Raw genomic sequence first — 43106 nt, 5'->3', positions numbered from 1 at the left:
TATAGCTACTTTTGCCTTAAATGCTGCTCCATGATTTCTTCTTAATGTCTTCATTTACCTGCTGCTCCTTTCTGTAATTGTAAGTCAATTTAGAGCAGCTTTACCACTTAAGCAACTGTGCAGTTTTTCCGGGCCACCGCTAAACCTGATGGACTCGTAGAAGCCGACCGGTAATATCAAATCGTCATTTTGCTTTTTCCCCACACGCCGGGTATAACGGTATTGCAGAATTTGCATCTGTTTTCAGAAATATTGTATTCGGGTATAAAATAGCCTTTTCTTTTTATGAGAAGCTTTTTGCAGTTGTGGCAGTAAGTGTTCATTCCTTCGTGATTCGGGACATTGCCGACATATGCGTAATGAATTCCTTCATTCATTGCAATGTTACGGAAATTTTCAAGAGTGGATACAGGAGTGGGTGCAAGCCTGTCGAGTTTGTACTGTGGGAAAAAGCGCAGAAAATGAAGAGGATGATCGGGGCCAAGATTTGTCAGAATCCACCCGCACATACGTTTAACCATTTCAACATTATCTACATAACCGGGTATGACAAGGTTTGTCATCTCAAAGTGAATGCCTTTCTCATTCATGGTCTTAAAGGTGTTTAAAACAGGTTCAAGTCTTCCTCCGTTTAATTTTTGGTATATTTCATCGCTGAAAGACTTCAGGTTAACATTAGCGCCATCAATATATCTGCATAATTCAAGAAGCGGCTTTTTGTTTATATAACCATTCGATATCCAGAGGTTGGAAAGGCCTTTTTCTTTTGCGATACGTGCGATATCAAGCATGTATTCAATATAAGAAACCGGCTCGGAATATGTGCATGCAATTGATTCGGACCCGGATTTTAAAGCAGCCTTAACAACATCTTCGGGGAAAAGCTCGATGTGGCGCACTTCGCCTGGTTTAGCCTGTGAAATTTCCCAGTTCTGGCAGTTCAGACAACGAAAATTGCATCCGGCTGCAGCAACCGAAAAAGCCTTTGTTTGAGGTTTAAAGTGAAAGAGCGGTTTTTTTTCAACAGGGTCAACATTGACTGTACATGGATTCCCGTATGAAAGGCTGTACAATATTCCGTCTATATTAGCTTTTGAGCGGCAGACACTCCTGTCTCCCGGTGAAAGCAAACATCTGTGAGGACAAATACCGCATACCACCCTTTTATTATCAAGCTTTTTATACAATAATGCTTCGTGTGACCATTTTCCCGGCTTATCCGGCGCATCCCCTTTAAATATAGCTCCCCTTATATTCTTCGATTCTGCAGCATCTGATTTCTTTTCACCAAAAGGCCAAAGTGCATGAGATACAACAGGAGCAGAAAGAATTAGAGCGCTACTATATAGAAAGTGTCTTCTGTTTATTTTGTTCATAATCTCCTGAAGGCTAATCAAATCACAAATCGGACAGCTAATCGCGTTAATAGATGTTTACATGCTATAACGCTATACGCTATTTGCTTTAATCAGGCTTTATAAGAGCGCATTAAAATCAGACTGACCAGTTTCAATATGATCAGCGCAATTGCAGCCCGTACAATTCCAAAGTAGGGGATAATAGCAACACTTATTAAAAGGGTGCCGGCTGCGGCTCCTATAAGATCGGCTGAAAACAGTCTTGTAACGGAAGGATTGCTGTCTCCCATCAATTTCAAAGCCGTTGGAAACTGAAACCCGCATATCATCGATACGATAAAACCATATAGGAGGAAAACGGATAAAGGAATTTTATCCCCGCCCTTTAAAAAGATCAGAATTAAAAGTATTGTTAATAAGATAAGAATTCCATCAGTTATTGCAAGGAATGCTCTGTTAAAATGGTTGTATTGACTTGCTGTTTTATTTCCTGCCCAGGCTCCGGGCAAGAGCCCTGCAAGAAACACGGTTATAATAAGACCGATTTTGAGATAAATATATCCGAAATAAATCTGAAAAGCAAATATAACAAGAAGCTCGGTTCCCATTTCCATACATCCTGTTGAAAAAAGCACAAACTCTTCTTTTTTCATACATAAAATATATATTATGCTGAAAATTGATAAAATAAAAATAAAGGCCACAGGAGATGTTGAAAATTTTAAAAACCACTGTGCAAACATAATACGCATAAGTTGCGGATAATTATCCGTATTAACCGGAGCCCTGCGGTCAATAAGTTCTTTTAAATGCCCAATTCTTTCTTTTGTAAGATTGCCGTAGTAAAAATTGCTTATATAGTCGGTTTTTATGTTTTTTTTATCAAGCAAATCAGGAATATCAGAATCAAGAGGAAATTTGGAAGCTAAAAAATATATCTTTTCGCCCGGAAGCAGAAGAATTTTGGTAAAATGATTTGATAAGGTATTATAAACCGAGGATATTTTCTGACGTTGAGGTTCTGCCAGATAACTGTCATATCCTTGCATTGAAAAGCTTAAAATTCCATTTGGGGATAAACGCTTTTTCGCTATATCAAAAAAACCGTCTGTATAAAATCTGTTGATTTGGTACGTTTCCGGCTCAGGCAGATTAATGATTATTGCATCATAGATTTTATCCGAATGTGCAAGATACGCACGTCCGTCCTGGTTAATTACGTTTAAACCCGGAATTTTTTTCAGCAACCCAAAGCGAAATAAGGCAGCAGATACTTCCGGATCAAGTTCGATATAATCTATGCTTTCCGGATGATATTTTTCAACTTCTTCCATTATTCCGCCTTCAGCGGATATTATGAGAATATGTTTTGGACTCAAAATCTGGGAAAGCGGGTAATGAACCGATTCTTCGGCATTTGAAGTGTTTTGATTGGAAAAAAGAGGAACCCCGTCGCCTATTAAAGTAAACTGTTCTTTGTCCTGATGAACTGCGATTCGTCCGTATTTTGACTCTTTATAGTAGACAAGATTTCCTTCACGAGGCAGAAGCGATTTATGCTCAAGAAAAACGGCAGAAACAGGAATTAAAAAAGCAATGCATACACAAAAAATAGCCTTTATGCGCATAATGCCGGAATTTATTAAAAGAAGAAATGTTGCTCCAAGAAGAAAAAGATTTGAAATACAAACCGATTGAAGCGGTAAAAAGAAATATACAAGAAAAAAAGAAAAAACCGCTCCTCCGGTTATATCCCCCAGATTATCAACTATATATATGTTTGTACCGGGATAATCCGGTTGAGAAGCTCTTAACACGAAAAGACTGTACGGAAGAACAAAACCTACAAGAAGGGCATAAGGAGCTGTTGATAAGAAAATAAATGCAAATGTTGGATAAAACCCTACTGAACTTCCATGAATAAAAAGAACATCGCGAAGCTGTCTTATTAAAAGAATCTGTAAAGCAGGAAGAACTGCAACTATCAGGGAAAGAAAACCAAGAACTTTGGCTGACGGTAAATGATTTTTTATATAAAATTGTGAGAGAAAAGTTCCGATACCACCCTGAACAAGCCAGGAAAATAATATCAGGGCGATTACGAATTCATTACCCTGAAACTGAGCTAAAAATTCGCGAATAGTCAACAACTGGGTTACGACAGAGGAAATGCCTGTCGCAATTACTACCAGTAATATCCGGCTTTCATTTTTCCTCTTCAAAATATTGAACATTATACGTCAGGACTTCCAGCTTTGAGCTTTTCCATGTATCAGAGGAAAGACCGGCTTTGATGCAAAGATGTGAAAGGAAATCTTCGGGACGCGACAGCTGTTCCCATACCTGAGGCAAAAAAGTTGCGCTTGCAAAGCCTTTACGGATAATCACACCATCGACATTCGGCCGTAATTTTTTAACAAGATCATCACTGTCTTTGTACTTAAGCGGTTTTGGTTCGGAAAGTATGCTTATTTCAATTTCTACATTTTCAAATTCTTTTGCAGTAAGCGGAGAAAAACGATAATCATTGAATGCTGCATTTATGGCATTGCGTCTGATACCTTCTGTGATTGTTTCGGTGTTGTCGAGATTTCCGATACAGCCGCGAAGCTGACCATGAATTTTAAGAGTAACAAATGTGCCGCTTAACCTTTTAAAGTTCTTGTCTTTACTGATAGCGGTTAAATCATTTTCCGGATTGTTTTTTATTCCAAGCTTGTCTGCAATGGTTTTTCTTGCAAGTTTAATCAGGGTTTGTCCCTGTTTTTTATTCAGTCCGTTTGAAATACTTTCATTTTCCATAATAGGTTCTCCATAAAAAGCAATTACTGCATATCCCACTACACGTGAGCGTTCTCCGGCTGTTTCACCACTGTTTGAATAATGAACAAGAACCGGTTTCCATCCGTATTTTCCGGCAAGATCCATGATCGCAAGGATAGGAATTTTACCGCAGGCGCTGTTATCAAGCTTTGAAAGTTTATTGTTTTCAAGATTTACTATCATATTTATTGTTTCATTATCTTTTTCTACAGCTTGCCGGTATTTAAGATAATGTGAAAGATCGGAACTTGCAACAAGCAATGTCTTATTATCAAGCAAAGGATCGATAGCCTCAGCTATAGCATGATAATCAGCTGAGCCGATAACAACAGGAATAATTTCAAAATTTTTTAGATACGTTTGCAGAAAAGGAAGAACAACTTCAATGGAATGCTCGTTTATATCCGAAACAGGAAGAGATCTGAATAGCTCCTTTTCGCTTCGCAATTTTGCCGCATCTTTGTGAATTCTCACATAACCAAGAGGCGTCTCATATGCATCGGCATCCGAAAGAACGCAATTATTAAAACCAACTCTATGATCCGGGCCCATTATTATTACTTTTGAAAATTGATTTTCTGAGAAAACTAAAGATGCATGAGAAGCCGTAAGTCCGGAATAGATATAACCGGCATGAGGCAGAATAAGCGCCTTTAATGTTTTACCGGAAGGAACAGTAAATGCGGTTTTCTTTGCCTGGTATGTAAGGTCATTTATTGTTTTTTCAAGTTCGTACTTGGCTGACGGGTAAAAGGAGCCCGCATACGAAGGTTCCCGCACATTATCGGCTCCGTATGATACAGGTGGCAATAATAATGCAAACACGCAAACTATATAAAAGATGATAAATGGCTTTATTTTCATTTCTATAATATTTGTTATCAAAAAGGAGTTTTATGTTGTATTCTATATTAAAGTATAATGGCATAGTTATACTGTCAATTAAATTGTTGGTGGATTATAATACAGTTTATGAAATCAATTTTTCCCCGTTATTCCTCTATAACCATTTTCAGGAAGAGGTCACCTTTTATGCTGTCTTCGGCTTGCTGGCCAAATCCTCTCAGACGCAGTACACTTCCCTCTGAAACACCTGACGGTACCACAACTTTATATATTTTCTTATTAAAGCCATGTGAGATACTTACAATTTTTTGTGTCCCCATTGCAGCTTCATACGGAGTGATCCGGAGAATACCGTAAAAGTTTGAATCATTTCCGGTACTGACCGGTCTTATGACCTGCAACCTGTCGCTTTTCTTCTTTCCTGTCAGATGTCTGGTCATACCGGTCAAACCGGTTTCCGGCATTAATGCCGCTATTTTTATCCAGATCACCCCGAATATAAAACCGCCGATATGGGCCCACCATGCGATTCCTCCGGCTTGCCCACTGCTTCCGGCAGCATTTAAAAACTGAAGCAAAAACCAGAAAATCAGAAAGATAAAGGCTGGTATTTCAACAATCCACGGGATAATAATTATTGGAATCAGTGTTAATATCTTTGCGTTAGGATAAAGTATGAAATAAGCCCCCATTACCCCGGCAATAGCTCCGCTCGCTCCAATTGTGGGAAAATTGGAATAATAATTAAAAAAAAGATGAGTCAATCCTGATAAAAATCCGCATGCAATGTAAAATACAAGATAGCGAAATGGTCCCATTCGGTCTTCAACATTATCGCCGAATATATAAAGAGTCCACATATTGCCCAGAATATGCAGAAAACCTCCGTGAAGAAACATAAATGATATAAATGGAATTATTTGCTCTGTTAAGGTAAAACCGGAGGAAATATTCGGCATGGAGTAGCGCGCCGGCACAAGACCATATAAATAGTCAAAATTATATAGATTACTGCCCTGCAATAATTGTATTAGAAATACAACTATATTAACACCTATTATGGCGTTGTTTACAAGTGGGTAGTTTTTGGAAGTTATTGTATCACGAAGTGGTATCATTGGATAATACGCATACTCAAATCCACACTTCTTGCTGAATGGGTGAGGGCACCAACTGAAACAATATCAGCCCCCGTATCTATAAGGGATCCCAGATTTTCTCTTGTAACACCGCCCGAAATTTCAACAACTGCTTTCTTGTCGATTAGAGCAACCGCCTCTTTGATCTGGGGTACATCCATATTGTCGAGCATGATAATATCGGCTTTTGCAGCAAGTGCTTCTTTTACGCCCATCAGATCTGAGACTTCAACTTCAATTTTTACAAGATGTGATACTTTATCGCGAATCCGTTCTATTGCTTTTGAAATTCCCCCGCAAGCAGCAATATGATTATCTTTTATCAAAACACCATCATATAATCCGATTCTATGATTATATGCTCCTCCGACCCGAACAGCGTATTTTTCCAGAACCCTCCATCCGGGTATAGTCTTGCGGGTATCAACAAGACGAATTTTTTTATTGTCAAAAAGTTCAACATATGACCGGACGTTTGTTGCTATTCCGGATAAACGCTGCATAAAATTTAAAGCTGTGCGCTCGCCTTTCAAAAGAACGCAAAGCTTTCCTTCAATCTCCATAACCGTATCGCCGTTTTGGACCAAATCACCATCTTTAAATAAAGGTTTGCAAATAACTTCCGGATCAATAAAATCAAAAACATCCATAGCTACTTTAAGACCTGCTATGACGAGCTTTTCTTTGGCAACAATTATACCTTTTCCTCTTATTTCAGGATCAACTGTATAATCCGTGGTGATATCGCCGGAGCCGATATCTTCTTCAAGTGCGATTTGGATAAGATGTTTTATTGAATGCATTTATATAAGATCCAAAAAATAAATTATTATTCAGCTTCGATACTTTTTATCTTGTCAAGATTGGAAATAAGTTTCTGTTGTTTTGCAAGCAAAACGGCATGTTTATCTTTTACTTTTTCCACTATATCATCAGGCGCTTTTTTAAGAAAATCTTCATTGTTAAGCTTTTTAACTAATGCAGCTGTTTCATTTTTCAGTTTTGCGAGCTCTTTTTCAAGGCGCTCTTTTTCTTTTGCAAAATCTAATACTTCTTCAAGCATAATATATATTACTGCATCACCGATTACCGTTGTTGCCGCTTTCCTGGGCCTTATGCCCGGTTTTTCGACTGTAATAGATTGAAGCCCGGCAAGATTGACAATAATATCCTCATTATCTGAAAATATGCTCCTTAAAGATTCATTATCCGAATGCAAGATTATATTTAACGATACTGAAGGAGCAATATTCATTTCACCTCTTACATTTCTTATCCCGGTGATAACTTCCATGATAATATCCATCTTAGGCTCTGATGACAAATCGCATAACAGAGATTCAAAATCATCAGCATCTGCCGGAAATACTGCTTTCATAATTGAGCCTTCTGTCCCTGGAAGCTTGTGCCATATTTCTTCTGTAACAAAGGGTGTAATCGGATGAAGCAAAATCAGCACATCGTGAAACACCCTCTGTAAAACACCAAGAACCGCATCTTTTTTCTCTTCTCCCATATTTCCGTAAAGGCACGGTTTTATAGCTTCGAGATACCAGTCACACAACTCATGCCATACAAATTTATAAAGAGCACTTGCCGCATCATTAAACCTGTAGCCGTCAATAGCATCTGCTACTATACCAGATACATTCTTAAGCCTTGCAAGTATCCATTTGTCCGGTAAAGATATGCTGTCAAATTTCAGGTCAGAATGATTTTCTGTTAAATGCATGAGTGCAAAACGGGCGGCATTCCAGAACTTATTAATAAAATGCCGGTAACCTTCCACTCTTTTTTCCGACATCTTTATATCTCTGCCCTGCGCGGCAAAAACGGCAAGTGTCATTCGAAAAGAATCTGTTCCGTATTTATCTATAATGTTTAATGGATCAATAACGTTTCCTTTTGATTTGCTCATCTTCTTACCATCTTCATCTCTTACCAGCGCATGAACATATACGTCTTTAAAAGGAACATCACCCATAAAATGTATTCCCATCATCATCATGCGCGCTACCCAGAAAAACAGGATATCAAAACCTGTAACCAGAACGGATGTAGGATAGAAAGATTTTAGCAAATCCGTTTCTTCAGGCCAGCCCATCGTAGAAAAAGGCCAGAGCGCCGAACTGAACCAGGTATCAAGAACATCCGTCTCCTGAACAAGCCTGCTGCATCCGCAACCGGGACATGTTGCCGGCGATTCCATTGCAACAACAAGATGAAGGCATTCTTCACAAGTCCAGGCAGGTATCTGATGCCCCCACCAGATCTGGCGGGAAATACACCAGTCTCTTATATTATTCATCCAGTCATAGTAGGTGCTTGCCCACATTTCCGGAACAATTCTCGTTTTTTTATCTTTGACTGCCTCTATAGCCTTTTGGGCAAGGGGTTTAACCTTTACAAACCATTGCTTCGATAAATTAGGCTCGATAATCGTCTTGCATCTATAGCAATGACCCACATTATGTTTTATCGGCTCGATTTTAATAAGCAGCCCCTCTTCTTTTAAAGCTTTGATGACAGCTTTTCTGCATTCAAACCGGTCAAGTCCTTCGAATTTTCCGGCATCTGAAGTCATTTTTCCATCATCATCTATTACTTTAATTTCATCAAGAGAATGTCTTTTTCCTATTTCAAAATCATTGGGATCATGGGCTGGCGTTACTTTCAGCGCTCCGGTTCCAAAAGACATATCAACATAGGAATCAGTAATTACAGGTATCTGTCTATTTAGAATAGGAAGTATAACTGATGATGATTTTATGTCCTGATATCTCTCATCATCCGGATTAACAGCAACAGCGGTATCTCCAAGCATAGTCTCCGGGCGCGTTGTTGCAACAATAATTCCGTCAGAACTTTCCGGAAAAAGATAGCGTATATGATAAAGATGGCCGTCTAATTCCTCATATTCCACTTCAAGGTCCGCAAGAGCGGTATGGCAGCGGTGACACCAATTTATTATATAATTCCCGCGGTATATCAGATCTTCTTTATAAAGCTGAACAAATACTTTACGGACCGCAACCGAAAGGCCTTCATCCATAGTAAAACGCTCAAGCTTCCAATCACAGGAAGCTCCAAGGCGTTTCAATTGATTAATAATTGCACTCCCATATTGGTTTCGCCATTCCCAAACTGCTTCGATAAATTTTTCCCGTCCCAGTTTATGTCTATCCGTATTTTCGGATGCAAGTTTCTTTTCGACAACATTTTGTGTTGCAATTCCGGCATGGTCAGTTCCGGGCATCCATAATACGTTATCGCCACGTAATCTTCTGTAACGGCATAATATATCCTGCATAGTGATATTAAGGGCGTGACCCATATGCAGTACACCCGTTACGTTTGGAGGCGGAATAACTATTGAATAACTTTTTTTATCACTTAGTTCACAGGCTGCAAAAAGTTCCTCTTTTTCCCAATATTCATACCAGTGTTTTTCTACTTCTTTTGGCTCATAACTTTTCTCAAGCAAATCAGAACTCATAAATGGCACTCCAATACTAATCACATATTAAACCTTAAAAAAACAAACTACCCCGCAGCAAGCTACGGGGTATCCCAAAATCTATGAAAAACAATTTATCTCTGACAAACTGAAAGAGTCAGGCAGAAAAAAGCCTGCCTGATGAAAGGAATATAACATATAGGAAAAATACCAGAAAAAGTAAGACTGCGTCAAATAGAAATGTGATCAGTCGAAATCTTCTTCATTAACACGAAGAACCTTTTTGAGTCTTACGATTTCCTGCGTTACAGCCCTTTCTATAACCTCAATCAGTATACTATCAATCTTATCCCCTAATAACCTCCGGACAACACGCTCAACGGCCGCTTCAACCTGTTGGGGAGATACCGTTAGCTCCCCGGAGAACTCTTTTTGGAATTTAGTTTCTGAATACGGTTCTCCGCTTTTGGTTAATCCATCCGGGAAACCTGATTCACTGTCAATTTCCATTCCCAGAGAAGCAACAAAGTCATCTTTTTCATATCCTTCAGAACATATATCTTCGTCAGGATCTTTAATAATAATATCCTGATCATTTTCAACGGGGTTTAACTCACCTGCGACTTCAACATCAGTAAGTTCAATAATTTCATCTTCTTCAGTTTTTATAACATCTGCAACTTCAACGGCTTCAGCAAGTTCGATAATTTCATCTTCATCACCGGTTTTTACAACATCTTTTGCTTCAGCAGTTTCAGTAAGTTCAATAATTTCATCTTCATCATCCAAGATATTTTTTATATCATCCATAAGACTTATTAATTCCGGTTCGTTAAAAGATTCATTTCCGGAAGGTTCTTGCTCCGATTTCTCTTTTTCGCTCATTGCGCCCCCCTACCTCTAACAGGTTTCATTAAAATACGGGAATTAACTAAGTCCCAACAATAACTTGGAATCTATCATATACAACCTGAAGGTGTCAAGCCGTTTACATTTTTATAGCATCGATAGCAGTATATTAAAATCATGTACTTTTTAAATATCTTATTATCTTTTTATAATATCACCTGCTCCGGATACTTCTTTAATTACTTCTCTGGGATTACCGTAATAAGTTATGTCTCCAGCACCGTTTATCTCTGCTTTTAGTTTTCGTGAAGCGTTTACAACTGCATTACCAGCCCCGTTAACGGACACATCAATATTTTCTGCTTTCAATTCTTTAGCTTTTATATCACCTGACCCAGATACATCTATTTTTAAATTCTTTGTTTTACCTGACGCTTTAATATCTCCGGCACCATCAACCCTAATATCAAGGCTATTATTGTTTACACCGGAAATTGAAAGATCAACAGAGCCCGAAACAGATAGTTTTTCTATATTATCGGCAGAAACTTTAACTTCCAATAGTCTTTTTGGACACATCGATCTGTTTGAAGTAATTTGCAATGTATTACCCTTAACCCTGGTTATTATATTAGGCAATATATTACTGTCACCTCTAACCTCTATTAATCTCTTTTTTTGGCATTCAATATAAACATTAAAAGCACCGTCTACCTCTATGGATGTAAAAGCCGGTACGTTTCTTTTTTCCGTCTTCTCAATTCCATTTCCCTCAATACCATTACCACAGCCGCTGCTACCCGAGCGCACAACACCTCCATCGATTGAAATATTTCCGGAGCTTGCAACTCCTCCATCAATTGATATATCCCCGGCATTTCCATCCCCTATATTTATTGAAATTCCACCGGCGTTAGTTGATTTTATACTTATCAGCATAACAAAAGAGGCAATAAACAATATTAATAAAAAATATCTATTTGAATTCATATATGCTCCTTTTTTAAGTTAAAAAAGACAATTGTAAAACTCCTGATTATGTTATACTTTATAACGGTATTCACAACCAGCACATATAGCAACTTATATATTTACCGAATAATTTTATTATGCAGGCAATAATTTATTTATAAAAAAAAGCCCCTTCTCAAACGCCTTCATTTAAAGAAGGGATAAGAAGGGGTTTATATTCTGTGCACTATTCATTATTGGATTGTTATTATCAAATATTGAATACCGGTTTTTTTAAAACTTTACCAATCGGACTATTTATTTTTTTGTAGTAGATTTTGGTTTTTTGAAATCATTAGCCATAGCACCCTGTCCTTCTACCTCGAGAGTTTCTCCGGCCCCCACGACAGGTTCACCAAGCATTGCTGCTACATCATCTACCTTTATAATCATCTTCACATAGGCGTCGCCTGATTGATCCCATCCAAAATCAGTAACTTCAGCAAAAGCAAGGGATGCCTGCACTTTTGTTTTAATAAGATCTGATTTAAGCATGTAATTTTCCACTGATGACTGGCTTTCAAGAGTAAAGCCTGCAATTTGCTGTGCTAATTGCTTATAAGCATCAATTTGTGCAGCTCTTAAAGCTCTTAAGGGGCCTGCGCTGGCAGGAGAGCTTGCTCCGAATCCAACATGTTTAAACACTTTACCGTTTAAAGCAACATTTGCACCCTCTATATTTACAATTTGGTTTGCCGTCATTGTTGCTGTGGCTCGAGCAATGTCTTGCTTTGGATCATAGACCACATCTGAAATTTTAATCCCGGACATTGTTGCCGATGTTTTAGAATCGGTTTTACCGACATAACTATCCGCAGCCATATTTTTAACTTCTTCAGATGAACGAATTTTGAGTCCATATACCTGCTCTGTCAGTCCCCGCATTGCATCATTTTTTGCTGCCATGATCGCCATCATTTTTTTGTTACCGGCTAATACGTTAGGCACTGAAAATGTCAAACAAATCAACAAAATTAAAATACTTTTTAAACATCTAGAAATCATACAGCTTACCTCCTGTTTTTTTGGAGTAATTCATGGCCTTCGTCATCTTTATTTGTTTCTTTTTTATCTGATCAATAAATATTATTTATTATGTCTGCTATTCAGATATTTTTTCGTTTAATTCTAACGAACCGGCATTACCCTGTTTCTGAAGATTGGTTACTGTTGTCCCGCTTGTTAACTCATTTTGCTGCTTATCGTTCAATATGGTATTATCTTTACTATTCCCCTGGGTATCAGCAGCTATTGACTCCTTCTTTGTTTCTTCCCTACTTTGTTCACTGTTAATATTCAGGCTTTCTTTGCTATTCTCTGTATCTGAGCTTGACTCCACTTTTGTTTCATCTTTTTGTTGATCGTCGCTTAAGCTCTGGCTTTCCTTTATTTTTTCAGATTCTGAAGGTAACTCATTTTTAACTTCTTTTTTAAGCTGCTTACCGCTAAGATCAATATTTTCTTCCTTAACAGATGTTTTTACATTGTATATATCATAAATTAAATTACCACTCTCTTTAACAACTCTGGCTTTTGCATTAATTTTACCCGTTTTCGGCAAGTTTGGAATCTGTCTGACCATTTGTTTATTTTGCTCATCCATTTCCTCAGTTCTATTGATTACCATTTTTTTATTGCCGGCAAAGGCTGAGGTACAAAGGCATATTATAAAGAAAACAATTAGGGCAGAAACAACCCTGCGGCATAAGCCCATATATATCACCACTCTTCATCTGTAAGTATTCTGCCGATAGCACTCTTTTTCCTCACACTGCTAGCAGCAGCCGGAGCAGGGGCAGCAGCAGCTCGTTGCTGCTTTGATACAGCTGGAGTAGCAGGAGCAGGAGCCGATTGTTGAGGTGCGGCTGCCTGTGCTTGTTGCATAGGTGGTTGCTGAGCAGGCACGCTGGCTTCAACTGCTTGAGGAGTCTGGCCCATTATCCTATCCAGCTGGTTTCTTCTGCCTAAAGTACTTTCTTTTATAGGAATTGAAGCATATAGTCTTAGAAATAAATCGGCATCTACTTTATTTGCCGGATTATAACTGCTGTCAAACCGTTTTAATGCAGAAACAGTCGCATCATCAAGTTGACCGTTAAGCGTAAGGTTGTTTCCGTATAAATACAACCATTCCTGAACCTTAAACATTCTGTCTTGATCAGACAGTTTGTAATAAAATTTCTTTACAGCGCTTTCTACATCTTTATCAGGCATTGCATCATCACCCAGTAATTTCCAGTATGGAAGGCCATTGTATTTCCCAACAATCTGGATCATACTCAACTCAACAAGAAGTCTTACCGCATGGTGCCTTCCCTGAACCTTCTTGATAGAACCCTTTCTTCCGAAAGTCTGGCCAAAAAGGCTTATTCCTAATTCTCTTTCATTCATGGCTTTTGATACCTTCATGCTGTTAACTGCACTCATTCTGGGTATTCCTGCCATAGTTCTGAAATTTAGAAGGTTAAAATCGAGAGTTATACTGGCCAAGCCAGTTTTTCCGGCATCTCCATACCTAAGCTTAACTTCCTTTGAAGGAAGGTAATCCGGCAGCCCGGTGAACTCAGCACCGGCACTGACGTCAGTTCCATCACCCCTTGTCTCCAACCCCCTGTCAAACTCTGTAATACCGCCGCTTATTACCACATCAGGTATAAGTTTCTCATCAAAGCTGGAATAACCGGTTACCATCTGGTTTTGAATAAATGAAGGATCATAAGGAATAAAGGTAACTCTTCCACCGATTGAATTAAGACAGCTCTTTATCATTTCTGTTATATCTCTCGGTATTTCTCCACCAGTAGAACCTGCTGTGCCGGTATTATCCCCTATAGGATTACTCTGAATTTTAACAACATCAACATTATAGATTTCAGTCATTAAGCCCAGGTCCGCAAGACCCTGCGTAAATGTGGTGATCTGTGCAGCAGGCGGCTCGGTTTTAAGTTCAACATCAGTTTTGGCCGGATCAACTGACGCGCAAGAAGCAAGAAGCAAGGAAAATGACATGATTATCAAAACAGTTTGCATTTTCTTGCAGGCTTTTTTATTCCAGAACATGTATTTCATTTTCCCCTCTTTAATAAGAATATTTATTTGAAATAGCAGCAGATAGTTAGAACAAAACAGAAGCCACCACATCTTATTTCATAACCTGAATGTTATATATATTTCCAGTTTGGGTACCAGGACCTACCACGACACTGTTCTCATTCTTGTCACCCGTTATATCACCGCTGCTGCTTTTTCCTGAAGCTGCCTGATCACCCTGTTTTGCTTTCATTTTTGCAGCAGCCATTGCATCAAGAACAATAAAATTGATATTACTATCTTTTTTCCCTAACTCATCATCTGCACTAACATTATCATCAGTAGCTGTTGAAATCCCATCATCGAAATCATCACCCCGGCAGTATCCAGCAAAAGTAACCGGGATAATGAAAATACAACACAATATTATAAGATATTTCTTAAACATATGCCCTCCTAATAAGTGGTAATCAAAAAATTTCTTAAATAAGTACATTATAGTAAAAAAGCTATAATTTGTTGCAATTGATTGGTTTGGTATACGGTCTTTTATGCATCAAGCTAAAACATCTGTCTTAATATTGAGATTAAAATATGGAGGGCTTGAAAAGCACTTGTTGTATTACTGATTTATTAACTATCTGTCATCGTACCTTTTACAGGTACTTATTGGTAAGGCCGCAGTAAACAACCGCAACCTTACCAATATTAGTCTTTAAACCTTAACATCACAACTATTCAAGCACTACAGAACCCATATTGGCTTTAGAACCCTGGCCCATAGCAACATTAGCTGCACCCTTAACATCGGACTGATTGATGATAGCGCCCTTAACTGATGAGCCTTTCATATCTACAGTACCCATTCTGGCTGTTGCGCCCTGGCCCATAGCAACATTAGCTGCACCCTTTACACTGGACTTGTTGATGATAGCACCCTTAACATCTGAATTCTTCATGGCAACCGTACCCATTTGTGCTTTAGCACCCTGGCCCATTGCTACGTTTGCTGCACCCTTTACATCGGACTGATTGATGATAGCACCTTTAACTGATGAGTTTTGCATATCAACCGTGCCCATTTGAGCTTTAGCACCCTGGCCCATTGCTACGTTTGCTGCACCCTTTACACTGGACTTATTGATGATAGCGCCTTTTAAGCTAGAATCTTTCATCTTGACTGTACCCATGTCAGCTGTTGCGCCCTGGCCCATTGCTACGTTTGCTGCACCCTTTACATCGGACTTGTTGATGATAGCACCCTTAACATCAGAACCTGCATAAGCTACCGAACCACTGATTAAAAGAACTCCAATTACTAATAATGCTTTTTTCATGCTACTTTCCTCCTTGTTTGTTGTTGTTGTTAAATTTACATCATCGGTTTTGAGTTTATTTATACTTTCTATAGTTTTTGTTGTCAGTGAATAATTTCTCATTTTTATTGTGAAATAGTTACGCTAATAATATTTCTTTGTCGCGATTTTCTCCTTTCTATGCACAGATAAAGCATAAATCATAATATTATTTATTTGTAAAGAAAGACCCCCCAATTTTACCTTTTATCGAATTATACTATTTATAGACAACTGAATTTTTATTTGAAGTTCCACCAACAGCAACATTAGTATTATGAACGCCCATTCCACCAAAAGGAACTCTGACATCATTAATAACAAGCCCTGTTCCTGAATTGTTGCTGGCGCCACCTATGCTGCGGTTTTTTACAATAACAGACCCTGAATTTGCTTCACTTCCTGATCCGACTGCCGCATTGGTTATAGCACCTCCGCTGACCCTGTTTGAAATATTTCCACTCACACTGCTGTTTTCAAGGACAACAGAACCAAGATTTGCCTTGGTGTTGCTTCCTACAGCAACGTTTGTCATTACTCCTCCTGCTACCCGGTTTGAAATGTTTCCACGCATAGTGCTGTTTCTCATATCTACTGAACCAAGGTTTGCCTTTGAGTTACTGCCCAGAGCAACATTTGTTACCACACCTCCAACAGTCGTATTTGTAATATTTCCCTTCATATTACTATTTTCCATACTAACTGAAGAAAGGTTTGCCTTGGTATTACTGCCTAAAGCAACATTCGTAACGGCTCCGCCTGCTGCTGTGTTTACAATATTGCCTTGCATACTACTGTTTTTCATATCAACAGATGACAGATTTGCTTTGGTATTACTGCCTATAGCAACGTTTGTAACAGCTCCGCCTGCTGCTGTGTTTACAATATTGCCTTTTACGCTGCTACCTTCCATACTCACTCCGGCAAGATTGGCCTTACTGTTTTTCCCTATAACAACATTTGTAACAGCCCCGCCTGCTACGGTGTTTATGATATTTCCTTGCATAGTACTGTTTTTCATATCAACGGATGACAGATTCGCTTTATTTCCCTGCCCTATCGCAACGTTGGTTACCGCCCCACCTGCTGCGGTGTTTATAATATTGCCTTTTACATTGCTGCCTTCAATATTCGCTGAAGCAAGTCCCGCCTTATTATCTTTACCGATAGCAACATTGGTTAAGGCAGCCCCGACAGCAGTATTTACTATTGCACCCTTAACATCACTATTTTTAAGTTCGGCCGCTCCAAGGCTGGCTTTGTTCCCAGCACCAAGGGCAACATTGGTAACTGCCTGACCCATCGTAGTGTTTACAATAGCTCCTTTCATGTTGCTTGATTCCATGTTAACAGCACCAAGACTGGCTTTGTTATCTTTTCCTAAAGCAACATTGGTAACTGCTTGCCCCATCGTAGTGTTTACAATAGCCCCTTTCATACTGCTTGAATTCATATTAACAGCGCCAAGATCAGCTTTGTTTCCGGCTCCAAGAGCTACGTTTGTCAAAACCTGGCCTGCTGCCGTATTTACAACTGCTCCCTTTACGCTTGTTCCTTCCAAATTGGTTGCACCAAGGCTGGCTTTATTGTCTTTTCCTAAAGCAACATTTGTCAGCACCTGGCCTGCCGCCGTATTAATCACAGCTCCTTTAACGTCGCTTCCTTTCATATTTGTAACGCCAAGATTTGCAGCATTTGAACTCCCTAAAGCAACATTGGTGCTGGTCTGTCCAGCAGACGTATTAACAACGGCACCCTTCACGCTACTTCCTTCCATGTTGACCGAACTTAAGTTTGCCTTGTTGTTGCTTCCAAGCGCAACGTTTACGGAAGTTTTTCCTGCAGGAGTATTTATTACCGCACCCGTAACGCCGCTGTTCTTTAATGCAACTGAATCAAGATTCGCCTTGTTATCAGAACCTAAAGCAACATTAACCTTGTTCTTCGTATTTGAGGTATTTATAACTGCACCTTTTATATCCGAACCGGCATATGATAAAGTTGAATTTAACAAAAGCCCGGTTATTGCTACGGACAGGATTTTTTGGATATTATTCATAATTCACCCCCCTAAACATTTTCGCCTTTTATCAAGATAAAAGCATTTCAAATTCGATAACCGCTTACTTCAGTTATTTATCTTTTATCTGCATTTTCTAGTATAATCTTTAATTTCTTTTAATGTTTTTGTTTGTACTACTTATAAATTATTTCAAGCATTGTTGTCAGTGAAGATCGTCATAAATGTTTTGTGAAATATTAACAGATATAAGCCGAATATCAGTTATCGGCTAACTAATCAAGGGAGCTTATTGGGCCGGAGTTCATGTTTAGTTACTACAGTTTATTAACTTTGCCCAAACCAACTCCGGAATTAATTTAATTCGTTATCACTTAAAAATCAATATATATATATTTAACTTTGTTTATTATATATACAACGCACTACATAAATATATAATGTATATATTATCAATCTGTATAATAATATAATTAAACATTGGCAGAGAGCGGGTTGTTTTCCGATGCACAAATAGGCATTTATTGACTTATTATCATCACATCAAAGTTATTTCTCATTTCAGCTTGGCAGTCACTGCCTTAAGAGTCTGCTTGTTTAATTTTCTGGCGCAGGATGTCCACTCAATACTTGAGCCAACTCCATGCTCATCTGATAAAACAAGATTACCCGATGGAGCGAAAAGTTCATAACGGGTATCAAGAGAAACGGCTCCGGCACCAAATCCGACGACTATTCGGGCAGCTTTACTGCCGGCATTATATTTGACGATAGTCACTTTGAGGAGATAGGTGCCAGATTTATACTGACTGCGATTTTCTATAAGGTTTGCTCCATAGCCTGCTTTATTTAACATTCCTACAAGATCATTTCCCATCCATTTATTCAACTGCTGCCTCTGATCAATTTGAGCTTGAGACAAATTATCATCACCTATATCCATTAAAACAGATATTTTATGATTTTTATTCCCTGTAGCAGCTTCAGCCTGAATATCAGTTTCAGCCCTATTGTCTTTCTGCATATATTTGTCCGTTTTCGGGGTTTGTGATCTCGAATGGCACCCTGCAACAAGGGCTAAACAAATTAGGATACTGGCCAACATTAACTTTTTCACAAGCAATTTCTCCTTGATTAAAAAAACATAAATAAATGGCGCTCAGTTAGAATTTATTATTTTAACTAGCTATTATAGTTATATATTTTATATGGCTTATTTACCGCAGCATTTTTTAAATTTTTTCCCACTCCCACAAAAACAAGGATCATTTCTACCTATTTTTTTATCGTCTCGTTTTACCGGCTTCTTCACAACACTCTCATCCCCGCCGGAAAATATGAGATTCTGTTCCTTTGGTTTATTGATATCTTCAATTTTCTCAGGCTCAGATATCTGAATCCTGAATAATATGCTGACAATTTCATCTTTAACCCTGGATATCATATCCTGAAACAATTCAAACCCCTCTTTTTTATATACAATGAGCGGATTTTGCTGAGCATAACCTCTTAGCCCGATTCCTTCTTTTAGATGGTCCATTGAAAGAAGATGATCCTTCCACATACTATCCACTGTCTGTAACATAACCATTTGTTCGAGATGCCTGAAGTTTTCATTTCCTACCAGCGCCTCTTTCTGGTTGTAAATTGACATAGCTTCATCATATATCATCTGAGCAAGTTCTTCTTTATCTAATTCCTCAAGGGTTTCAGCACTTATATTATTCATCCTGAAATTAAACTGTATATAAACCGCTTCTGAAAGCCCCTTTATATCCCATTCTTCAGGAGACACTTTTTCGTCTGCAAATGAAACCGCAATTTCGTCGACTTTTTCACGTATCATACTTTCAATGGATGGTTTAAGACTTTTATCATTGAGTGCCTCACGCCTTTGTTTATATATAACCTCTCTTTGCTGGTTCATTACATCGTCATATTCAAGAAGCTGCTTTCTTATATCAAAATTATGACCTTCAACCTTTGCCTGGGCATTTTCAATTGCCCTGCTTATAAGGCTATGTTCTATAGGTTCTCCTTCCTGCATACCCAGTTTTTCCATTATGCCGGTAATGCGTTCACCTCCAAAGATTCTGAGCAGATCGTCTTCAAGAGCAAGGAAAAATCGGGAAGATCCGGGATCACCCTGCCTGCCTGAACGTCCGCGAAGCTGATTATCTATACGCCTGCTTTCATGCCTTTCAGTCCCCAGCACATGAAGTCCTCCAAGCTCGGTCACACCCTCCCCCAAAACAATATCAGTTCCGCGTCCAGCCATGTTTGTAGAAATGGTTACAGCTCCTTTCTGACCTGCCATAGAAATAATTTCTGCTTCTTTTTCATGGTTTTTAGCATTTAATACTGTATGTTTAATTCCTCTTTTTTTAAGCTTAGTACTAAGACTTTCCGATACATCAATTGAAACCGTACCTACAAGAACAGGCTGTCCTTTTTTATTAAGTTCGGCAATTTCATCCAGAGCCGCTTCAAATTTCTCTTTTTTTGTCTTATAGATAACATCCGGATTATCTTTTCTTATCATTTGCATATTTGTTGGAATAACAGCCACATCAAGATTATAGATTTTCTTGAATTCAGCGGCTTCGGTATCTGCTGTTCCGGTCATACCTGCAAGCTTATTATACATTCTGAAGTAGTTTTGGAATGTAATAGTGGCTAAGGTCTGGTTTTCATTTTCTATCTTTACGTTCTCTTTTGCCTCAAGCGCCTGGTGCAGACCATCACTGTATCGCCGTCCCGGCATCAAGCGGCCCGTAAATTCATCAACTATTATAACCTCACCATCTTTTACAATATAATCAACATCAAGCTTGAACAGCGTATGAGCTTTCAATGCCTGATTGACGTGATGTAATAGTTCTATATGTTTGGCATCATAAATATTAGTTACTTTCAGCAAATTTTCGGCTTTTGCAACACCTTCTTCAGTCAAGACTACTGTCCTGGCCTTCTCATCAATTGAATAATCTTTTTCTTGTTTAAGGCCAGGAATTATTACATTAACCATGTAATACAAATCGGTTGATTTTTCAGCAGGGCCTGAAATAATAAGCGGAGTTCTTGCTTCATCAATTAATATACTGTCCACCTCATCTACTATCGCATAGTTTAACCCGGGCTGGACAAGGGATTCACTATCGTACTTCATATTGTCTCTAAGATAGTCAAACCCAAACTCATTATTTGTGCCGTATGTAATATCAGAATAATAAGCAGTTTTACGTTCATAATCCGATAAACCGTGTAAAATTGTACCAACTGAAATGTTAAGAAATTTATAGATACTTCCCATCCATTCCGTATCACGTTTTGCAAGATAATCGTTTACAGTAACAACATGAACCCCTTTGCCGGTCAAAGCATTCAGATATGCCGGCAAAGTTGAGGCAAGGGTCTTTCCTTCACCGGTTTTCATTTCAGCTATTTTGCCTCTATGGAGTACAATTCCTCCAATTAACTGAACATCAAAGTGTCTCATATGCAGGGTGCGAAGAGAAGCTTCCCTGATCACTGCAAAAGCCTCCGGAAGTATTTCATCAAGGCTTTCACCCCGTGCGATTCGCTCCTTGAAAAGTGCTGTGTGCGCTTTCAAATCATCGTCACTTAGGGAATGGACTTTAGGTTCCAGAGAATTTATAGTTTCTACAATCGGTTTTATCTTTTTTATTTCCCGCTCGTTCTTGCTGCCGAATATTTTTGTCAGTAAACTGCCCATCATTATATTTCCTTGAGCTTAAAAAGCCATGTCAACAATTTGATTTGCTCTCACTAAGTTAGTGATCCGTAATTTATTTTTTCTATTAAAAACTCAGTTCATATTACCTATTATATCTTAAGCCTCTGACATATTTCATATCATGTTTTATTAATTAAATTCCCAAATTTTCGGAATGCGGTTAAAATTTGTTTTTGTTATAGTTCGTTTTTATTAATAAAAATCTGCCTTAGCAACAGCAGATTTTATTCTGTTGGCAGGAATCTTGAAAACTGCCTTTTAATACAGCGCTGTGGACAGATTATCAATTTATTTCTTTAAAGACTTTAAACAAAATAGAGCAATTCACATTTCTTATACCAGATAAAGCAGCATTGATTTTTTTGAAATTTATAAGACAGCTTAGGCTTTCGGATGGGCATAATTTAAAATAATCCGCTTGAAATATAAGAACAAATAACGACACAACAGGAATTTGGTGAAAAAAAGATATGACATCATTACAAATGGGCCATTTTAAACTCATCAAGTGGGAATGAAGAATATAGTAAACTATATCAGTTTAATAAATAATTACTTGGATTAACAGGAACACCATTAAGGTGAACTTCATAATGGACATGAGGACCTGTGCTTCGCCCGGTGTTGCCGATACGGGCAATAATTTCGCCTCTTTTTACAAAACTGCCCGGACTCTTCAATACCTTGCTAGTATGCCCATAGTAGGTTAGTATTCCATGACCATGATTAATCACTATTGCATTGCCTAACCCACCGATATAACCGGTTTCAGATACGATACCGTTAGCTGTTGCAACAATAGGTGTACCTTCAGGAGCAGCAATATCAACCCCTTTGTGAAATTCCCTTGAACCTGTAAAGGGTGAGGTACGATAACCGAATGTAGATGTTATGCTGCCGAATGCCGGGCGAATTGAAGGAGATATGGCAAGCAGATTCCGTTGTTCCTCAAAAAAAGATAATATCGATTTGAAACCTTCTTTTTGTCTGTTTGCAGCAAAATTAATACCTGCGACTTGATCATGCATTTCCCGCATCAGGCTGTTATGCCTTTCAGTAAGAGCTATTGTTGTATCTATGGCATCAGGGTTAGAACCACCGATACCAAAAAAGCGTTTGTTTTTTTTATTTTTAATTTTGGCCGCCGCTCTTATTTTTTTTTCAAAATTATGCAAGTCGGTAAGTGTTGATTTAATGCTTTTAATCTCATTGGCAAAAAACTGTATCTGTTTACGCTGGTTAAGCAATTCATCTTCCTGTACTGAAACCTTGTCCTGAAGATAGGTATTATCAAAGGAAGCTTTCTTTAACGTGATGTAATCGTAAATCAAATAACCCATTAAACTTGTTAATAATACAAGAATAAAGCAAGCGGAACGGACTAACTTACCGGAAGCGGTTATATGTTTTATCGTTGAACCAGCATTATTTAATAATAATAAGGAAATTTCTTTTTTTTTCATACCAAACAAACCCTTATATTAATGATTGTGTCAGTAACTTGATAGCCGGGATATAAATAGTTTTTTTTATTGTTTAAGCAGGTGCAGTTGACTTAGAAATCAACTACATTGCTACATAACCAGCAGAATTTACTTAACAACGTATGTTTTTTATCATAACGTCAAAAACCTGTCAAGTTATTTATAGCTTCCTTAAATCCTATCCAGATCGGAATCATCTGCATATGCACCTGAAAAAAGCTGCTATTCCAATCATGACTATAGACGATTTGATATTTTACTTTTGATGCAAGTTCCAAACAAAATTATAGTTTTATTATCTTTTATCTGCATTTTGTGGTTTAATCTTTAATCCTTTTTTTTATTTTTTGTTTGCACTTTATATGTTTTTATTCCCTGATATCAGAATGAATTTTTTCATTAAAACAAATTTCCTGGCATACTGCTTGTTATAATTTAAAATATTTTATCAGGATCACTTTGCAATATTCAGATATCCTAAGGTATTATAAAATATAATATTTCAACCAAAGGAAACTAATATCTTTTGGGAAATCTTAATTTTCACATCCGGATGAGGGGTTGCTGCATATTTGTAAATCACAGTATTATTAACCATGGAGGTAACAATGACTGCATTTGCCGGAATAACTGTTTTCGATGGGGTTTTCGAAGATAAATTAATGCCTGCAACAAAGGAAATGCTTGCCTGTGCCCGAAAGTTAGCTGAAGTATTTAACGAGAAAGTCAATTGCATTCTTTTTGGCGAAGGCCTGAACGAAACGCCAAAAGAAGCCGTTGCATTTGGTGCGGATACCGTTTTTGTGGCAGAACATCCTCTGCTTAAAGACTATAATCCGGATGTGTATTGTATTGCCCTTGATCAAATAACCAGACAAACTGCACCAAGGTGCATAATTTTAGGTCAGACCTCAATAGGAGCAGACATTGCACCCCGCATGGCATTTAAACTTGGATTTGATCTGATTACAGATTGTATTAAGATTAATTTTAATAAAGAAACCGAATCGTTTCTTGCCGTTCATCCTGTTTATGGCGGCAAAATCCATGCTGTATTTGCTTCTCTGAATTCACAGCTTATAGCAACCTTAAGACAAAAATCAATCGAGCCTCTTGAAAGAGATGACAGCAGGAAGGGAGAGATTATTCCTGTTAAGGTTGATATTGATCCTGCGTTGATCAGAATAAAAGTAGTTGAAAAAATAAAGGAAGAAACTGAAGGAATAAGATTGGAGAGCGCCCCTGTTGTTGTCAGCGGCGGCAGGGGTATAGGCAGCAAGGAAAACTTCAAACATTTGAAAGAACTTGCAGGAATATTGAACGGAGCTGTTGGCGGCTCACGACCTGCCTCAGATAACGGCTGGGTGCCTGCAACATCAAAGGTAGGGCTTACCGGAAAGATTGTAGCTCCAAATATTTATATAGCCATTGGAATATCAGGCTCATCCCAGCATCTGGCCGGATGCATAGGTTCAAAGAACATAGTTGCTATTAACAATGATCCCGCAGCAAATATATTCAGAGTATCCCGATACGGTGTTGTAGGAGACTGGAAAGAAGTCCTGCCGGGCTTTACTGAAAAACTCCGGGAATTGACTGCGTCATAGCAGCAAAAAGCCTTTTATAATCATCAGGCAGGATATACCTTATACTTAAGCTATTGTATTCAGGTATAAATATCAGGCTGCCCAAAAAGAAGCTTTTCGGCATTTAATCCGCAGATTTTCTCGGTATCTTCTTTTTCAAGACCTGAGATTTCAAGCTCTGAAAAATATCTTGAGGGGTTTATCAGAGGATAATCACTTCCAAACAAAATTTTATCAATGCCGGCAAGTTCTTTTGCCTTGAGGTAAATCCGGGAGTCGTAAAGAAAGGGCGATGCTGCGGTATCGAAATATACGTTTTTCATTGCTTCTTTTACTTCTTTTTTCAAAAGATTAAAGAAAAATATCCCTCCTCCCCAGTGGGCAAGTACTATTTTATTATCCGGGAATTTTTTTATAAGATTGTATATCTGTAAAAGAGTATTTGGAGTTTTGCCGGGGTATTTATGCCCTACTGGCTCATTTGTATGGATTAATACAGGTACATTTCTTGTTCTGCAGATATCCATAACAGGACTTAACTGTTGCAAAGTTTTTTCATCAATTCCCGATTCGTAAAAAGCAAGCTCGCCGATTCCGCAAAGACCGTCTGTCAAGCATCTTTCGGCCTCCTTTTCAGCCTTAATATTAAATGGATCAAAACAGGCAAACCCGATCAGACGATCAGGATATTTTAGAACCGATTCAACTATATAATCATTATTTAATGTAAAAACTTCATCATTTTTCCAGGGAAAGCCAAAAACAACAGTCTTATCAACCCCGTTTTTATCCATTGCTTCAATAAGTGTTTCAGCACCAACCAGCCTGGATTTCGGGGAATCATACAAAAGTTTAAAAGCAGGTTCCGATTGAAAATATTTTTCTCTGTTTCCTGAAATCTTTACCGGAAATATATGTGCATGAAAATCAATAACCACCTTTAAGACTCCTTCATAGAATACAGGACAGCGAAAATCACACAGCAAGGTTTGCTGTCCGCATTCATTTTTATTACCAATTCATAAACTTATCAGCTATCTTTCCCGTGAATCTTTCGCCTGAACCCTGACCCCGATCCCTGACCAATACAAATTAATCCGACCGAAGAAAGAGTTATGTGAAAGGACTCACTTTTGATATTGACTGAATAAACTAATCATATATATATATTCAACAATATGTGACAAAGGAGGTCAATATGTATTTTGATAAACCGGGTAAAATAAATACTGACAATACTCTTAATCTTGCCTTTGAACGCGGAAACGCTCTGGGAATAAAAGAGGTTGTCGTTGCTTCATCTAAAGGAGAAACCGCAAAAAAGGCTCTTGAGATTTTTGAGGGATTTAAAGTTGTCGTGGTTACATCTCACAGCGGATTTCTGGAACCTTTTAAACGTGTTATGCCTGATTCTGCAAAAAAACATCTTGAAGAAAGAGGAGCCGTTGTTATCTCGGCAACGCATGCGCTGTCAGGAGTTGAGAGATCTATTGCAAAAAAGTTCAGCGGTCTTTATCCCACCCTGCTGATTGCCGAAACATTGAGGCTGTTCGGTCAGGGTGTAAAAGTGGCTGTTGAAGTTTCGATCATGGCTGCCGATGCAGGTGCACTGTCAGGAAGCGATGTAATTGCCATAGGCGGAACAAGCAAAGGAGCTGATTCGGCGCTTGTATTAACACCTGCTAATCAATCTGATTTATTCAACATGCGGATTCGTGAAATTATCTGCAAACCAAGAACATTTTAGCAATGTTTTTTATAGCCGGGATATCTCCGAAAACCATAGTAGCAGATGAACACAAGAAATTATGCCCCGTATGCGGTCTGGCAAGAGCATACTACAGACGCATTGACCATTATTTCACTCTGTTTTTTATTCCGCTGTTTCGTGTGAAAAAAGGCGAAGAATTTTTAATGTGTGAAAAATGTGAGCAGGAAATAAAGGAGTTCGGATCCGAAAACGACTCCTTTCTATATGATAAAATTGTAACATGCAACAATTGTGGCAAAAAATTACACTCAGATTTCATATTTTGCCCATACTGCGGAAAGCCGAAAAAATAACTGAGGAGATTATTATGTCTAAAAAATGGGTTTACATGTTTGATAAACTTGACCTTGCCGAAGAATATGTCGGAGGAAACTGGGAAGATGTTCGCGGATTGCTCGGAGGAAAAGGTGCAAATGTTGCTGAAATGATACGCATAGGCGTTCCTGTTCCACCCGGTTTTACGGTAACAACCGAAGCATGTAACGCGTACCTGGAAGAAGGCGGGGCTTTCCCTGATGATATGTGGAAGCAGGAAAAAGAGGCTCTCAAGGAGATAGAAAATGCAACGGGGAAAATATTTGGGGACACCCACAATCCTTTATTTGTTTCCTGCCGGTCGGGTGCAAAATTTTCAATGCCCGGAATGATGGATACCGTATTAAACATCGGTCTAAATGATGAAACTGCAAAAGGTTTTGCCAAACAAATAGGTGATGAGCGTTTTGTATATGACTCATATCGCCGGTTTGTACAAATGTTTGGAAGCGTCGTAATGGGAATCCCTGATGAAAAATTCGAAGACATTATTACCCGTGCACGCACAGTTTCAAAAGTTAAAACCGATGCTGAACTTTCCGCAGATGTTTGGAAAAAAGTAACCGGAGAATTTAAAGAGATCTTCCGACGGCATGCAAAAAGAGAATTCCCCACCGATGTTTATGAACAATTGAGTCTTGCGACAGAAGCAGTTTTCAAAAGCTGGAACGGAAAACGCGCCATTGATTACCGCAATGCAGCCGGTATCGCAAACGATCTTGGAACAGCAGTTACTATTATGGCTATGGTTTTCGGCAATATGGGAAATGACAGCGCAACCGGTGTTGCCATGACCCGTAATGGTTCAACCGGAGAAAACAAGCTTGAAGGAGATTATCTTGTAAATGCTCAGGGAGAAGATGTCGTAGCAGGAATTCGCCTCACCAAAGATCTCTCGGAATTAAAAGTGGAAATGCCGGCTGCTTACGATGAATTTGCAAAAGTGGCCGCACAGCTTGAAAAACACTACCGCGATATGCAGGATGTGGAATTTACCATTGAAAAAAGCAAACTCTGGATGCTTCAGACAAGAGACGGAAAACGAACCGCCCAGGCTTCAGTGCGTATCGCAGTTGACATGGCCGAAGAAGGTCTTATCACACGCGAAGAAGCGGTTCTCAGAGTAAGTCCCGAGCAGGTGGATTTCTTTCTCCATCCCCAGTTTGACCGTAAAACAATTGAAGCTGCCAAAGCAGAAGGCCGATTACTGGCGACCGGACTTAATGTTTCTCCTGGCGCAGCTGTGGGTGTTGTGGCCTTTGATGCAGATCGTGCTGAAACATGGGCAAGAGAAGAAGGTAAAGAGGTTATAATGGTTCGCCCCGAAACCCGGCCTGATGATGTTCACGGAATGCTTGCTGCAAAGGGCATTCTGACCACCCGCGGAGGGAGAACAAGTCACGCCGCGCTTGTTGCGCGCCAGTTTGGAAAGCCTGCCGTTGTCGGTGTGTCTTCTCTTACGGTAGATCTCACCAGACGGCGGATGACTGTTAAAAATACCATAATTCATGAAGGTGACTGGATATCGATTGATGGAACAAGCGGAGAAGTTTATATTGATAAATTAGCTACAACCATTCCGGATATAAAAGATCCCTGGCTGATAAAGCTTCTTTCATGGGCGGATGAATTCAGACGGCTTCAGGTCTGGGCGAATGCCGATTACCCCCGTGATGCAAAAAGAGCCCGTGACTACGGAGCTCAAGGTATAGGGCTTTGCCGTTCCGAGCATATGTTCTTTGAATCCGAACGCCTTCCTTATATTCAGAAAATGATTATGACTGATTTATCGATTGAAAGGCGTGAGGCCATATATGCAATACTGCCTTTTCAGCGGGATGATTTTGCCGATCTGTTTCGAATCATGGATGATCTTCCGGTTATATTAAGATTGCTTGATCCGCCTTTGCATGAATTTTTACCTAATAATATTGAGCTGATGCGTGATCTTTCGGATCTGAAAATCAGGATACAGAAAGCTGCAAACCTTGATGAAATCAATGAGCTTCTCCAGAAAATCAGAACAAAGGAAAATATTCTTAAACGGGTGGAGAGTCTGCATGAGTATAATCCAATGCTTGGAATGAGAGGAGTTCGTCTTGGAATCCGTATTCCCGATCTAACTAAAATGCAGGTCAGGGCGATTTTCGAAGCAGCATGCATTGTAACCAAGGAGGGTGTTAAGGTTCATCCTAAGGTTATGATACCTCTAACAAGCCATGTTAATGAGCTCAAGGTGCAGCGTGCAACGCTGGAAGCTGAGGCTATTACGGTTATGGAAGAACAGGATATGCAGATTGAATACCAGTTCGGAACCATGATTGAGCTTCCGCGCGCAGCTCTTACCGCCGATCATATCGCAGAATATGCATCTTTCTTTTCTTTCGGAACAAACGATTTAACACAGACAACTTACGGCATTTCAAGAGACGACGCCGAATCAGGATTTTTAGTTGAATACCTTGGCTCCGGTATTTTGCCGGACAATCCTTTTGCCACCATCGACAGGGATGGAGTTGGCGAGCTGATGAGAATTGCAATAAAGAAAGGGCGTTCAGTGAAACCGGATATGGAATGCGGTATTTGCGGCGAGCACGGAGGAGATCCGAAATCCATTATGATCTGCCATGAACTCGGGCTTACCTATGTTTCATGTTCGCCTTTCAGGGTTCCGGTCGCAAGGCTTGCCGCCGCCCACGCAGCTCTTCTTGAAAAGAAAAAAGATAAATAGCTTTATGTTAAATTTAGCAACATTGCTGGAAAGCAGCGCCAGGAAACGGCCCAATCACATAGCTGTTATTTATAATGAAATAAAATTATCTTATGCCACAGTTATTAATGAAGCAGCCAATAAAGTTGCCAGTGGCCTGGTTGATCTGGGTATTCAGCCGGGAGACAAAATCGCTCTTAGCTGTTTGAATTTGCCGTATTTTCCAATTGTGTATTACGGAATTCTTAAAGCCGGAGCAGTTGTTGTCCCCTTAAATGTTCTGCTCAAGCCCAGGGAGATAGCTTATCACCTGAAGTCTTCCGATGCAAAAGCGTATTTTTGTTTTGAAGGAACTAAAAATTTGCCAATGGGAAAAACCGGCTGGGAAGGCTTTAATGAAACGGCCACTTGTGATCATTTCATTATTATGACGGCTGACCCGGCTGCACCTTCTCCCATTGATGGAGCCGATACATCAGGAAAGCTGATACACAATAAGCCGCCTGTGTTTCCCACAGTGCAGACCAATTCGTCGGATGATACCGCTGTTATCATGTTTACCAGCGGTACTACAGGCCAACCGAAAGGAGCCGAACTCACCCATCTGAATATGGTTTTTAATGCCCGCTTAAGCGACACAATGTACGAAACTCATCCCGATGACGTGCACCTGATCACCTTGCCTCTTTTCCACTCTTTCGGGCAGTCTTTGCAAATGAATGCCGTATTTTATAACGGCGCAACGATCACATTGCTTCCCCGTTTTAATCCCGATGCGGCTTTTAGCATTATGCAGCGCGACAATGTGACTTTTTTTGCCGGAGTTCCTACCATGTACTGGGCATTGCTCAACCATCCGGAAGCCGAAAAGTACAATCTTGATAAAATATATAAGACCCTGCGGTATTCGGTATCGGGTGGATCACCCATGTCACTGGAAGTCATGAAAGCATTTAATGAAAAATTTCATATAAAAATCCTTGAAGGATACGGCTTGTCGGAAACAAGCCCGGCCGCTTCCTTCAACCGGATTAATCGTGAAAGCAAGGCAGGTTCAGTCGGTCTTCCCGTTTGGGGCGTACAAATCAGGATTGTAAGCGAAAAAGATGAGGATGTGCCGCAAGGAGAGCTTGGCGAGTTAATCATTCAGGGCCACAATGTGATGAAGGGTTACTACAAGAAACCTTCTGAAACTAAAGAAGCATTTAAAAACGGGTGGTTCCATACCGGTGATATCGGCCGTTTCGATGAAGACGGCTATATTTATATCGTTGACCGGGTTAAGGACATCATCATTCGAGGCGGTTTTAATGTCTATCCACGGGAAATTGAAGAAATACTGTTATCCCATCCTGATATCAGCATAGCCGCCGTCATCGGAGTTCCCGATGACCGTTACGGCGAAGAAATCAAAGCCTTTGTTGTCAGAAAAAAGGGGGCTGAATCTACAGAAGAAAAAATCAGGCTATGGGCCAGAGAAAACATGGCGGCTTATAAATATCCCCGGCAAATCGACTTTCGCGACACATTGCCCATGAGCGCCACAGGGAAAATATTAAAAAAAGAATTAAAGCAGAAACATTAGCAGGGACCAATTGCAAAACTCCCAGGTCTGTCATTCCTGCAATGTTTTTGAGCGGAAATCCGGTTTATAACTATCTTAAATCATGGATGTCCGACAAAAGCCTTCGGGCATGATAAGATAATTTACAATTATCTCAGAGGCTTAAAATTAATCGGTAAAAAGTTGCGGAAACTATCGATGCAGATTATTACGACACATAAAAACACTGATTTTGATGCTCTTGCTTCCATGATTGCTGCAAAGGTTTTATATCCTGAAGCTGTCTGTGTACTTCCGAAAACGGTCAATCCCAATGTTAAGGCTTTTCTTTCTATCCATAAAGACATTTTTGATATGCGCTCATCCGGTGATATAGATTTTGATAAGGTCAAAAGTCTGATTGTTGTTGATACAAACAACTGGAAACGTCTTGACCGGATGGAGTCTCTTTCGTCAAGAAAAGACCTTGAGATTATATTATGGGACCATCATAAAGCCGACGGAGATATCAAAGCAGCCTGGAGCTGTCAGGAAGAAGCCGGATCAAACATAACTCTTATGGCGCGCAGACTGAAAAAAGAAAAAAAGAAAATATCTGCCATACAGGCAACCCTGTTTCTGATAGGGCTTTACGAAGATACAGGAAATCTCAGCTTTGCTTCCACAACAGCAGAAGATGCTTATACAGCCGGCTTTCTGCTTGAAAAAAAGGCGGACTTAAATATTGTAGGCTCTTTTCTGCGCCAGGCATATGGAGAAAAACAAAAAAATATTTTATTTGAGATGCTGCAGTCTGCAAAAAGATCCAAAATTAACGGCTATACTATCAGTATTAATAAGCTGAATATTGAAGGGCATGTAAACAGTCTTGCCGTGGTTGTAGGCATGTACAGAGAAATTTTAAATGTTGATGCCACATTCGGAATATTTACAAATAAAGAAAAAGACAGGTGTATGGTTATCGCCCGCTGCAATGCTGAAGGTCTGGATGTAGGTTCAATTATGCGCAGCATGGGAGGAGGCGGGCATCCCGGTGCGGCTTCCGCAATGTTAAAATCGGTTAATCCCGATGCCGTTGAGAAATGGATAAGGGAACTTATAGGAGGAAATCAGCAGGCATCGGTACAGATAAGTGATTTAATGTCTTTTCCGGTTTTTACTGTGGAACCCGATACATCAATGGAAAAGGTCGCCGCTATATTAAAGGAAAAGGGCTGTACAGGACTTCCTGTGGTTAAAGATGAAAAACTTGTAGGAGTCATTTCACGCAGAGATTTTATTAAAATAAAAAGAACGTCTCAGCTACAATCTCCTGTGAAGGCATTTATGAGCACAAATACCACAACAATCGCTCCGGGAAAAAGTCCTGTTCAGGCTGCCAAACTCATGGCAAAGCATGATATAGGTCGGCTTCCTGTAGTCGAAAACGGACGAATAATAGGCATTATTACGCGTTCGGATACAATGCTCTATTTTTACGACATGATGCCGGATTGAATTCTAAACAGTGCCTGTCCCGTTTATTAAAAACCATAACAGAAATGGTTCTGTAATTTTCGCTATTTTACAACCTTACCCGGACTATTTAACACATTTATTCAGCCAAGTTTATCTGTGTTCATAAAAAGAATTTTTATACAATTGACAGATACAATGTAATTTATGTATTGATAAAATAGCTGAATATAATATAAAAAGATTATCATGAAAGGGTATTTATTATCCCCTGATGATTAATTATTTTAACTTTTTATTTATGCAAAATTAATTTTAAATATTACAAGGAGATAACAATGTCAGGTCTGAACAAAGCGATGCTTATAGGTCGCCTGGGCAAAGATCCGGAGATTCGCTATACAACGGCTGGAGTTGCAATTGCTAATTTTTCTATTGCAACATCTGATGAATGGAAAGACAAAGATAGCGGCGAAAAAAAAGAACGTACAGAATGGCATAAGATAGTGGCTTTTGCGAAACTGGGTGAAATATGTGGTGAATATCTGTCTAAAGGCAAGCAAGTATATGTTGAAGGCCGGATTCAGACAAGAGCGTGGGATGACAAAGATGGGAATAAAAAATATACAACTGAAATAGTAGCTTCTGATGTGCAATTTCTTGATAAAAAAGATTCAGGGGATTCGGGCAAAAGGAACTTTAACAATAATGATTCTACATATCGTGAGACTCCCGGACCGGTTCATCATGATGCCAAAGATGATGATATACCCTTTTGATTTATTTTTGATAAATATCAGTACATCCAGTATATAACGAAAAGATATACTTAGTTTTATATTATAAATATGCTTGATGATGTTTTATTGGTTGCGGCAACTTATTGGACCTTAGATATCTGACTAAGCAAGGCAGACATTATATGAGTTGTTGTTTATTGTGGTTTAATGAGAAATTTTACAATATATAAGACTATCAGGATTTTTTATCCTCATCGATTTTATCATGTTCTTTTTTTTCAGATTCGGAAGTTGCGGTTTTAAAGTTTTTGATAGCTTTCCCCAGCCCCGCTCCTATTTCAGGAAGTTTGCCTGCTCCAAAAATAATAAGGACGATAACCAGTATTATTATAAGTTCTTGCATTCCAATTCCAAACATTGACTCCTCCAGATAGTTCTTAGTAGTTAACGGCTTCGTAAAAAGTTTTTCTGCTTAAGTTACGCTTGTTCTTTCATCTTAACGAACTCAACCAGTTGATGGAACGCAAACCATCCACAAACTTTATTATAGGCTTAATAGTTGGGCCTTAAGTGCTTTTAGTTTAAGCCTTTTGCATAGTCCTATTATAAATACCACCCACCTTTGTGAGTGTCAATCTATAAACTAAGTCCTGCGTTCAATATTGATATATCATTATTTTATATAGTTATTTCGCGATGGTAAGACAAATCAAAAGTATTCGGGACAGTGCTTGGTGAGTTTATCAGAATTGTTTTATTTCTGAGCAGTCTAATAATTAAATTTATTAAAACCAACCGCGAATATTAGAAATCGGTAAAAATCTGGGGTAAGGCCGGAAACGGTAATTTAGTAAAATACCATAAATGCACACCACGGAATTTAATAAAATTTCATGCAGGATGACAGTGTTTTTGTGTTAAATAGAAACAAAGGTTCTTTTTTCCCATTGCAACAGGTTGGCTTTTTTGGGTTTTCAATGAATACGGCATTGTATTTTTTAAAAATCTTGACACTTATATTTTCGAAATGATAAAAAAAGCAATATTTTAATTGCATATTAAGTGCAATTCAATCCTTGCTCCGGTTAAATCGGGGCTTTAAATCCAGAAGGAGGTTTTATGAGAAGGTACGAAACAACCGTTATTATCGATCCCGATATTCCCCCTGAAAACCGGGCCCCCCTTTTAGAAAAAATTAATGAAATTATATCTCAAAAGGACGGATTTCTTGTTAAGCTCAATGAATGGGGAACCCAAAAGCTTGCTTACGAAATTTCGAAAAAAACCCGCGGACATTACGTCCATCTTGACTTTTGCGGGACAGGTTTGCTTGTAAGCGAGATGGAGCGTTTCTTCCGTATTGACGATCGTGTTCTTAAGTTCATGACCATACTGCTTGAGAAAAATGTAGATATCGAAAAGATAAAAGCAAAAATTGCTGAATTGGAAGCCGAAGCTGCTTCATCCGCTCAAATGAACAAATCGGAAAAAACTGACCCGATTTCCGAAGAAAATGAAACGGAACCGGAAGATGCAATAACAGAAAACGATAGCAGCGAAAAGGAGTAAGAAATGGCTTATGATAATCAGGCTCGAGGACAGATAGATACGGATAAAAAGAAAAAAAGAGTATTTCACAGGCGTAAAGTATGCCGTTTTTGCGCAGATTCAACTCTTATAATAGACTACAAGGATTATAAATCACTCAGATATTTTACCACTGAAAGGGGGAAGATTATTCCAAGGCGAATTTCTGGCACATGTGCAAAACACCAGAGAGTATTAACACATGCCATAAAACGTGCAAGAACTATAGCTCTTCTGCCATACGTCGGAACTTTGGATTTTTAGCGATAGTATATTTATCGGATTTAAGGCTGTTTGAGCGGAGGCTGTGATAGTGGCGTATGCCGAAGGAGAAATATTTAAAGACACGTTGAGAGGAATTTGCATATCAAGTCTTTTATGTATAGCGTGTCTATATGTTCCGGTCATAGGTTTTTTGTGCGCTCTGCTCATTCCCTTATCCGTGCTGTTTTATAGCTCTAAGATAGGCAGAAGGTCAGGCCTGATAGTATCCGGCACAACTGTTTTTGTACTTATATGCATCTTACGCAATGTATCAATCGATATTGTTTTTTTTGCCGAACTCCTGTTTTTGGGATTCATACTGAGCGAATTATTTCATTTTGAATTACCAATAGAAAAAACAATCGGTTATGCATCTTTTTGCATCTTAGCTACAGTGACTGTCAGTCTGATTATATATGGCAACATCCAAGGAACCGGAATTTATGCTATAATTTCCGAGTATGTTGCAATAAATCTGAAGCAATCTATTGAGATCTATAAACAAATGGGTATGCCTGAAGAAAACATACGAATGCTTTCGGATTACATGGAGCAAATTCAGTATGTTCTTATAAGGATAATTCCTTCGTTGGTAATTGTCTCAACTCTGCTTTTAAGTTGGGTAACTCTGTTGATTGCAAAACTTTTGTTTGCCAGAAAAAAACTTTTTTATCCTGATTTCGGTACACTGAATTTGTGGAAAGCACCTGAGCATCTTGTCTGGCTTGTAATAGCATCGTTTCTGATGCTTTTGATTCCGGACAAAACCATTAGAATTTTCGGGATAAATATATTGCTTGTTATGATGCCGGTATATTTTTTCCAGGGTCTTGCCGTTGTCTCTTTTTATTTTGATAAAAAGCGGTTGCCTAGGGGACTCAGGATTTTATTGTACAGCATAATTGCGTTCCAATATCTTGCTGCTGTATTTATTGCGGGTCTTGGTTTTTTTGATATATGGCTTAATATAAGAAAAACCGAATACCCCCAAAAAAGTTGACGGCCCTTAAACAGATTGAAACCGGGTATTATCCAAAGGTCACATATAATATTTTTAAATTTGCCGGCTTAATCGTGCTGTTCTTCTAACAGCATAAAAAGCCTGCTTTATATTTGGAGGTTAATTAATGAAAGTAATATTGAAAGAAACTGTCGAATCTCTTGGTGTTATCGGTACTATTGTTAATGTTGCAGAAGGATATGCACGCAACTATCTTTTGCCTCAGAAAAAGGCTGTTTTGAACACTCAGCATAATCTTCAATTGCTTGAACGTGAAAAAGCCAAAATAGAAATTTTGATAGCAAAAGAAAAAGGGCTTGCAGAAGAAACAGCGAAAAAATTAAACGGAGTAGTCTGCAAGATAACAGCAAAGGTTAGCGAGGAAAACCGCCTTTATGGATCGGTTACGGCAAGAGAAATCGTTGATTGTCTGGCAGCACAAAATTTGATTGTGGAAAAAAATATGGTACTACTCGTTGAACCCATAAAAACATTGGGCACATTTACTGTACCAGTTCGCGTATACAAGGGCATCAAACCGGAAATAACGGTTGAAGTTGTGCCTGAATAGCCATAAAGATTAAATTATTATTCCATAATATTCAATGACAAGGACAAAACCACAAGGCGCAAGAGAAACATCTTTGCTTAAAGTGCCCCCTCAGAGTATTGAGGCCGAGGAATCTCTGTTAAGCGCTATTTTGATCGATAACAGCACATTACTTGATATTATAGAAATCCTCTCTCCTGATGATTTCTATAAGTCTGTCCATCAGATAATTTATTCAGCTGTCCTGGAGCTTTTTAGCAAAAGCGAACCGGTTGATCTTGTTACATTATCCAATGCTTTAAAAGAACAGGGCAAAATTGAACAAATTGGTGGTGCAACATATTTAGCTAAGCTTTTAGATATTCCTCTTGCAACAAATGCAGTTCATTATGCTAAAATTGTATATGATAAAGCATGCCTTAGAAGACTTATCGAAAAAGCGAACGATATTGTCAGAAAGTGTTTTGAAGACAGCGGTAATCTCGATGAGATACTTGATTATTCCCAAAGCTCAATCTTTGATATATCTGAAAAGAAAATAAAGCAGGCTTTTTACCCTTTAAAGGAAATCATCAATGTCAATATTGATGCTCTTGAAGAAAGACAGGGAAAAAGATCCCTTGTTACCGGAGTCGAAACAGGTTTTACAGATCTTGATAAGCTGACTTCAGGCTTTCAGAAATCAGACCTTATAATCATTGCCGCACGTCCGGCTATGGGCAAGACAGCATTTGCTCTAAATATAGCAAGAAATGCAGCCGTTAAATCCAATACTCCTGTTGCTATTTTTTCTCTTGAAATGTCTAAGGAACAATTATCCTTAAGAATGCTTTGTTCGGAAGCAAAAGTTGACTCAATGCGTGTGAGAAGCGGCTTTCTCAGTACGGAAGACTGGAAAAACCTTACGGATGCAGCAGGAATATTATCCGAACAGCCAATATTTATTGATGATTCTCCGGCTATATCAGTTATGGAAATAAGGGCTAAAGCCCGCAGACTTAAAATGAACAAAGGGCTTGGACTTCTTATCATAGATTATCTCCAGCTTATGAGGGGATCGCTTCCTGCTGAACGCAGAGACCTTGAAATCGCCGATATATCAAGATCTTTAAAAGCGCTTGCAAAAGAGCTTAACATTCCGGTTATTGCCCTGTCCCAGTTAAACAGAAAGCTTGAGGATAGAGCGGATAAAAGGCCACAGCTTGCCGATTTAAGAGAGTCAGGGGCTCTTGAGCAGGATGCGGACGTGGTAGCATTTATATACAGAGATGAAGTATATAATAAGAACGAAGATAATCCCCATAGGAATACTGCGGAAGTATTACTCGAAAAACAAAGAAACGGGCCGATAGGCAAAGTCACCTTGACTTTTATGGGTGCATTTACGTTATTTAAAGACATGGCCATAGACAGATACAACATCATAGAAAATCAACCGTGAAACCGGAGAAATCCAAATGCTGAAAACCATCCGAAAGTACATAATCATTGGTATTCTGGCTTATTGTGTTTATTTTCTTTTGAGTAACCATATAATTTTTAACGGCACCAAGTTTTATCATATCCCAAAAAGCCAGCTGGTTTTTACATATACATTTTATGAACTCAAAGATAAAAAACCGGAAACTATTATGGCAATAGATGATCTTAGATATGACGGCATCGGGGATCTTCTGGTAGAACTTGGAATAATTGATGAAAAAGAAAAAGAAAGACTTGAAGCCAAATACGATGCCCAGGAATATGAATAATAAATTCAGGAGAGCCACTTTCAAAACGTTTCAGTTTGGTCAAGGTCAAGGCGGGCGATAATTTTAACCACAGGAATACATTTAGTATTTTAAAGATAGCGGCTTCACTGCGTGCAAAATTTGAGTCCAACGCAAAAGATCGGCCTGAATAGGATGTTTTGAAACAGGCTCAGGAGAAAATTAATATAAATGGCTGAAGCTAAGATTACTTTAAATGATGACGGCACATTAAATGTTCCCGATTTTCCGGTTATTCCATTTATTGAAGGTGATGGTACAGGACCTGATATCTGGAAGGCATCAAGTCTGGTGTTTGATAAAGCTGTGGCAAGTGCATATAAAGGCTCAAGAGAAATAAAATGGCTGGAAATACTTGCCGGCGAAAAGGCGTTTGCCAAAACAGGTAAATGGCTTCCGGAAGAAACCGTAAAGGCTATAAGAGAACATATTGTCGCCATAAAAGGTCCCATGACAACTCCTGTTGGCAAAGGCATAAGAAGCATTAATGTCTCTTTAAGGCAAAAGCTTGATCTTTATTCATGCATACGTCCCGTTAAATATATTGATTCCGTTCCCAGCCCGATGAAAAATCCTGAAAAAGTCGATATGGTTATTTTCAGGGAAAATACCGAAGACTTATATGCAGGTATAGAATGGGAAGAAGGAAGTGTTGGTGCTGCCAAGCTTCTTGAATTTCTTGCTAAGGACATGGGAATTTTTCTTCCCGAAGATACAGGTATCGGAATTAAACCGATCAGCGAAAAAAACAGCAAACGCCTTGTGGCAAAGGCCATAGCCCATGCAATTTCGAACGGGCTTTCAAGTGTAACCCTGATGCACAAGGGTAACATTATGAAATTTACGGAAGGTGCTTTTGCTAAATGGGGTTACGAAGTTGCAAAGGATAAATTCGGGGAAAAAACAATATCCGAACATGAACTTTTTGATAATTACAACGGTATAAGACCCGAGGGGAAAATAATAATAAAAGACCGAATTGCAGATATGCTTTTTCAGCAGGTTCTGTTGCGGCCTGAAGAATATGATGTTATTGCTGCCCCAAACTTAAACGGAGACTATATTTCCGATGCTCTTGCCGCCCAGGTTGGAGGGCTCGGCATGGCTCCAGGTGCAAATATAGGAGATTATTGCGCTCTATTTGAAGCAACTCACGGTACGGCACCAAAGTATGCCGGTAAAGATATGGTAAATCCGAGTTCTCTTATTCTTTCCGGTGCTATGATGCTTGATTATATAAAATGGGAAGAAGCAGCCGAACTGATAAGGCTGGGTTTGCAGGCAACCATCAAAGACAAAATTGTTACCTATGACCTTGCGCGCCAGATGGAAGGCGCTAAAGAAGTAAAATGTTCACAGTTTGCTGCTGCTATAATCGAGAGAATAGGTAAGATTTAAATGCTTTTTATCCGCCTTGCGGAGATATTTAAAAAAGCGGTTTTCCCTTCAAAGTGTATTGTATGTGGTTCTTTTTTTCATGTTTTTTCTGAAAATGATCCTGTACATCAAAAAAACTATTCCGATAAAAAATATGAGATTGAAAACATCACTTTTGAAAGAGTAATGTCTCCCTTTCTATGTTCCTCCTGCCTTGTTGATTATTTACCTGTTGAATCCCCCTTCTGTTCTTCATGCGGAATTGTTTTTAAAAGCCGTGAGGGAACAGATCATATCTGCCAGAAATGCATTGAACACCCTAAGCGTTTCGGAAAAGCCCGCTCTGTATTTCTTTACAGCAAGTCGGTTATGGAAGTAATTCATTCTTTTAAATACAAGGGAAAACTTCAGCTTGCAGATCCTCTTGAGCTGCTTCTTTTTTCCGTTCTGATCCGTTACTGGGGTTTAAATGATTTTGACCTTGTCGTACCTGTTCCTCTGCATCCAAAGCGTTTCAGATCAAGAGGTTTTAATCAGGCATATATTCTTGTAAAAAATTTTAAAAAATTGGCTGAATTGATCACGGCAGCGCCAGCAGGTTTTGACATAGGAAGAGATATCCTTCAGAGAACAAAATGGACTCAGCCGCAAACCGGGCTGGGACGGGAAGAAAGGATAAAAAATATCAAAGGGGCTTTTACAGTTAATAAACATTGTAAAGTAAAAAAAACGAGAATCCTTTTGATAGATGATGTATATACCACCGGCGCTACAGCTGATGAATGCGCAAAAGCTCTATTTGAAGCAGGTGTGCAAAGTGTTGATGTCCTTACCATTGCAGGAGCGATCTGATCTATAAAATCAGCATTGATCATAATCAACTCCATTTTTTAATTTAAACGCCCTTTCTTCACCTACAGGAAACCCATACAGCCCCGAAATAATTTACTCTCACGAAGCCGTTTATCGTATCCGCCTGTAAAAACTATATTCTAAAATTTGGGGGCGTCATCGAAGCCCTTTAACAAATTTTCTGCGGTTAGAATACGTACCCATACCCAATTACAACCAGGCAATCAGAATAATATTATGGCAAACGCTATAAAACTGCAGGAATTTAAAGTGCACTTTGGATTCCAGAGAATACAGACTTATCAAAGGTTCTAAGGCCAGTAGATATCCTGTGGGTCTGTTGAAATATCTGAAACAATCAGTTTCTATGTTTAGCTTTGCTTGCAATCATGAATATTAGAAACTTAAGTACGATTTATTCTGCTTCATATTTCCATATAGTTTTAATTTATTTGCAATAAGTTAACTCCTCAAAATAACCGGATAAAACGTTTGACAATAGGTTGATGGCAGGTATATTGTAATCACGTTTGTTTTGGTTTATCTGGGCGTAAATGCCAATGGCCGGAAAATGGAATATTTATCCATTTGGACTTTACGAATTGCCCCGACGGTCCGGCGAAGCGCATCTATACAGGTTCAACCATCCTTTGGCAGAAGCCATTGTTGCCCGAGCCAAAGATCGCCAAACCCTGTCGGCTGAAATCCACTTCGACTATGGCCTGCACGATGGCAAAGTATCGATCCTGGAACCTTTCATCGGGCAATCCGCGGTTGGCTTAATGCCTGGTTCTATACCGTCGAGTCCCTTGATCAGGCTGAGGACTACCTTATCCTCGCAGCGGTCACTGATGATGAACGTCACATGGACGATAAAGCAGCAGCCAGATTGCTCAGTCTGCCCGGTAATTTAATAAAAACTTTAAACGGCGGAAAGATCAACGGCGGCTTGGATACGACTTTAGAGCAGCGCCAGACGGCTATTCAAAAAGAGATATCCGAACGCAACGCCCGCTTTTTCGAAGCCGAAGCCGACAAGCTGGATGGCTGGGCGGATGATCTCAAAATCGGTCTGGAGCGTGAAATAAAAGAACTGGACCGGCAGATTAAAGAAGCCCGTCGTGCCGCTACTGCCGCACTTACATTGGAGGAAAATCTGGCAGGCCAGAAACAGATCAAAGCTTTAGAAGCGCAGCGCAATCAGAAACGACGTTCCCTTTTCGATGCCCAGGATGAAGTTGATCGCCAGCGGGATGATTTGATTGCGATGATTGAAGGAAAGCTGCAGCAGCGAACAGAAATCGTTCAGCTATTTGAGATTCGATTGAATTTAAGGTAATTTTAATGAAACGAGTAGATTTCTAACGTAAATCATGATAAAAAAAATCCGAAGCTAATCTAAAAAGAAACCACCGTTATTGAACAGTTAACCTTCCAAGAAGTAAAAATGGATATTGAACAAGTTTGATAATATAATTACACCAATTATATTTGTCATTATAACTTAAATTTGGATATCGTCAGTTTTGGAATTTTTCGATATTGAGAGAAAACTATTCAATATATTGTTATGTTTAAAAAATATTTGGAGAATGAAAATGCAAACAGTTACTATATCAATAAAGAATAAAGAGATAAGGGATAAGATAATATGGTTCTTAAAACACTTAGAAAGTGAAGGCGTTGAGATAATGTCGCAGGAAGATATTGAAGATTTAAAACTTTTGGCAGTAACAAGAGGGGAAGAAAGTATCCTGTTTTCTGAGTATTTAAAAAATGAAGATTAATATCAGACAAAGCGCCATAAAAGATTTAAAAAAGATTGTTGGAACTGATAAAAAGCGTATTCACGATAAGATTCTGGAACTGGAAAATTTTCCTAATGTCAGCAATCTGAAAAGATTAACAAATTTTGAACCTGCCTATAGAGCAAGAGTCGGGGATTATAGAATTTTATTCGATGTTGGTAAAGACACGATTGAAATTGGTCGGGTTCTGCATCGTAAAGATAGCTATAAAAAAACATAACAAAATCGTTGCACCAGATCGCTATCGCTCTCCGGTAAACTCATTGTTACGAACTGATATGAACTGAGGGGGACACATGAGCCAGTGGATAGATCGAATACTTAACCACTCTGTTTGGCAGCATATGACGGCACTGGGGCCTGCCATTGATCGAGCTATAGCGCGAGAAGACGTTGATCCGCCGAGTATTGACGGATTGGAGCGCGTCCGAGTGGTCCTGACATTCACTGGAAAAAGACTGGCGGGTGCAGACCCGCAGCTAATTCAACCCACGGTAAATTTGTTCTAAATATAAGCTTCAATTATTTAGAACCACTGGTTGAAATCTTTTCGTCATTTTCAGATAATCGAAGACAGCTCTTACGTTAAATGATAATCGTCTCATTTTTTGAGACACGGTTTGTTTGGC

The 43106-nt window shown here is 39.0% G+C and carries 37 protein-coding genes; 18 read left to right on the top strand and 19 right to left on the bottom strand.

Annotation, left to right across the window (positions count from 1 at the left end; genetic code table 11):
- Window positions 1-176 precede the first annotated feature (176 nt).
- The 17 genes from amrS to VXK47_RS06390 all read right to left on the bottom strand — a co-directional run bounded on the left by amrS (window position 177) and on the right by VXK47_RS06390 (window position 23108).
- Complete coding sequence (amrS, locus tag VXK47_RS06470; protein WP_435547955.1) at window positions 177-1376, bottom strand: AmmeMemoRadiSam system radical SAM enzyme; 1200 nt, start codon at window positions 1374-1376, stop codon at window positions 177-179.
- A gap of 92 nt (window positions 1377-1468) precedes the next feature.
- On the bottom strand, window positions 1469-3592 hold the full coding sequence (locus tag VXK47_RS06465) for a hypothetical protein (RefSeq protein ID WP_435547954.1): 2124 nt from the start codon (window positions 3590-3592) through the stop codon (window positions 1469-1471).
- The gene (gene amrB / locus VXK47_RS06460) at window positions 3564-4961 is read right to left on the bottom strand and encodes an AmmeMemoRadiSam system protein B (protein WP_435547953.1); all 1398 of its coding nucleotides are present in this window, start codon (window positions 4959-4961) and stop codon (window positions 3564-3566) included. Before amrB ends, VXK47_RS06465 begins: the two co-directional genes overlap by 29 nt.
- A gap of 212 nt (window positions 4962-5173) precedes the next feature.
- A complete protein-coding gene (locus tag VXK47_RS06455) occupies window positions 5174-6145 on the bottom strand; it encodes a rhomboid family intramembrane serine protease (RefSeq protein WP_435547952.1) in 972 nt (323 codons plus the stop codon).
- On the bottom strand, window positions 6142-6969 hold the full coding sequence (gene nadC, locus VXK47_RS06450) for a nicotinate-nucleotide diphosphorylase (RefSeq protein ID WP_435547951.1): 828 nt from the start codon (window positions 6967-6969) through the stop codon (window positions 6142-6144). Before nadC ends, VXK47_RS06455 begins: the two co-directional genes overlap by 4 nt.
- Window positions 6970-6995: 26 nt before the next feature.
- Window positions 6996-9662, bottom strand: coding sequence for a valine--tRNA ligase (locus tag VXK47_RS06445; protein ID WP_435547950.1), 2667 nt, complete (start codon window positions 9660-9662; stop codon window positions 6996-6998).
- Between the two features lie 207 nt (window positions 9663-9869).
- On the bottom strand, window positions 9870-10433 hold the full coding sequence (locus tag VXK47_RS06440; protein WP_435547949.1) for a hypothetical protein: 564 nt from the start codon (window positions 10431-10433) through the stop codon (window positions 9870-9872).
- Window positions 10434-10670: 237 nt separating this feature from the next.
- On the bottom strand, window positions 10671-11462 hold the full coding sequence (locus VXK47_RS06435; RefSeq protein WP_435547948.1) for a head GIN domain-containing protein: 792 nt from the start codon (window positions 11460-11462) through the stop codon (window positions 10671-10673).
- 279 nt (window positions 11463-11741) lie between these two features.
- On the bottom strand, window positions 11742-12488 hold the full coding sequence (locus VXK47_RS06430) for a hypothetical protein (protein ID WP_435547947.1): 747 nt from the start codon (window positions 12486-12488) through the stop codon (window positions 11742-11744).
- A 97-nt stretch (window positions 12489-12585) separates the two neighbouring features.
- The gene (locus VXK47_RS06425) at window positions 12586-13086 is read right to left on the bottom strand and encodes a hypothetical protein (protein WP_435547946.1); all 501 of its coding nucleotides are present in this window, start codon (window positions 13084-13086) and stop codon (window positions 12586-12588) included.
- A gap of 116 nt (window positions 13087-13202) precedes the next feature.
- Window positions 13203-14552 carry a hypothetical protein gene (locus VXK47_RS06420; RefSeq protein ID WP_435547945.1) on the bottom strand — a complete coding sequence of 450 codons (1350 nt, stop codon included), beginning with the start codon at window positions 14550-14552 and terminating at the stop codon, window positions 13203-13205.
- Between the two features lie 73 nt (window positions 14553-14625).
- Window positions 14626-14961: a hypothetical protein gene (locus tag VXK47_RS06415; RefSeq protein WP_435547944.1), complete on the bottom strand. Its 336-nt coding sequence runs from the start codon at window positions 14959-14961 to the stop codon at window positions 14626-14628.
- Between the two features lie 286 nt (window positions 14962-15247).
- Window positions 15248-15850 carry a hypothetical protein gene (locus VXK47_RS06410; RefSeq protein ID WP_435547943.1) on the bottom strand — a complete coding sequence of 201 codons (603 nt, stop codon included), beginning with the start codon at window positions 15848-15850 and terminating at the stop codon, window positions 15248-15250.
- A 238-nt stretch (window positions 15851-16088) separates the two neighbouring features.
- On the bottom strand, window positions 16089-17927 hold the full coding sequence (locus VXK47_RS06405; RefSeq protein ID WP_435547942.1) for a hypothetical protein: 1839 nt from the start codon (window positions 17925-17927) through the stop codon (window positions 16089-16091).
- A gap of 517 nt (window positions 17928-18444) precedes the next feature.
- Window positions 18445-18912, bottom strand: a complete 468-nt coding sequence (locus tag VXK47_RS06400) for a DUF4410 domain-containing protein (RefSeq protein ID WP_435547941.1) — start codon at window positions 18910-18912, stop codon at window positions 18445-18447.
- A gap of 189 nt (window positions 18913-19101) precedes the next feature.
- Window positions 19102-21627, bottom strand: coding sequence for a preprotein translocase subunit SecA (secA, locus tag VXK47_RS06395; RefSeq protein WP_435547940.1), 2526 nt, complete (start codon window positions 21625-21627; stop codon window positions 19102-19104).
- 554 nt (window positions 21628-22181) lie between these two features.
- A complete protein-coding gene (locus tag VXK47_RS06390) occupies window positions 22182-23108 on the bottom strand; it encodes a M23 family metallopeptidase (RefSeq protein ID WP_435547939.1) in 927 nt (308 codons plus the stop codon).
- A gap of 629 nt (window positions 23109-23737) precedes the next feature.
- Between VXK47_RS06390 and VXK47_RS06385 the strand changes: the two genes are divergently transcribed.
- On the top strand, window positions 23738-24736 hold the full coding sequence (locus tag VXK47_RS06385; protein ID WP_435547938.1) for an electron transfer flavoprotein subunit alpha/FixB family protein: 999 nt from the start codon (window positions 23738-23740) through the stop codon (window positions 24734-24736).
- 59 nt (window positions 24737-24795) lie between these two features.
- On the opposite strand, the gene VXK47_RS06380 is transcribed toward VXK47_RS06385, so the two are convergent.
- Window positions 24796-25653 (bottom strand): amidohydrolase family protein, encoded by an 858-nt coding sequence (locus VXK47_RS06380; protein ID WP_435547937.1) that lies wholly within the window; start codon window positions 25651-25653, stop codon window positions 24796-24798.
- A gap of 260 nt (window positions 25654-25913) precedes the next feature.
- Between VXK47_RS06380 and VXK47_RS06375 the strand changes: the two genes are divergently transcribed.
- The 6 genes from VXK47_RS06375 (at window position 25914) to VXK47_RS06350 (ending at window position 33309) form a co-directional block, all read left to right on the top strand.
- Window positions 25914-26462 carry a pyruvate kinase alpha/beta domain-containing protein gene (locus VXK47_RS06375; protein ID WP_435547936.1) on the top strand — a complete coding sequence of 183 codons (549 nt, stop codon included), beginning with the start codon at window positions 25914-25916 and terminating at the stop codon, window positions 26460-26462.
- A gap of 2 nt (window positions 26463-26464) precedes the next feature.
- Window positions 26465-26779, top strand: coding sequence for a zinc ribbon domain-containing protein (locus VXK47_RS06370; RefSeq protein ID WP_435547935.1), 315 nt, complete (start codon window positions 26465-26467; stop codon window positions 26777-26779).
- 14 nt (window positions 26780-26793) lie between these two features.
- A complete protein-coding gene (gene ppdK, locus VXK47_RS06365) occupies window positions 26794-29532 on the top strand; it encodes a pyruvate, phosphate dikinase (protein ID WP_435547934.1) in 2739 nt (912 codons plus the stop codon).
- 4 nt (window positions 29533-29536) lie between these two features.
- Entirely contained in the window at window positions 29537-31096 is a 1560-nt protein-coding gene (locus VXK47_RS06360) for a long-chain-fatty-acid--CoA ligase (protein WP_435547933.1), read from the top strand.
- 177 nt (window positions 31097-31273) lie between these two features.
- The gene (locus tag VXK47_RS06355) at window positions 31274-32572 is read left to right on the top strand and encodes a CBS domain-containing protein (RefSeq protein ID WP_435547932.1); all 1299 of its coding nucleotides are present in this window, start codon (window positions 31274-31276) and stop codon (window positions 32570-32572) included.
- Between the two features lie 296 nt (window positions 32573-32868).
- Window positions 32869-33309, top strand: a complete 441-nt coding sequence (locus tag VXK47_RS06350) for a single-stranded DNA-binding protein (protein ID WP_435547931.1) — start codon at window positions 32869-32871, stop codon at window positions 33307-33309.
- 196 nt (window positions 33310-33505) lie between these two features.
- Here VXK47_RS06350 and tatA read toward each other — a convergent pair whose 3' ends face one another.
- Window positions 33506-33688 (bottom strand): twin-arginine translocase TatA/TatE family subunit, encoded by a 183-nt coding sequence (tatA, locus tag VXK47_RS06345; RefSeq protein ID WP_435547930.1) that lies wholly within the window; start codon window positions 33686-33688, stop codon window positions 33506-33508.
- A gap of 701 nt (window positions 33689-34389) precedes the next feature.
- Here tatA and rpsF point away from each other — a divergent pair.
- From rpsF to VXK47_RS06290, 11 genes are all read left to right on the top strand, one after another.
- Window positions 34390-34839, top strand: a complete 450-nt coding sequence (gene rpsF / locus VXK47_RS06340; RefSeq protein WP_435547929.1) for a 30S ribosomal protein S6 — start codon at window positions 34390-34392, stop codon at window positions 34837-34839.
- 3 nt (window positions 34840-34842) lie between these two features.
- Window positions 34843-35121: a 30S ribosomal protein S18 gene (gene rpsR / locus VXK47_RS06335; RefSeq protein ID WP_435547928.1), complete on the top strand. Its 279-nt coding sequence runs from the start codon at window positions 34843-34845 to the stop codon at window positions 35119-35121.
- A 49-nt stretch (window positions 35122-35170) separates the two neighbouring features.
- Window positions 35171-36121, top strand: a complete 951-nt coding sequence (locus VXK47_RS06330) for a YybS family protein (RefSeq protein ID WP_435547927.1) — start codon at window positions 35171-35173, stop codon at window positions 36119-36121.
- Window positions 36122-36248: 127 nt separating this feature from the next.
- Window positions 36249-36692: a bL9 family ribosomal protein gene (gene rplI / locus VXK47_RS06325; protein WP_435547926.1), complete on the top strand. Its 444-nt coding sequence runs from the start codon at window positions 36249-36251 to the stop codon at window positions 36690-36692.
- Window positions 36693-36726: 34 nt separating this feature from the next.
- The gene (gene dnaB / locus VXK47_RS06320; RefSeq protein WP_435547925.1) at window positions 36727-38112 is read left to right on the top strand and encodes a replicative DNA helicase; all 1386 of its coding nucleotides are present in this window, start codon (window positions 36727-36729) and stop codon (window positions 38110-38112) included.
- 16 nt (window positions 38113-38128) lie between these two features.
- The gene (locus VXK47_RS06315) at window positions 38129-38422 is read left to right on the top strand and encodes a hypothetical protein (RefSeq protein ID WP_435547924.1); all 294 of its coding nucleotides are present in this window, start codon (window positions 38129-38131) and stop codon (window positions 38420-38422) included.
- Window positions 38423-38611: 189 nt separating this feature from the next.
- Window positions 38612-39838, top strand: a complete 1227-nt coding sequence (icd, locus tag VXK47_RS06310; RefSeq protein WP_435547923.1) for an NADP-dependent isocitrate dehydrogenase — start codon at window positions 38612-38614, stop codon at window positions 39836-39838.
- Window positions 39839-40669, top strand: a complete 831-nt coding sequence (locus VXK47_RS06305) for a ComF family protein (protein WP_435547922.1) — start codon at window positions 39839-39841, stop codon at window positions 40667-40669.
- An 865-nt stretch (window positions 40670-41534) separates the two neighbouring features.
- On the top strand, window positions 41535-42008 hold the full coding sequence (locus VXK47_RS06300) for a hypothetical protein (protein ID WP_435547921.1): 474 nt from the start codon (window positions 41535-41537) through the stop codon (window positions 42006-42008).
- A gap of 259 nt (window positions 42009-42267) precedes the next feature.
- Window positions 42268-42456 carry a hypothetical protein gene (locus VXK47_RS06295; protein WP_435547920.1) on the top strand — a complete coding sequence of 63 codons (189 nt, stop codon included), beginning with the start codon at window positions 42268-42270 and terminating at the stop codon, window positions 42454-42456.
- Window positions 42446-42697, top strand: a complete 252-nt coding sequence (locus VXK47_RS06290; protein ID WP_435547919.1) for a type II toxin-antitoxin system RelE family toxin — start codon at window positions 42446-42448, stop codon at window positions 42695-42697. The genes VXK47_RS06295 and VXK47_RS06290 overlap by 11 nt, the downstream gene beginning before the upstream one ends.
- The last annotated feature ends 409 nt before the right edge of the window (window positions 42698-43106 follow it).

This window comes from Desulfobacterium sp. N47 (genome assembly GCF_051233685.1).
Taxonomy (GTDB): domain Bacteria; phylum Desulfobacterota; class Desulfobacteria; order Desulfobacterales; family RPRI01; genus RPRI01.
Note: the sequence above shows the minus strand (reverse complement) of the source record. Positions and strands in the feature narration are given on the sequence as shown.

Coding starts and splice junctions, on each gene's coding strand:
- amrS (WP_435547955.1), bottom strand. CDS start 1,376: ATGAACAAAATAAACAGAAGACACTTTCTATATAGTAGCGCTCTAATT.
- VXK47_RS06465 (WP_435547954.1), bottom strand. CDS start 3,592: ATGTTCAATATTTTGAAGAGGAAAAATGAAAGCCGGATATTACTGGTA.
- VXK47_RS06455 (WP_435547952.1), bottom strand. CDS start 6,145: ATGATACCACTTCGTGATACAATAACTTCCAAAAACTACCCACTTGTA.
- nadC (WP_435547951.1), bottom strand. CDS start 6,969: ATGCATTCAATAAAACATCTTATCCAAATCGCACTTGAAGAAGATATC.
- VXK47_RS06445 (WP_435547950.1), bottom strand. CDS start 9,662: ATGAGTTCTGATTTGCTTGAGAAAAGTTATGAGCCAAAAGAAGTAGAA.
- VXK47_RS06440 (WP_435547949.1), bottom strand. CDS start 10,433: ATGGATGATATAAAAAATATCTTGGATGATGAAGATGAAATTATTGAA.
- VXK47_RS06435 (WP_435547948.1), bottom strand. CDS start 11,462: ATGAATTCAAATAGATATTTTTTATTAATATTGTTTATTGCCTCTTTT.
- VXK47_RS06430 (WP_435547947.1), bottom strand. CDS start 12,488: ATGATTTCTAGATGTTTAAAAAGTATTTTAATTTTGTTGATTTGTTTG.
- VXK47_RS06425 (WP_435547946.1), bottom strand. CDS start 13,086: ATGGATGAGCAAAATAAACAAATGGTCAGACAGATTCCAAACTTGCCG.
- VXK47_RS06420 (WP_435547945.1), bottom strand. CDS start 14,552: ATGAAATACATGTTCTGGAATAAAAAAGCCTGCAAGAAAATGCAAACT.
- VXK47_RS06415 (WP_435547944.1), bottom strand. CDS start 14,961: ATGTTTAAGAAATATCTTATAATATTGTGTTGTATTTTCATTATCCCG.
- VXK47_RS06410 (WP_435547943.1), bottom strand. CDS start 15,850: ATGAAAAAAGCATTATTAGTAATTGGAGTTCTTTTAATCAGTGGTTCG.
- VXK47_RS06405 (WP_435547942.1), bottom strand. CDS start 17,927: ATGAATAATATCCAAAAAATCCTGTCCGTAGCAATAACCGGGCTTTTG.
- VXK47_RS06400 (WP_435547941.1), bottom strand. CDS start 18,912: ATGCAGAAAGACAATAGGGCTGAAACTGATATTCAGGCTGAAGCTGCT.
- secA (WP_435547940.1), bottom strand. CDS start 21,627: ATGATGGGCAGTTTACTGACAAAAATATTCGGCAGCAAGAACGAGCGG.
- VXK47_RS06390 (WP_435547939.1), bottom strand. CDS start 23,108: ATGAAAAAAAAAGAAATTTCCTTATTATTATTAAATAATGCTGGTTCA.
- VXK47_RS06385 (WP_435547938.1), top strand. CDS start 23,738: ATGACTGCATTTGCCGGAATAACTGTTTTCGATGGGGTTTTCGAAGAT.
- VXK47_RS06375 (WP_435547936.1), top strand. CDS start 25,914: ATGTATTTTGATAAACCGGGTAAAATAAATACTGACAATACTCTTAAT.
- VXK47_RS06370 (WP_435547935.1), top strand. CDS start 26,465: ATGTTTTTTATAGCCGGGATATCTCCGAAAACCATAGTAGCAGATGAA.
- ppdK (WP_435547934.1), top strand. CDS start 26,794: ATGTCTAAAAAATGGGTTTACATGTTTGATAAACTTGACCTTGCCGAA.
- VXK47_RS06360 (WP_435547933.1), top strand. CDS start 29,537: ATGTTAAATTTAGCAACATTGCTGGAAAGCAGCGCCAGGAAACGGCCC.
- VXK47_RS06355 (WP_435547932.1), top strand. CDS start 31,274: ATGCAGATTATTACGACACATAAAAACACTGATTTTGATGCTCTTGCT.
- VXK47_RS06350 (WP_435547931.1), top strand. CDS start 32,869: ATGTCAGGTCTGAACAAAGCGATGCTTATAGGTCGCCTGGGCAAAGAT.
- tatA (WP_435547930.1), bottom strand. CDS start 33,688: ATGTTTGGAATTGGAATGCAAGAACTTATAATAATACTGGTTATCGTC.
- rpsF (WP_435547929.1), top strand. CDS start 34,390: ATGAGAAGGTACGAAACAACCGTTATTATCGATCCCGATATTCCCCCT.
- rpsR (WP_435547928.1), top strand. CDS start 34,843: ATGGCTTATGATAATCAGGCTCGAGGACAGATAGATACGGATAAAAAG.
- rplI (WP_435547926.1), top strand. CDS start 36,249: ATGAAAGTAATATTGAAAGAAACTGTCGAATCTCTTGGTGTTATCGGT.
- dnaB (WP_435547925.1), top strand. CDS start 36,727: ATGACAAGGACAAAACCACAAGGCGCAAGAGAAACATCTTTGCTTAAA.
- VXK47_RS06315 (WP_435547924.1), top strand. CDS start 38,129: ATGCTGAAAACCATCCGAAAGTACATAATCATTGGTATTCTGGCTTAT.
- icd (WP_435547923.1), top strand. CDS start 38,612: ATGGCTGAAGCTAAGATTACTTTAAATGATGACGGCACATTAAATGTT.
- VXK47_RS06305 (WP_435547922.1), top strand. CDS start 39,839: ATGCTTTTTATCCGCCTTGCGGAGATATTTAAAAAAGCGGTTTTCCCT.
- VXK47_RS06300 (WP_435547921.1), top strand. CDS start 41,535: ATGGACGATAAAGCAGCAGCCAGATTGCTCAGTCTGCCCGGTAATTTA.
- VXK47_RS06295 (WP_435547920.1), top strand. CDS start 42,268: ATGCAAACAGTTACTATATCAATAAAGAATAAAGAGATAAGGGATAAG.
- VXK47_RS06290 (WP_435547919.1), top strand. CDS start 42,446: ATGAAGATTAATATCAGACAAAGCGCCATAAAAGATTTAAAAAAGATT.